48 protein-coding genes (1 of these 48 running past the window's edge) are annotated in these 57671 nt (G+C 44.4%); 18 read left to right on the forward strand and 30 right to left on the reverse strand.

Translation table 11 applies throughout. The annotated features are described in order from the left end of the window. Positions 1 to 137: 137 nt before the first annotated feature. The 16 genes from FTU82_RS08960 to FTU82_RS09035 all read right to left on the reverse strand — a co-directional run bounded on the left by FTU82_RS08960 (position 138) and on the right by FTU82_RS09035 (position 16458). Positions 138 to 785: a 4'-phosphopantetheinyl transferase superfamily protein gene (locus FTU82_RS08960; protein ID WP_159138483.1), complete on the reverse strand. Its 648-nt coding sequence runs from the start codon at positions 783 to 785 to the stop codon at positions 138 to 140. 146 nt (positions 786 to 931) lie between these two features. Further along, positions 932 to 2341, reverse strand: coding sequence for a ribosome biogenesis GTPase Der (gene der / locus FTU82_RS08965; RefSeq protein ID WP_005095683.1), 1410 nt, complete (start codon positions 2339 to 2341; stop codon positions 932 to 934). 171 nt (positions 2342 to 2512) lie between these two features. Then, the gene (gene bamB, locus FTU82_RS08970; RefSeq protein WP_005095682.1) at positions 2513 to 3661 is read right to left on the reverse strand and encodes an outer membrane protein assembly factor BamB; all 1149 of its coding nucleotides are present in this window, start codon (positions 3659 to 3661) and stop codon (positions 2513 to 2515) included. Further along, on the reverse strand, positions 3658 to 4353 hold the full coding sequence (locus FTU82_RS08975; protein ID WP_180101272.1) for a tetratricopeptide repeat protein: 696 nt from the start codon (positions 4351 to 4353) through the stop codon (positions 3658 to 3660). The genes bamB and FTU82_RS08975 overlap by 4 nt, the downstream gene beginning before the upstream one ends. 30 nt (positions 4354 to 4383) lie before the next feature. Continuing rightward, positions 4384 to 5679, reverse strand: coding sequence for a histidine--tRNA ligase (gene hisS / locus FTU82_RS08980; protein WP_005095678.1), 1296 nt, complete (start codon positions 5677 to 5679; stop codon positions 4384 to 4386). A 3-nt stretch (positions 5680 to 5682) separates the two neighbouring features. Next, positions 5683 to 6804, reverse strand: a complete 1122-nt coding sequence (gene ispG / locus FTU82_RS08985) for a flavodoxin-dependent (E)-4-hydroxy-3-methylbut-2-enyl-diphosphate synthase (RefSeq protein ID WP_005172685.1) — start codon at positions 6802 to 6804, stop codon at positions 5683 to 5685. A 23-nt stretch (positions 6805 to 6827) separates the two neighbouring features. Then, positions 6828 to 7619 carry a DUF4115 domain-containing protein gene (locus FTU82_RS08990; protein WP_074384029.1) on the reverse strand — a complete coding sequence of 264 codons (792 nt, stop codon included), beginning with the start codon at positions 7617 to 7619 and terminating at the stop codon, positions 6828 to 6830. Further along, on the reverse strand, positions 7610 to 8410 hold the full coding sequence (pilW, locus tag FTU82_RS08995; protein ID WP_005172689.1) for a type IV pilus biogenesis/stability protein PilW: 801 nt from the start codon (positions 8408 to 8410) through the stop codon (positions 7610 to 7612). Before pilW ends, FTU82_RS08990 begins: the two co-directional genes overlap by 10 nt. 14 nt (positions 8411 to 8424) lie before the next feature. Beyond that, positions 8425 to 9660: a 23S rRNA (adenine(2503)-C(2))-methyltransferase RlmN gene (gene rlmN / locus FTU82_RS09000; RefSeq protein WP_005095669.1), complete on the reverse strand. Its 1236-nt coding sequence runs from the start codon at positions 9658 to 9660 to the stop codon at positions 8425 to 8427. A gap of 122 nt (positions 9661 to 9782) precedes the next feature. Then, the gene (gene ndk, locus FTU82_RS09005; RefSeq protein WP_004647460.1) at positions 9783 to 10214 is read right to left on the reverse strand and encodes a nucleoside-diphosphate kinase; all 432 of its coding nucleotides are present in this window, start codon (positions 10212 to 10214) and stop codon (positions 9783 to 9785) included. A gap of 110 nt (positions 10215 to 10324) precedes the next feature. Then, positions 10325 to 10525, reverse strand: coding sequence for a Fe-S cluster assembly protein IscX (gene iscX, locus FTU82_RS09010; protein ID WP_100329232.1), 201 nt, complete (start codon positions 10523 to 10525; stop codon positions 10325 to 10327). 87 nt (positions 10526 to 10612) lie between these two features. Further along, positions 10613 to 11164: a phosphatase PAP2 family protein gene (locus FTU82_RS09015; protein ID WP_005095663.1), complete on the reverse strand. Its 552-nt coding sequence runs from the start codon at positions 11162 to 11164 to the stop codon at positions 10613 to 10615. Positions 11165 to 11194: 30 nt separating this feature from the next. Next, complete coding sequence (locus FTU82_RS09020; protein WP_180101273.1) at positions 11195 to 12466, reverse strand: glycosyltransferase family 1 protein; 1272 nt, start codon at positions 12464 to 12466, stop codon at positions 11195 to 11197. A gap of 652 nt (positions 12467 to 13118) precedes the next feature. Beyond that, positions 13119 to 14135 (reverse strand): ketol-acid reductoisomerase, encoded by a 1017-nt coding sequence (gene ilvC, locus FTU82_RS09025; protein ID WP_005095658.1) that lies wholly within the window; start codon positions 14133 to 14135, stop codon positions 13119 to 13121. Positions 14136 to 14242: 107 nt separating this feature from the next. After that, positions 14243 to 14734, reverse strand: a complete 492-nt coding sequence (gene ilvN / locus FTU82_RS09030; RefSeq protein ID WP_005095657.1) for an acetolactate synthase small subunit — start codon at positions 14732 to 14734, stop codon at positions 14243 to 14245. Further along, entirely contained in the window at positions 14731 to 16458 is a 1728-nt protein-coding gene (locus FTU82_RS09035) for an acetolactate synthase 3 large subunit (protein ID WP_005095655.1), read from the reverse strand. The genes ilvN and FTU82_RS09035 overlap by 4 nt, the downstream gene beginning before the upstream one ends. 687 nt (positions 16459 to 17145) lie before the next feature. On the opposite strand from FTU82_RS09035, the gene FTU82_RS09040 reads away from it, so the two are divergent. The 4 genes from FTU82_RS09040 to holA all read left to right on the forward strand — a co-directional run bounded on the left by FTU82_RS09040 (position 17146) and on the right by holA (position 22076). Next, on the forward strand, positions 17146 to 17496 hold the full coding sequence (locus tag FTU82_RS09040) for a DUF4124 domain-containing protein (protein WP_180101274.1): 351 nt from the start codon (positions 17146 to 17148) through the stop codon (positions 17494 to 17496). A gap of 124 nt (positions 17497 to 17620) precedes the next feature. Continuing rightward, positions 17621 to 20257 carry a leucine--tRNA ligase gene (gene leuS, locus FTU82_RS09045; protein WP_180101275.1) on the forward strand — a complete coding sequence of 879 codons (2637 nt, stop codon included), beginning with the start codon at positions 17621 to 17623 and terminating at the stop codon, positions 20255 to 20257. A gap of 277 nt (positions 20258 to 20534) precedes the next feature. Further along, positions 20535 to 21068 carry a hypothetical protein gene (locus FTU82_RS09050; RefSeq protein WP_005095647.1) on the forward strand — a complete coding sequence of 178 codons (534 nt, stop codon included), beginning with the start codon at positions 20535 to 20537 and terminating at the stop codon, positions 21066 to 21068. A gap of 9 nt (positions 21069 to 21077) precedes the next feature. Next, the gene (gene holA, locus FTU82_RS09055; RefSeq protein ID WP_180050981.1) at positions 21078 to 22076 is read left to right on the forward strand and encodes a DNA polymerase III subunit delta; all 999 of its coding nucleotides are present in this window, start codon (positions 21078 to 21080) and stop codon (positions 22074 to 22076) included. On the opposite strand, the gene FTU82_RS09060 is transcribed toward holA, so the two are convergent. Beyond that, positions 22073 to 22522, reverse strand: coding sequence for a bacteriohemerythrin (locus FTU82_RS09060; RefSeq protein ID WP_005172715.1), 450 nt, complete (start codon positions 22520 to 22522; stop codon positions 22073 to 22075). The two genes, holA and FTU82_RS09060, sit on opposite strands and share 4 nt — an antisense overlap. Positions 22523 to 23112: 590 nt before the next feature. Here FTU82_RS09060 and FTU82_RS09065 point away from each other — a divergent pair. Genes FTU82_RS09065 through FTU82_RS09075 form a run of 3 tightly spaced genes read left to right on the forward strand, consistent with a single transcriptional unit; the run spans position 23113 to position 27885 of the window. Next, a complete protein-coding gene (locus tag FTU82_RS09065) occupies positions 23113 to 24477 on the forward strand; it encodes a MacA family efflux pump subunit (RefSeq protein ID WP_180001549.1) in 1365 nt (454 codons plus the stop codon). A 2-nt stretch (positions 24478 to 24479) separates the two neighbouring features. Beyond that, positions 24480 to 26456, forward strand: coding sequence for a MacB family efflux pump subunit (locus FTU82_RS09070; protein WP_180001550.1), 1977 nt, complete (start codon positions 24480 to 24482; stop codon positions 26454 to 26456). 10 nt (positions 26457 to 26466) lie between these two features. After that, on the forward strand, positions 26467 to 27885 hold the full coding sequence (locus FTU82_RS09075) for an efflux transporter outer membrane subunit (RefSeq protein ID WP_159516231.1): 1419 nt from the start codon (positions 26467 to 26469) through the stop codon (positions 27883 to 27885). A gap of 69 nt (positions 27886 to 27954) precedes the next feature. Here FTU82_RS09075 and FTU82_RS09080 read toward each other — a convergent pair whose 3' ends face one another. The 3 genes from FTU82_RS09080 to orn form a co-directional block, all read right to left on the reverse strand. Continuing rightward, a complete protein-coding gene (locus FTU82_RS09080) occupies positions 27955 to 29790 on the reverse strand; it encodes a tetratricopeptide repeat protein (RefSeq protein ID WP_180001551.1) in 1836 nt (611 codons plus the stop codon). 98 nt (positions 29791 to 29888) lie between these two features. Then, positions 29889 to 30659: a ThiF family adenylyltransferase gene (locus tag FTU82_RS09085; RefSeq protein ID WP_005172727.1), complete on the reverse strand. Its 771-nt coding sequence runs from the start codon at positions 30657 to 30659 to the stop codon at positions 29889 to 29891. A 457-nt stretch (positions 30660 to 31116) separates the two neighbouring features. Beyond that, positions 31117 to 31674: an oligoribonuclease gene (gene orn, locus FTU82_RS09090; protein WP_004278381.1), complete on the reverse strand. Its 558-nt coding sequence runs from the start codon at positions 31672 to 31674 to the stop codon at positions 31117 to 31119. Between the two features lie 124 nt (positions 31675 to 31798). Between orn and rsgA the strand changes: the two genes are divergently transcribed. The 4 genes from rsgA to secB all read left to right on the forward strand — a co-directional run bounded on the left by rsgA (position 31799) and on the right by secB (position 34131). Then, entirely contained in the window at positions 31799 to 32857 is a 1059-nt protein-coding gene (gene rsgA / locus FTU82_RS09095; RefSeq protein WP_005095621.1) for a ribosome small subunit-dependent GTPase A, read from the forward strand. A 93-nt stretch (positions 32858 to 32950) separates the two neighbouring features. Next, positions 32951 to 33358: a rhodanese-like domain-containing protein gene (locus tag FTU82_RS09100; protein WP_005095619.1), complete on the forward strand. Its 408-nt coding sequence runs from the start codon at positions 32951 to 32953 to the stop codon at positions 33356 to 33358. Positions 33359 to 33376: 18 nt separating this feature from the next. Further along, the gene (gene grxC / locus FTU82_RS09105) at positions 33377 to 33634 is read left to right on the forward strand and encodes a glutaredoxin 3 (RefSeq protein ID WP_100329331.1); all 258 of its coding nucleotides are present in this window, start codon (positions 33377 to 33379) and stop codon (positions 33632 to 33634) included. A gap of 38 nt (positions 33635 to 33672) precedes the next feature. Then, a complete protein-coding gene (gene secB, locus FTU82_RS09110; protein ID WP_004278389.1) occupies positions 33673 to 34131 on the forward strand; it encodes a protein-export chaperone SecB in 459 nt (152 codons plus the stop codon). A gap of 212 nt (positions 34132 to 34343) precedes the next feature. Here secB and FTU82_RS09115 read toward each other — a convergent pair whose 3' ends face one another. The 7 genes from FTU82_RS09115 to FTU82_RS09145 form a co-directional block, all read right to left on the reverse strand. Next, positions 34344 to 35150, reverse strand: coding sequence for an enoyl-ACP reductase (locus tag FTU82_RS09115; RefSeq protein WP_005095616.1), 807 nt, complete (start codon positions 35148 to 35150; stop codon positions 34344 to 34346). Between the two features lie 127 nt (positions 35151 to 35277). Continuing rightward, positions 35278 to 36102 (reverse strand): TatD family hydrolase, encoded by an 825-nt coding sequence (locus tag FTU82_RS09120; RefSeq protein ID WP_180001552.1) that lies wholly within the window; start codon positions 36100 to 36102, stop codon positions 35278 to 35280. After that, the gene (locus FTU82_RS09125) at positions 36099 to 37061 is read right to left on the reverse strand and encodes an RsiV family protein (RefSeq protein WP_180001553.1); all 963 of its coding nucleotides are present in this window, start codon (positions 37059 to 37061) and stop codon (positions 36099 to 36101) included. Before FTU82_RS09125 ends, FTU82_RS09120 begins: the two co-directional genes overlap by 4 nt. 49 nt (positions 37062 to 37110) lie before the next feature. Beyond that, positions 37111 to 37935 (reverse strand): hypothetical protein, encoded by an 825-nt coding sequence (locus FTU82_RS09130; protein ID WP_180001554.1) that lies wholly within the window; start codon positions 37933 to 37935, stop codon positions 37111 to 37113. A 107-nt stretch (positions 37936 to 38042) separates the two neighbouring features. Beyond that, a complete protein-coding gene (locus FTU82_RS09135) occupies positions 38043 to 39635 on the reverse strand; it encodes a peptide chain release factor 3 (RefSeq protein WP_005095608.1) in 1593 nt (530 codons plus the stop codon). Positions 39636 to 39934: 299 nt separating this feature from the next. Further along, complete coding sequence (locus tag FTU82_RS09140; protein ID WP_180096753.1) at positions 39935 to 41785, reverse strand: bifunctional diguanylate cyclase/phosphodiesterase; 1851 nt, start codon at positions 41783 to 41785, stop codon at positions 39935 to 39937. A gap of 447 nt (positions 41786 to 42232) precedes the next feature. Continuing rightward, positions 42233 to 44419: a carboxy terminal-processing peptidase gene (locus FTU82_RS09145; RefSeq protein ID WP_100329248.1), complete on the reverse strand. Its 2187-nt coding sequence runs from the start codon at positions 44417 to 44419 to the stop codon at positions 42233 to 42235. A gap of 199 nt (positions 44420 to 44618) precedes the next feature. Between FTU82_RS09145 and nagZ the strand changes: the two genes are divergently transcribed. Next, positions 44619 to 45641 (forward strand): beta-N-acetylhexosaminidase, encoded by a 1023-nt coding sequence (nagZ, locus tag FTU82_RS09150; protein ID WP_005172743.1) that lies wholly within the window; start codon positions 44619 to 44621, stop codon positions 45639 to 45641. A 120-nt stretch (positions 45642 to 45761) separates the two neighbouring features. Next, positions 45762 to 46628 carry a class I SAM-dependent methyltransferase gene (locus tag FTU82_RS09155; RefSeq protein WP_005172745.1) on the forward strand — a complete coding sequence of 289 codons (867 nt, stop codon included), beginning with the start codon at positions 45762 to 45764 and terminating at the stop codon, positions 46626 to 46628. Between the two features lie 24 nt (positions 46629 to 46652). Here the strand turns inward: FTU82_RS09155 and FTU82_RS09160 are convergent, their stop codons facing one another. Continuing rightward, the gene (locus FTU82_RS09160) at positions 46653 to 47990 is read right to left on the reverse strand and encodes an alpha/beta fold hydrolase (protein ID WP_005172747.1); all 1338 of its coding nucleotides are present in this window, start codon (positions 47988 to 47990) and stop codon (positions 46653 to 46655) included. A 322-nt stretch (positions 47991 to 48312) separates the two neighbouring features. Here FTU82_RS09160 and FTU82_RS09165 point away from each other — a divergent pair, with 322 nt between their 5' ends. The 4 genes from FTU82_RS09165 (at position 48313) to FTU82_RS09180 (ending at position 53809) form a co-directional block, all read left to right on the forward strand. Continuing rightward, a complete protein-coding gene (locus tag FTU82_RS09165; protein ID WP_034609142.1) occupies positions 48313 to 49578 on the forward strand; it encodes a glutamate-5-semialdehyde dehydrogenase in 1266 nt (421 codons plus the stop codon). A 449-nt stretch (positions 49579 to 50027) separates the two neighbouring features. Continuing rightward, positions 50028 to 51248, forward strand: a complete 1221-nt coding sequence (locus FTU82_RS09170; RefSeq protein WP_005172750.1) for an acetate/propionate family kinase — start codon at positions 50028 to 50030, stop codon at positions 51246 to 51248. Positions 51249 to 51302: 54 nt separating this feature from the next. Continuing rightward, positions 51303 to 53441, forward strand: coding sequence for a phosphate acetyltransferase (gene pta / locus FTU82_RS09175; RefSeq protein ID WP_180001556.1), 2139 nt, complete (start codon positions 51303 to 51305; stop codon positions 53439 to 53441). Between the two features lie 227 nt (positions 53442 to 53668). Next, the gene (locus tag FTU82_RS09180; RefSeq protein WP_157799602.1) at positions 53669 to 53809 is read left to right on the forward strand and encodes a hypothetical protein; all 141 of its coding nucleotides are present in this window, start codon (positions 53669 to 53671) and stop codon (positions 53807 to 53809) included. A 440-nt stretch (positions 53810 to 54249) separates the two neighbouring features. On the opposite strand, the gene FTU82_RS09185 is transcribed toward FTU82_RS09180, so the two are convergent. After that, the gene (locus FTU82_RS09185) at positions 54250 to 54489 is read right to left on the reverse strand and encodes a DUF2171 domain-containing protein (protein ID WP_005095591.1); all 240 of its coding nucleotides are present in this window, start codon (positions 54487 to 54489) and stop codon (positions 54250 to 54252) included. Positions 54490 to 55255: 766 nt separating this feature from the next. Here FTU82_RS09185 and FTU82_RS09190 point away from each other — a divergent pair. Further along, positions 55256 to 56782 carry a fumarate hydratase gene (locus FTU82_RS09190; RefSeq protein ID WP_074384007.1) on the forward strand — a complete coding sequence of 509 codons (1527 nt, stop codon included), beginning with the start codon at positions 55256 to 55258 and terminating at the stop codon, positions 56780 to 56782. A gap of 200 nt (positions 56783 to 56982) precedes the next feature. Here the strand turns inward: FTU82_RS09190 and FTU82_RS09195 are convergent, their stop codons facing one another. Next, positions 56983 to 57671, reverse strand: the 3' portion of a protein-coding gene (locus FTU82_RS09195; RefSeq protein WP_373683715.1) for an IS5 family transposase. 28 nt of this gene lie beyond the right edge of the window; the window shows 689 of its 717 coding nt (coding positions 29–717); its start codon lies beyond the right edge, outside the window; its stop codon occupies positions 56983 to 56985.

Here is a 57671-nt window from a genome sequence, read left to right on the forward strand (position 1 = left end):
AGCAAGGTCTTGCTCTACTTTCTTTAAGCTTTCAGTCAAGTATTTCATTGCAAGTTTTTTTAAAATTTAATACCTAAATTGTATATGTTTGACTATATTTGTCAATATAATTATTTACTATCAATCATTCTGCTGATTTAAACAGATTGGTGAATCTGGATTAGCGGAAATCTGAAACCCTTGCATGAATGCTCACTTTGCCAGGCCACGGTGAGCATACATCCTGCCATATTATAATTTTGATAGGCATAGACGCCGATCTCTGGATGTTCACATCTTCCACCATTCTGATCTGGATGAATCTGGGTATTTAACTCATTCAGGTTGATGCGTATGCCCAGTCCTGAGGCCTTTAATACAGCTTCCTTGGTGGTCCAGACCTTAAACCAGTATTCGGAATCATAGTCCAGTGCCTGCCACTGTTTAAGCTCTTCAGGATGAAAGGTATGTTGTGCCATGGCTTCAAATCGAACCTTACGGCTCAGCTCTTCAATATCAATTCCCAAATTTTGGACATTATTGCTCGTTGCCAGAGCATAGAAATTTTGACTATGGCTATGGTTAAAGTTGAAGTCTGGATGAGTGTGGAGATAGGGTTTGCCGAATGTAGTCCGCACAACATCCTGATTGAAGACAGCGGATTCCAAATGACTGGATAAAAACTGATTTCTTAACGCGGCTATCTCAATCTTACGCGCTTGAATCTGTGCCTTACGTTCCAGGAGTTGGTTGCTTTGACTCGCGTCAGACAACGCATGCAGATCAATTCGAATAAGTGAAGTCACAATGGTTTTTCAATCTATATTTACTTTAAATCTATTGTAAGAGAGTTCATCAATCTTTGACCATGAGAATTGCCTTACATTTGAGAATCTAAGAGGGAAAAAAGCCTGCATCAGCAGGCTTTTTATCGAAAACTTAACACAAAAAATTAACGCTTAAATTTCTTTTCGGCTTTCTTGAACTTCTGTACATAACGACGTTTACGCGCTGCAATACGCTCATCCATCACCGTCTTACGCCCTTCAAACGGGTTTTCAGAGGTTTTAAACTCGATTTTAATCGGCGTACCTTCAAGCTTGTATACTTTACGGAACACGTTTTCAAGATAACGACGGTAATCCGCAGGGGTTTTATCGACCTTGTTACCATGGATCACGATGGTTGGTGGATTCTGTCCGCCCATATGCGCATAACGCATTTTAATACGACGACCCTGAACCATAGGCGGTTGGTGGGCATCTGTTGCATCATTTAAAATCTGGGTGATTTTTGCCGGTGATACTTTCAAACGAGATGAATCATAGGCACGGTGAATCGAAGGATAAAGCTCACCCACACCCGTTCCATGCAATGCAGAAATCAAATGCACTTTTGCCCATGGAATGAAATCGAAGCGACGCTCTACATCTAGCTTACATTGCTTGCGATCATATTCAGTCATGTTATCCCATTTGTTGACAGCAATGACCATGGCACGACCGGCTTCAAGCGCATAGCCAATCAGATGCAAATCTTGCTCAACGATACCATCACGTGCATCGACCACAACCACAATCACGTTGGCATCTTTCATCGCCTGTAAAGTTTTAACAATCGAGAATTTCTCAATCATTTCATCCACTTTACCTTTACGACGCACCCCTGCAGTATCAATCAGGGTATATTGACGGCCATCACGCTCGAATGGAATATAAATCGAGTCACGTGTTGTACCCGGCTGGTCAAATGCCACCACACGCTCTTCGCCGAGCAAACGGTTCACCAGCGTAGATTTACCCACGTTTGGACGACCAATAATCGCTAAACGCAGACCAGTGTTTTTATCATGTTCTTCCGGGTTTTCATCTTCCGGTACATCGGCAAGCACGTCTTCCAGCATTTGCTGAACACCACGACCATGGCTAGCAGCAACTTGTAGCGGCTCGCCCATGCCCAGTTTGTAGAATTCAACCAGGGCAGCTTCAGCATGTACGCCATCGACTTTATTGGCCGCCAGAAAGACCTTTTTACCTAAAGTACGCAGTTCACGCGCAATCTGCTCATCGGAAGCCAGCAGTCCGGCACGCGCGTCGACCACAAAAATGATAATATCGGCTTCATGAATGGCAGTTTTAGATTGCTCTGCCATATACGAGTCAATACCGCCTTCATTTTCACCAATACCACCGGTATCAACCACAATGAAAGATTTATTTTGATAGGTTGCATCGCCATATTTACGGTCGCGTGTCAGACCAGCAAAGTCTGCCACCAATGCGTCACGGCTCTTGGTAATCTGATTGAACAGAGTTGATTTTCCGACATTCGGACGACCAATGAGCGCAATTACGGGTTTCATAGAGTAACCTTTATTCAATAATCAGGCAGTCAAAGTGGCCTGAACATCAGAAAGTATAGGAAGATATAAGGGGAAAAATACCCTAAATAAAAACACGGGGCATTGATTTTTCAATCACCCCGCGTTCACAAAAATACGGTTGCGGCTAGTTTAACATAAGGCTCGTTAAAATTAACGGTTCTGCCAAATGCTTAATGCGCCCTTGCGTGTAGAAACATAAAGCTGGTTGTCGATCACGCGTAAGTTACGCACTTCACCAGAGGTTTTCGAACGACCAGTAATTTGTCCGGTACGCGGATCAATCAGGTGCAACACACCATCCAGATCACCGACCACCAAATCCGTGCCTAACATCACTGGATTACTGAGCTGACGATTCAACAATTGATCATTTTCCCAAAGCGGTTGACCCGAGCTAATCTCAAAAGCTTTAATTTTGCCATCAGTTTGCGCCACGAATACGCCATTGCCGACAACTTCTGGACGCTGGATGCTGCTGGCATCTTCACTCCAGATGACTTGCTGTGAAGCCAAGTCCAGTACAGTCACCTGACCTTGATAACTGGTCGTCACCACAAACTGGCCTGCAACGACCGGCTCACCGTCAATATCGACCAGACGCTGAATATCAGAACGGCCATCCGACACGGCGACACGACGCTGTAACTTTGGTACGCCACTTAAGGCATCCAGTGCATAAATATACGCATTTGAAGATGCAATCAGCACATTACGCGCATCTAATGGCACAGGAGCCGCCATACCACGCAGGCTGAATTGTACATTAGGCAGGTTATAAGTCCAAACTTGTGCACCGCTTGCCACTTCATGCGCATAGACCATACCGTCATTGCTCACACTAATCACACGACCTGCATGAATCAGTGAAGGCGCCAGTAAAGCACCCGTCAATTGTGCAGTCCATTTTTGCTCACCGGTTTGCTGATCGAGTGCAAACAGTTGGCCCTTCTGGCTACCCACAACAACCAGACCCTCGGCCGCTTCAACACCAGAACTTAGATTATCTTTGCTGACTTTTTTCTGCCAGAGACGCTGTTTGCCCTTAAATGCAGACACCTCGCCTTTTGGATCAATCGCAAAAACCACACCATTGTCTGCATCCAGACGTAAACGCAATGGATCGGCAGCATCTGTCGCAGATACACTGGTGGAAAATACAGGAACCAGTGTTTTGGCTTGGGTCAGTTTTGGAAGTGGGTTCGGTTTTACTTCTGGAACTTTATTTGTTTTACCTGCACAGCCAGCCAGTGCAAGCGTTAAAACAGTCAAGGCACAGGTAATTTTGTATTTTCTATTCATGCAGCTTCTTCCGCTTGTGTTTCTATAATTGGGCGTTCGATTTCTGGATCATCGACCAACACGCCTACGCTTTCGAGCTTAATTTGTAAAATCTGACGTTCTTCTTTACGTTCAATCAAGGCATCCCATGCACTTTGATATACTTTTTTCGCATTTTCAATATCATTTTTGGCAACATAGATATCGCCACGTGCTTCATCGGCAGTTGCTTTAAACGCAGGTTCAGTCACTGCTTCTAAAGTTTTCAATGCAGCATCATATTTTTTCTGTGCCAGTTGCGCATAAGCCAGACGAAGTTTGACCACCTGAACCAGACCTTTATCGTCTAGTGTCGAGTTTTCAACTTTTTGTAGCGCTTTCTCAGCCGCAGCATAATCTTCTTTGTCATAGGCCAGTTTCGCCATGACCAGCTGAGTCTGAATGGCCTGAGCTGAATCTGGTGCTTCTTTGACAATTTTGTCCGCAGTTTCAGACAGCTTGGCAAAGGCATCGCCCTGCGTCGCCTGTGCATCATCCATCAACTGCTGAACCTTGGCAGTGTGCATTTGCGACTCTGCCAGGTTTTTCTTCTGCCAATATTCCCATCCAAAAAAGGCAATCAGCGCAATCAAAATCCCTATAATGATCGAAGAACCATATTTCTTCGTAAAGGATTTTAAGCTTTCAAACTGTTCATCACCCACTGCGCTCATGAGACTACCCTTTTCCTGATGTTTTATCGATTATTTTAAAGAAATTTTAGCACTAAAAAATGCAACGAAGTCCGTAAATGGCACATTCGATTGCTCTGCGGTTGCCAGTTCTTTCACCGTAAAAGTCTGCGCTTCAAGTTCACGCTCACCTAAAATCGCAGCAAACAAAGCACCGGCCTGATCGGCCTTTTTCATTTGCGACTTCATTGAACCTTGAGAGCCCACTTTCAAACGCACCTGACTCCCCGCTGCTTCAAGCTGATCACGGATCTGTTCAGCAATGACCAAGGCTTGACCTTGAGAAGCCGGTTCAGCCACCAGGAATACTTCACAATCACGCGTTGGTGTATTGTCTTCAACCTGTTCAAGCAGAAGCAATAAACGTTCGATACCCATGGCAAAACCAACCGCAGGTACAGACTGATCAGGCTTGCCCTTCAATTGACCAACAAGACCGTCATAACGGCCACCGGCACACACGGTTCCTTGTGAACCTAAATGTGTTGTGGTCCATTCAAACACAGTTTTGTTGTAGTAGTCTAAGCCACGTACCAGTTTTTGGTTGATCACAAAACTCACGCCGGCATCAGTCAGGTACTGTTGTAACTGGGCAAAATGCGCCAGAGTTTCTTCACCCATAAAGTCATGCAGTTTCGGTGCATTTTCTAGGATGCTTTGGGTTTTGGCATCTTTAGAATCTAGAATACGCAGTGGATTTGTGGTCAGACGGCGCTGAGAATCTTCGTCCAGATCGGCTTTATGTGACTCTAAAAATTCAACCAAGGCTGCACGATAGGCTGCACGTTCATCCGATTCGCCTAAAGTATTTAATTCAAGTTGAACCTTGTCCGCTACGCCCATACGTTTCCACAGACGTGCAGTCATCAAAATCAGCTCTGCATCCATGTCCGGAGTCGCCACACCAAAGGTTTCTACACCAAACTGGTGGAACTGACGGTAACGGCCTTTCTGTGGTTTTTCATAACGGAACATTGGCCCGATATACCAGACGCGAGGAGTTGCACCACGAAGCAGATTATGCTCCAGCATGGCACGTACACAGCCTGCAGTTCCTTCAGGGCGTAGTGTCAGAGACTCAGGCGGATTACCTTTGTCCAGAAAGGTATACATTTCTTTTTCAACGATATCGGTGGCATCACCGATCGAACGTTTGAACAGATTGGTCTGTTCAACGATAGGCAAACGGATTTGTTGATAGCCATAAGCATCCATCAAACCCGACAGATGTTGTTCAAGACGTCTCCAAGCTGGGCTTTGCGTTGGGAGAATGTCATTAAAACCTTTGATTGCGACGATTGAACTCATGATCTACTCAGAAAAACTTGTACGAATAATTTCTTTAGATTTAGCTTCTTCAAGCTCGGTAACACGTTGACGAACCATATTTTCGATCTCATCAACCAGTTGATTGGTATCAATTAGATGGCTCTTTTCACCATTACGATACACCAGTGAACGTGGCGCTGCACCTACGACACCGATATCGGCTTCTTTAGCCTCGCCCGGCCCATTTACTTTACAGCCAATCACCGAGACATCCATCGGGGTACGGATATCTTCCAGACGCTCTTCCAGTTGTTGCATCACTGAAATCACATTAAATTCCTGACGTGAACAGCTTGGGCAGGCAATAAAATTAATGCCGTTAGAACGCAGACCCAGCGATTTTAGAATATCAAAACCGATTTTAATTTCTTCTTCAGGCTCGGCAGCAAGCGAAATACGCATGGTATCGCCAATGCCTTCCATCAGCAAACCACCCAGAGCGATTGCAGATTTAACCGAACCTGTACGGTAAATACCGGCTTCGGTTACACCCAAATGCAGCGGATTATCAATTTGCTGTGACAGCAAACGGTACGCATCCATGGTCAGGAACACATTGGATGCTTTAACTGAAATTTTAAATTCCTGAAAATCCAGACGGTCTAAAATATCGATATGACGCATCGCAGATTCAAGCAATGCTGCGCCTGTCGGCTCGCCATATTTCTTTTGAATGTCTTTTTCGAGTGAACCGGCATTGACACCGATCCGCATTGAAATATCATTATGACGTGCTGCTGCCACCACTTCACGAATCTTTGCTTCTGAGCCGATATTGCCCGGGTTAATCCGCAAACAGTCTGCACCGAAGTCCGCAACTGCCAAAGCAATTTTATAGTCGAAGTGAATATCGGCCACCAAAGGCACATTCACCTGCTTACGAATTTCACCAAATGCTGCCGCCGCTTCCATCGTAGGCACAGAAACCCGCATGATGTCTGCACCGGCATCGACACAGCGCTGGATCTGTGCAACCGTGGCTGCCACATCACAGGTTTCAGTATTGGTCATAGACTGGATACTGATTGGTGCATCACCACCCACATAAACTGAACCGACACGAATTTTACGTGTTGGACGACGTTTAATTGGATTTACGATCATGGTTTTGCTCTACTCTTGATCTGTTAAGGTGACAAACGGAATTCTGCTTTTCCGTTTACGGTATAAGGTGACAATGAAATATTTTCATTATTCAGGCTGAGTGATACAGCTGCCGCATCATCAAGACGAATCTGGAATGGTGCTTCACCATTGAGTTGCAAACTCGATGCCTGACGGCCAGTCGCTAAAACGTTACCGGCTGAATCGACGATATGCACAGAGGTCGGACGGTTAAAATCGAGTTTTAGCTGGTCGCCAGACAGTGCGGCGCCTGCATCCAGATTCAGAATCTCGATATTGGAAGCACCGACTCCAGAAACTTCACTGCTATTTTGCGAATTACTGCTCGACCAGTTTTGAATCATGGCAAACAGTGCGCCCAAAATTAGCAGCAAGACCAGCGTAATAAAAATGCGCTTTAACCATTTACGGTTACGGTCACGCTTGGAACCTGGCAATTTCCCCATAATTTTGATGGGGGAATTATTCAGCGCATGATTGGGCAACAAACCCGTATCATTGGTATAAATTTCATCAAAACGCTGAATAATAGTCGACGCATCTACACCCAAAAGTTTGGCATAGATCCGGTAATAGCCTTTGATAAAAGTCGCCTCAGGCAAAGACTTATATTCATCCTGCTCAAGTGCAGTCAGGGTTTTGACCGGAATATTCAGCTCTTTGGCCACATTTTCCAGATCACGTTGCTGATTGAGACGAATCTGACGCAAGTACTCGCCCGGACGTTGAATATTTCCTAACGCATTTGGAGCTACGCTCGAATGATTCGAAGGTGAATTAGGATTTACTTCCATACGGCCTCAGTACTGTACTGTAATTGCAAATAACGTTGGTATTCCTGGCTTTCAGGAAACAATGCACGTAACTGGTTCACCAATACCTGCATCCCCAACTGATCACCACTGGCACGCGCAGTGCGAATGCCAACCCAGAGCGCACGGGCACCCTGATTTTTCTGTCCCACACCACGCGCAAACTGTTGATACAGTTGTGTCGCTGCCGGGAACTGCTGGTTTAAATAAAAAATTTCTGACAACTCTAACATTGATATATATGAATCGCGATTCGCCTGAAGCGCCTGTTTGAATGATTTTTCAGCATTCACCACATCGCCCATTTTCAGGTAAATACGTCCCATATTTTCCAGTGCACGGAAACGCTGATCATAACCTAAAGTTGCACCGGCAATGTTAAACTGCTCGATCGCATCATTATAGCGTTCTAGCTGATATAAATACGTGCCATAGTTGTTGCGTGCCTGTGCATTTTTCGGATCTGCCGAAATCGCACGCTTGAAATAAGCATCTGCTTTCTCAAGATTGAGCTGACTACCTTCCTGTTGCAATAGCACGCCCATCATCATATTCGCTTGCGAATCACGCGGAGTCGTTTCGAGTGCCTGATCCAGCGCACGTTTGGCTGCATCTAGGTCACCTGTTCTTAAATATTCTGCCGCCAATTGGGTACGGACTTTGGTGGCTTTTTCAGGATCTTTCTGACCCAAATCTGGCGTTTGACATGCAACCAAAGCTAAAGACACACATACTGTTGAAATCAAAGCAATTTTAGATGTTAGATTTCTCAACTGGCGACCTCTTATTATCCTTGTGAACGCATAATCTCATTTGACTGCGCAATTTTCTTTTTCCACTGTTCCGCACGACGGGTACGATCAGCCACTTGACCTACAAGCTGTCCACACGCCGCATCAATATCATCACCGCGTGTCTGACGAATCGTACACACAAAACCGGCATCAGACAAAGTTTTTTGGAAAGAAATAATGCGGTTACGGCTTGAACGCCCATAAGGCGCGTGCGGGAAAGGGTTGAATGGAATCAAATTAATCTTGCTCGGCAAGTTCTTCAGCAGCTTAATCATTTGCTGTGCATGTTCAGGATGATCATTCACACCATCCAGCATCACATATTCAATAGTGACGTGTTTACGTGAACTTTCATTACCATCTTTGGCAATATAACGCTGACACGCCGCAATCAGTTGTTCTAAAGGATATTTCTTGTTGATTGGCACCAGTTCATTACGCAGTTCGTCATTTGGTGCGTGCAATGAAATGGCCAGTGCAACATCAATGTCTTTGACCATTTGATCAATTTTCGGCACTACACCTGATGTCGATAAGGTCACGCGACGTTTCGACATGCCATAAGCAAAGTCGTCCAGCATAATGCGCATGGAATTAAGTACGGCATCGTAGTTAAGCAGTGGTTCGCCCATGCCCATCATGACCACATTCGTGACTGAACGTTCACGATCTGCCACAGGCACATCTTCCATATAGGAATAGTTCGCCACCCACAACTGACCAATGATTTCTGACTGATCTAAATCGCGCTGAAAACCCTGTTTACCGGTTGAACAGAATGAACAGTCTAGTGCGCAGCCCACTTGAGACGAAATACACAAGGTACGACGTAGGCCGCTACGATGTTCTGCTGGAATCAATACAGTTTCGACAAGAGAGCCGTCACCATCACCGACACGGAAGACCCATTTACGGGTACCGTCTTTAGAATAATTTTTATGCACCACTTCGGGCGCTTTAATTTCACAAATACGTTCCAGTTTTTCACGCAGTTTGCCCGAGATATTGGTCATCTCGGCAAAATCGGTCACGAAAAATTGGTGAATCCATTTCATTACCTGCCCGGCACGAAACTTCTTCTCCCCCATATCCTCAAAGAATTTCTCCATTTGCGGACGAGACATGCCGAGTAGGTTCACTTTTTCCACAGCATTCTGCTGTGTGGGAGTGGACGGAGATGGTTGCTGTGCAGCTGAAACTGCAGATACAGCGACGACTTCAGTACTCATGTGTATTACCTAAACCATGTCTAAAGATCAAAGGAGAAGCTCAATATGTGAGCAAAGAATTATTCAAAGAATAAAAAAACCAGATAAGTATAATAACACTTATCTGGTTTGAATACTGCGAATTAACGAGTACGTGGAGCAATCTCAGTTTGAGCGAAGAAGTAGTTAACTTCACGGTCAGCTGATGCTACAGAGTCAGAACCGTGAGCAGCATTTTCGTCGATGCTTACAGCGAAATCTGCACGGATTGTACCAGGAGCAGCTTCTTTAGGATTCGTCGCGCCAAGGATGTCACGGTGAGCAAGAACAGCGTTTTCACCTTCAAGAACTGAAACAACCACTGGACCAGAAGTCATGAAAGCAACAAGATCAGCAAAGAAACCACGTTCTTTGTGCTCAGCGTAGAAGCCTTCAGCTTCAGCTTGAGTCAAGTGTTTCATTTTAGTTGCAACAATTTGAAGACCAGCTTTCTCGAAACGAGCAAAGATGTCGCCGATGTGGTTTTTAGCAACTGCGTCTGGTTTTACGATAGATAAAGTACGTTCGATAGCCATGATAGGCTCCTTAAGTCAATTGTTGACATGAAAATTTGGCGCATTATACCGAGATAATGCGCACTTTTCTGCTTTTACACTGTAAAAATATGCTTTTTTCAATCGGGCACTTAACGCGCTTCGTCAATCCATGCCATTTGAATCGCTTCCAGCAGACCTTCTGTGGATTTAGTCGGGTCATCCGTAAACTCAGGCAAGGCACATACCCAGGCGTGTAAATCAGTAAAACGAATCCACTGCGGGTCCACATCTGGATGCGCTTCGTAGAGTTCAATCGCGATATCCAGGGTATCAGTCCAACGTAAACCCATCTCTATTTCTCACCATATTTGCTTTAATGCTGTACTTTAGCAAATTTATAAAAATCTGCGAGCTTTCGCCCCAGTTTTCACTTACTTTTACAACATAATATTGAGATAAGGTGCGCTCAGCACAATGACCACGGCCATCATGCCTCCGATCATTGCCCCAACCGCGACATCACTTGGATAATGCAATCCCAGAATCATGCGCGATAAAGCCACCAGCAGCGTAAAAGGGAGCATCAACAGCAATAATAGCGGTGCAACATAACCCAAGACCGTGGTTGCCATTACCGCATGCAAGGTATGTCCAGACGGAAAACTAAAATGATCAAGCGGCCGCTCACCCAGTCGAATCACCTGGTGCACCTGATAAGGTCTTGGACGTACAGTTTTTGTTTTGAGAATTTTATAAATCAGCGTACCGAACGTTCCACCCAAAATGATATAGAGCATCTGTAGCCCATACTCCAAGCCACGAAGTCCCCATGCAGCAAAACACATCACATACCAAAACACTCCATCCCCCAAACGGCTAATGATTTTAAAAAAAGCAGCGATTCGATTTGAGTGGGAGAGATGATTGAGGTAGACACAGCCTTTTAAATCTATTTCTAAAAATTTGAGTTTGGCATTGTGGATTTTCATCATGTTGCTCCCGCTCTTGTTTTAATTAGGTCATTTATTTTGCCTTGTGATTGAGTACAGAACCTGTTCAAACTGCTCTACAGGATGTTGCCATCCGACCTTCTGTGCACAGTGTGAAGCATACACACCCATTCTTCTAAGTGTGTGATAATCTGGTAACTTTAAGATATTGGCTGTTAAATCTTCTTGCAGACCCAGTGAGCTGAGCCAGCCTGTTCGGTCGTGTTGTACATGTAGATGTGCACAAGCATAATCATAAGCAATAACCGGCAGTCCACTGGCCATCGCCTCCAATACCACATTGCCAAAGGTTTCAACCTGACTCGCAAAGCAAAACACATCGGCACTGGCATAGGCTTCAGCAAGCTGTTGACCACGCAAACTCCCGGTAAACACAATCGAAGCATCATGATTCAACTGCTCTAAGCGCTGTCGGTCTGGACCATCTCCGACCACCACCAGACGCACATCCTGACAATGCATATGACGCAATGTGAAATATGCCTGAATCACCACTGGTATTTCTTTTTCAGGCGATAAACGCCCGACATACAACATGATACGGGTCTCTTTGGAAGCTCCCCAGCTCTGGCGTAGGGAATCAGAACGCCATTTAGGTGAAAAGGCTTGTGTATCTACCCCTCGCCCCACCACAACCAGTGGACACGTCACTCCAAATTTGCGGAGTGCTTCGGCAGTCTCACGACTCGGTACACAGGTAATTGCGGTATGATTATGAAACCATTTGAGATAATGCTGAATAGGTTTAACCAAGAATGCCAAATCAAAGAAACGGCTAAATTCCTGAAATGGTGAATGAAAACCGCTCGATACAGGAATTTTAAGGAATCTTGCAGTTTGCTGCGCGGCAAGCCCTAATGGGCCTTCTGTGACGATATGCACTACATCGGGTGCAAAGACTTCTACCGCATGGCGAACTTTTAGAAACTGCGGCCAACCGAACTGTAAGCCTGAATATTTGGGAATACGCTGTGCTTTAACCAAACATTCCCGATAGGGTTGAAATTCAGCACAGATGCCTTTTTGCTCGGGTCGAATCAATAAAATTTTATGCCCCTGTTTTTTCAGCCCTTTGCAGAGTTGTAACAGTGAATGGGCTACACCATTAATTTCAGGTGGCCATGTTTCGGTCACTATGGCAATTTTTAAGCGGGGGCGTACCAAATCTGCAAGCGCAGATGATTTTTGAGGACTTTTCAGACGTTGCTGTTTTAAGTCAAATTGAAAGCCATCAAGGAATGCTTGTTGTTTTGTTAAGGCTTGGCTGTAGGGCTGATTCATGTCGCACCTATCTTACTTATGTATGTTTTAAGCAAAGCATAGGTGTTCTGTGTGACTGTTTGATGAAGTAGCAAAAACTTAATAATGGGTGCTATGCAACCCGAAATGAGCCTTCTGAATTGAATATCATTTTGGCTGTAAAAGCTTTTTGATCTTTAATAGTTAGAATTAATCCTTTGTAGTAATTAGGGTCATTACAATCAATAAATACATCACGCTTAAAAATATCTTTTATCTCAAAAAACTAAATTGCTCTCAACAAAATCATTAATATTTATTAGATTCTTTTCTGTACTAATCTCAAATCCTAAGCATTTAACTTTCATGCATTTTCCAATAAAAAACCCCATAATAACGAGGTCTTTATAGCATAAAATTCAACCAAAAGGAGTATTAATTCTTTTCCTTATCAACGATTTTGTTTACTTGAATCCACGGTACGAAAAAAATAAAGCACTGCTTTATTCTTCTTGAGGCACTTAACGTTAATACTAACATCATTATCACACACAAAAAGCCCCTGTTAAAAACAGGGGCTTTTTGACTTAGACATTAGAACTTAGTTCTTTTCTTTGTCTACGATTTTGTTTGCTTGAATCCAAGGTACGAAAGAAAATTAAAGCATGGCTTTACTTTTCTTGAGGCACGTAACTTAGTTCTTTTCTTTATCTACAATCTTATTCGCTTGAATCCAAGGCATCATCGCGCGAAGTTTGTTACCAGTTACTTCGATACCGTGAGCAGCGTTTTGACGACGACGAGCAGTCATAGATGGGTAGTTCAACGCACCTTCTTGAATGAACATCTTCGCGTATTCGCCAGATTGAATACGTTTAAGTGCATTACGCATCGCTTCACGAGACTGCTCGTTAATTACTTCAGTACCCGTTACATATTCACCATATTCCGCATTGTTCGATACAGAGTAGTTCATGTCCGCGATACCGCCTTCGAACATCAAGTCAACGATCAATTTAAGCTCGTGTAGACATTCGAAGTACGCCATTTCAGGCGCATAACCAGCTTCAACCAAAGTTTCGAAGCCCATTTTAACCAGTTCAACTGCACCACCACAAAGAACTGCTTGCTCACCGAAAAGGTCAGTTTCAGTTTCTTCACGGAATGAAGTTTCGATAATACCAGTACGGCCGCCACCTACGCCTGAAGCATAAGAAAGTGCAACGTTACGCGCGTTACCAGATGCATCCTGGTGAATTGCGATTAAATCAGGAACACCTGAACCACGCTGGTATTCAGAACGTACTGTGTGACCAGGTGCTTTAGGCGCAACCATGATTACGTCAAGGTCAGCACGTGGAACAACTTGGTTGTAAAGAATCGAGAAACCGTGAGCAAACGCTAAAGTAGCACCTTGCTTGATGTTTGGCTCAATCTCGTCACGATAAAGTTGAGATTGGAATTCGTCAGGCGTCAAGATCATGACTACATCCGCTTGCGCTACAGCAGCAGCAACTTCAGCAACTTTAAGACCTGAATTTTCAGCTTTTTTCCAAGAAGTAGAGTTCGCACGTAAACCTACAGTGACATCAACGCCAGAATCTTTCAGGTTAAGCGCATGTGCGTGACCTTGTGAACCGTAACCAATGATCGCTACTTTCTTCGATTGGATGATAGATAAATCGCAGTCTTTATCGTAAAAAATTTGCATTGCTGTCTCCGCTTAATGCTTGTTTGTCTGTTTAAATCAGGCAGTGACCCTTAAATTTACACTGCCTGATACCCCCTTCTTATTAGGATGAGGAAATACTTTAAAATTTAGATGGTGAGTACTTTTTCACCGCGTGCGATACCAGAAACACCTGAACGCACGACTTCTAAAATGGTGTGTTCTGCTAGTGCATCGATAAACGCATCCACTTTTTCAGTCGTACCGGCAATTTGAATGGTATAGGTTGTCGGTGTGACATCAACAATCTGACCACGGAAAATATCCGCAGTACGCTTAATTTCGTCACGAGATAAACCGAGTGCTTTTACTTTAATCAGCATCAATTCACGCTCAATGTGTGCACCTTCAGACAGGTCAACCACTTTCACCACTTCAACCAGCTTGTTGAGCTGTTTGGTAATTTGTTCAATCTTGTGATCATCGCCATAAGTGGTCAATGTCAAACGTGAAAGCGTTGGGTCTTCAGTCGGAGCAACATTCAATGTTTCGATGTTGTAGCCACGCTGTGAGAACAAGCCGACTAGGCGGGAAAGCGCGCCTGACTCGTTTTCTACGAGTACAGAGATAATATGTCTCATTTAGTGCGCTCCCCTTTAGCCAACCACATATCCTGCATCGATTGACCCGCAATCAACATCGGATAAACGTGCTCGGTACGATCTACCATCACGTTAATAAATACGCATTTGTCGTTAATCGCCATCGCTTCTGCAAGTTTCGACTCTAGCTCATCGGCATGGTTAATCTGAATACCGACATGACCATAAGCTTCCATCAGTTTGGCAAAGTCAGGCAATGAATCTACATAAGAACTTGAATGACGTCCTTCATAGTTCATATCTTGCCATTGTTTTACCATCCCTAAAGCCTGGTTATTCAAGCACAGAATTTTTACATTCAGGCCATATTGCTTACAGGTCGAAAGCTCCTGGATACACATCTGAATCGATGCTTCACCGGTGATACACACCACTTGCTGTTCCGGGTATGCAAGCTTCGCAGCCATCGCATACGGCAAACCTACACCCATGGTGCCTAGGCCACCTGAGTTGATCCATTGACGTGGACGTTTGTATTTGTAATACATCGCACCAAACATCTGATGCTGACCGACGTCAGAAGTAATGATTGCTTCGCCATTGGTCACTTTGTCCAATGCCTGAACCACTTGTTGTGGCTTCATTACACCATCAACACCTGCCTCAAAACGACCGCCGTGAACCTTGCGCCATTCATTGATCTGTTTCCACCATGCCGCAATCGCTTCAGGATTTGGCTTAGAAACATTCAGCTGTTTCAACTGATTCAACATTTCATTCAATACAGGCTCTACAGCACCGACAATTGGAATGTGCGCCATAATGGTTTTTGAAATCGTCGCCGGGTCGATATCAATATGAATGACTTTTGCATTTGGACAGAATTTCGCAGGGTTATTAGTAACACGGTCATCGAAACGCGCACCCACACAAAGAATTACATCTGCATTGTGCATGGTCATATTGGCTTCGTAAGTACCGTGCATACCCAACATACCGATGAATTGTTCATCATCGCCCGGGAATGCGCCAAGACCCATCAAGGTATTGGTCACTGGATAACCCAATAGATGCGCAAGCTCTGTCAATTGTGCTGAAGCATTACCTTGAACAACACCACCACCCGAGTAAATCACTGGGCGTTTAGCACTGATCAGCTCTTCAATCGCTTTACGAATTTGGCCCGAGTGACCACGGAACGGTGGCTGATACGAACGCATCTTCACTTTTTCCGGGTATTCGTAAGCAAACTTCTCTGCAGGATTGGTGGCATCCTTTGGAATATCGATCACGACAGGACCTGGACGACCAGATGAAGCGATATAGAATGCTTTTTTGATAATTGCAGGAATTTCGCTGGCATGACGCACCTGGAAACTATGTTTCACGATGGGACGTGAAATGCCGACCATATCGGTTTCCTGGAATGCATCTTCACCAATCAGATGACTCGCAACCTGACCTGACAAAATCACCATCGGGATTGAGTCCATATAGGCCGTTGCGATTGGCGTTACCGTGTTGGTTGCACCCGGACCTGAGGTCACCAGTACCACACCGGTCTTACCTGTTACGCGTGAGTAAGCATCCGCCATGTGACCGGCAGCTTGTTCGTGACGTACGAGGTAATGATTGATTCGGTCTTGTTGAAATAGCGCATCATAGATATGCAGAACTGCGCCGCCTGGGTATCCAAAAACATGTTCAACGCCTTCGTCCGCTAATGCGCGAACAAGCATTTCACCACCAGATAGAAGTTCCAACGTGATTCACCCTAATATTATTCACTGCACAAATGGGAGGCATTTGCAGTGTTTCATTTGTTAACTGTCTGCACTGTTATAGCACACAAATTTCATAGTTTTCAAAGCAATAGGAAAAAAATTTAATCTCTTCGCTGTTCGAGCAATACGGGATCTAAAACATGTTGGGATAAACATATTTTGCTTAGCTTTGTTCAATTTCTCGGCTAGAGAAATCGCCCATTGCATGAAATGGCACCTAGTCGAAGGGTGATCGATCTAAGGCATATAAAACTATAGCAGCATTCTTGTGTTTTCAGGCTTTAAAGTCAAGTTTAAAAAACAGGCAATATGCGCTTAAAAACACCTGATTTGCTGTTTTTAACAGCGATCTAGAGCAAGGACAGTAATAAAGAATTAATCTAATAATATTTAATCCAATAAAATTCATAAACTTATATATTTAATTTTATAAATTTTTAGCATGTCTTATATAAAAAAAATGAATGAATTTTTAATAAATCCAGTGAAGTTGTTTATCAATAAATTTTGTGTCTGAAAATTTGCTCACCACTTCTACAAACGAGATGCAGAAGCTGTTCGACCCTTAATCATGAATAGAGCAGATAAAAATTCATTATTTTTACTGTGAAAATCACTACAATGTTTTGTAGTATTTTATGGCTAGAACACAGAGGCTCAAAAACAATGAAAATATCTTTTTTAACTGCCTTAAGTCTGAGTTGTGCAATTTCTCTGGGCATCTGTAGCAGCAGTGCTTCAGCAATCCAGTATTATAAATGGGTCGATGCCAAGGGCACCACGCACTATACGAAAACACCGCCCCCGAAAACAGCGAAAAAAGCCACAACTGTTGATACCTATGGCTGGAAAAACTCGGCACCGACACCGCCTAGAACGAGTGAAACTGAAGCGCAAACAAAAAATAGCGCTCAAGAACAACTGCAACAGCCTCAAATTCCTGAGAATCAGGATCAGCAGCAACGTGAAGCCAACGAAGCCTTAGAACAATCGAAAAATCGCGCAGTGGCTTTATAAGCGACCTCCACTATGGAACTGATCATTTTTTCTTAGGGAAATGCCTGCGCAAAATTCACTTTTAGGTGCATTTTGCGCTATGCTGTGCAACAGACTTTTTTCACCGTAATTCACTGATACGTTTATGACTACTCACATTGATTCCGAATATCAAGCCAGTGCGATCGAGCCTCAAGTCCAACAGGATTGGGAATCTCGCAAAGCCTTTAAAGTTGCCGACAAAGTAGAAGGTCCACGTCGTTATATTCTCTCGATGTTCCCTTACCCAAGTGGCAAACTGCATATGGGTCATGTGCGTAACTATACGATTGGTGACGTGATCAGCCGTTTCCATCGCTTAAAAGGTGAAACGGTCCTGCAACCGATGGGTTGGGATGCTTTCGGTCTACCTGCTGAAAACGCAGCGATTGCACACCAGGTTGCTCCGGCAAAATGGACATTTGAAAATATCGCTTACATGCGTGACCAATTAAAGAAATTGGGTCTAGCTGTCGATTGGGATCGTGAATTTGCCACCTGTACCCCTGAATACTATCGTTGGGAACAATGGTTATTTGTTCAGCTTTATAAAAAAGGCTTGATCTACCGTAAGCTTTCAACCGTGAACTGGGATCCGGTCGATCAGACTGTACTTGCCAACGAACAGGTTGAAAATGGTCGCGGCTGGCGTTCAGGTGCATTGGTTGAAAAACGTGACATTCCAATGTACTACTTCCGCATTACCGATTATGCGCAAGAATTATTAGATGATCTAGACACATTGAAAGACGGTTGGCCTCAACAAGTTCTGACCATGCAACGTAACTGGATTGGTCGCTCACAAGGGATGGACATTACGTTCCCTTCAGCAAATCCAGAAATCTACGCTGAAGGCTTAACAGTCTTTACCACACGTGCTGACACGTTGATGGGCGTGACTTATGTTGCTGTTGCAGCAGAACACCCAATGGCACTCAAAGCTGCTGCTCTCCAATCAGAAGCAGGCAACCCTGAACTTGCTGCATTTATTGAAGAATGTCGTATGGGTTCAGTTGCTGAAGCGGATCTTGCGACTGCCGAGAAGAAAGGTATGGCAACAGGCCTGTCTGTTAAGCATCCTGTGACTGGTGAAGAAGTTCCGGTCTGGATCGCCAACTATGTGTTGATGTCTTACGGTTCAGGTGCGGTGATGGCGGTGCCTTCACACGATGAGCGTGACTTCGAATTTGCCAATAAATATGGCTTAAGCATCAAACAAGTCATTGATGCCAAAGGCGCTGACGATAGCGACTTTTCTGCAACAGAATGGCAAGAATGGTACGGTTCGAAAGAAGGCAAACTGGTGAATTCAGGCGAGTTTGACGGTCTAGATTTTCAGGGTGCATATGATGCATTCCTAGCCAAACTAGAACCAACAGGTCTGGCAAGCTCTAAAGTTCAATTCCGTTTACGTGACTGGGGTGTTTCCCGTCAGCGTTACTGGGGTTGTCCAATTCCAATGATTAACTGTCCATCATGTGGTCAAGTGCCAGTGCCTGAAGAGCAACTTCCTGTTGTACTTCCGACTGACGTTGTTCCAGACGGTTCAGGCAATCCATTGAACAAGATGCCCGAATTCTACGAAACGTCATGCCCAAGCTGTGGTGGCGACGCGCGTCGTGAAACCGATACGCTTGACACTTTCGTAGAGTCTTCTTGGTACTATGCACGTTATGCATCTCCTGATTTTACTAATGGTTTAGTTAAACCTGAAGCTGCTCAAACATGGCTTCCAGTAAATCAATACATCGGTGGTGTTGAACACGCGATTCTGCACTTACTTTATGCACGCTTCTTCCACAAATTGATGCGTGATGAAGGTGTAGTACAAGGTAATGAACCATTTACCAACCTGTTAACTCAAGGTATGGTTTTGGCAGATACTTATTACCGTGAAGCTGAATCAGGCAAGAAAACCTGGTTTAACCCTGCAGATATCGACCTCGAACGTGATGAAAAAGGGCGTATTCTGTCTGCGAAATACCAAGGTGATGGTCAGGACGTAATTGTTGGTGGTCAGGAAAAAATGTCGAAATCGAAAAATAACGGTATCGACCCGCAATCCATTATCGACCAATACGGTGCAGATACCGCACGTGTATTTATGATGTTTGCAGCACCACCGGATCAATCGCTTGAATGGTCTGACGCCGGTGTTGAGGGTGCAAACCGCTTCCTGAAACGTGTATGGCGTTTAGCAACAGGCTTCCTTGAAAAAGGTAACGGTGCATCAAACATCGACAAAGCGGCACTGTCTACGGCTGCACAAGACCTACGTCGTAAAACCCATGAAACCATCCAAAAAGTCGGTGATGACATCGAACGTCGTCATGCATTTAACACTGCAATTGCTGCATTGATGGAACTTCTAAACGCGAACAACAAGTTTGAAGCCCAAGATGACAATGACGTTGCTGTTGCACGTGAATCGATTACAACGCTATTAACTTTACTTGCACCATTTGCACCGCATTTAACCCAGACTTTATTGGCTGAATTTGGGATTGAATTGAATTCAACTTTATTCCCTGCAGTAGATGAATCTGCGCTGACACGTAATACGCAAACCATCGTGGTTCAAGTCAACGGTAAACTTCGTGGCAAGCTTGAAGTATCTGTAGATGCTTCTAAAGATGACATCTTGGCTCAAGCCAAAGCATTGCCTGAAGTTCAGCAATTCTTGACTGGTCCAACCAAGAAAGAAATTGTTGTTCCAAATAAGTTGGTGAACTTGGTGGTTTAAATCCTGAGGAATTGTTTAAGCACTGCTTTAAACAATTCTGCAAGGGGATGAGGGCGAATAATTCACCTCTCCCTAACCCTCACTTGCGTTCAGTTTTAAAAGCGCTGCTTTAAAACCTCACTCAGGAGAAGGACTTTAAGAAATAATCCCTCCAAACTTCCCTTTGCCAAAGGGAGGCTTAAAAAACACAAAGCCCGTTGCCAGCCAACGGGCTTTGACTTTACAATCCAGTTCAGGATTTCAAATATTCCCCTTCGGGAAGCATAGAGGGCAACACATGCATTTGGGCAAACGTTTAGCAGCAATTGTTTTAACTTGTGGTCTGAGTGCAGGCTTAGTCGGCTGTGGTTTTCATCTGAAAGGAACCAACCCAAGCTCGGCACCTGTTGCTTACTCTGTCATGAGCCTGTCTTTACCGCCCAATACTGAAGAACTGCAAGAAAAACTGGCAGTTTACCTCGGTGCTGCAGGCGTACAGCTAAGTAATGCACCTAATGCTTATGTATTGCGTGTTCTCGATTACACGCCGCGCCGCTTAGAATTAAACGGCAAGCTGGTAGAAACCTTGCTGCGTTTAAATGTAACCTTCCGCATTGAAGATGCGCAAGGCAATCCGGTGACCGAACCACGCACTGTGGTGGCAACGCGTACTTATCAATATGACATTGAAACAGTCAACACTGATGACCAGGAACAAAAGTTTTTGAATCAGGTGATTATTGATGATGTGGCACAGCAGATCGCGCGTCAGATTTCATCGAACCGCCTCCCCTTGGCCAAACAAAATACCCCAGCGCAACCTGCTCAATAAGAACGCCTTATGAAACTTGACTATCTGCAAGCCCTAAAACGTGTCGATGAAGCTCGCGGTGCCTGGGTCTTGCATGGTCAAGAGCCTTTGCTAGAACAAAACCTGATCGATGCCTTTCGCGCACATTGGCAAGCCAAAGATATCGAACGTCAACGTTATGATGTCAGTTCAGTTTCTGAGTGGAAAAATGTCTTTAATGCATTGAACAGTTTGTCATTGTTCTCAACCCAACTGGCAGTTGAAGTGCATGGCAATATCAAACCAGATGCCAGTAGCCTCAAACTGCTGAAAAGCTATTTACAACAAGACAGTGATAATCTGCTATTGGTCGTTATGCCCAAGCAAGATGCGAGCAGCCTCAAATCCAGCTTCTTCCAGACGGTTGAGGCCAATGGTGTCTGCGTTGCGCTTACTGCAAATTATCCACGCGATCGTCAGCAAATTTTGGCAGTTGAAGCAGAGAAACTGGGGATTAAACTGGCCCATGATGCCTGGCAATGGCTGGAACAGCATCATGAGCACAACTTGCTGGCAGCCAAAAACAGCCTGATGCGGGTCAGTGACACCTTTACGGAAGTTGATGTGATTCAGATTGATCATTTATATGCCTGCTTACAGGATCAATCACGCTATAGCACCTATGATTTGAGTGATGCCCTGCTGCAAGGCAATCTCTCGCAATCGATCAAGATTTTCCAGTATCTGGTCGCTTCAGGTGAACCGATGAGCCTGATCTTATGGAGCCTGAGCAAGGAAATGCGTCTGTTGATGCAACTGTTTGAACAGCCGCAAAATGCCTTGCAAATTGGAATCTGGAAAACCAAAGTCGGGCTATATCAGCAAGCTTTACGCCGTCTCAGCCCCCAACGCTTTTTGAGCTGGCCCCAGCTGTTAATCCGTATTGATGCAGCCATTAAAGGAATGTCCAAAGAGAACCCTGAACATCTCATCTTACAGGCCATTGCTGAAATGTGCGGTCAACGCTTATTTTTAGCGCCGAGTGCTTAACCAAAGAAACGTGCAAACCAGCCCTTGCCTTTTTTGCTTTCCTGAGCACGTAAATAACTCAACATATTATCGCGCACTGCATCGACATAGTCCTGATCATCATGTTGAATATGATTGATCAGCCATTTGGACAATAAACGATATAAATCATTTTCAATCGATTCTCCCTTCTCGAACTTGAGACGATAATCATTGAGTCGTTTCACAAATAATTCATGTATACCGCGATGCGAAGGTAGGTATTGATAACTGACCTGTTCCAGCAGGTTTTCTTCAAAGCTGAAATGTGACTGGGTATAATCGATTAAATCCTCCAAGACCTCTTTGATTCGATCGCGATCTCCTGTGCTTTTTACCTGCTCCAAAGCATTGATATAATCTAAAATTTGACGGTGCTGATTATCGATTACGTCGATTCCAATATTATAGCTTTCATTCCATTCCATCGTTAAACCCTCATCAATGTTGCGAGCAAAGTTGTATTATTTTTGCACAATAAATGTGCATTTTCTTGTTAAGCGGTAAAACCATAATTTTTTTATGGAATTAAATCTTACAAGCTTTATTTATTTAAATCCATATATAAAACATGGGTTTTTAAAATTTTTTTCTACTTAATTTTCAACTGGTTTTTACTATTGGGACTAAAGGGAGGAAAATTAAGCCAGAAATAGCCTTAGAACAAATATCACACAACAAATCTAGTATGTTTGGTCTTATGTCTTTATTGATTCACACTCGATTTTATTTGTGCAGCGCTTTGATTGAAAAAATACTGTTGGGAACAGTGATCATTTTATTTAAGAGTCAGCTGATGATCTTTTAAATAGGATCGATGTTATCTATAGAGGGTCAAATCCTGTTATCAATGTCAGAACAAGCAATTCATGGAGCATTTTAAAATGGTCTGTATGGACGATATTTTCAGAAATCAGCCAATAGAAAATAATTCTCATTATAATTCAAAAAATTCACGATTTATCCCAATTTCGCTTTTATAATCAATCCCTATCTTTGATCCGAATTCGTACTCAATATGCCAAAAATAAAACCGACGAAACTAATTATGGCCGCCGTGATTGCCATTGTGTTAATCGCTGCGGGGTGGTATTTCCTCAAACCTAAAGAACAGCCGCCACAGTATATTACTGCTGAAGTAACACAGGGTGATATTGAAAGTTCTGTACTGGCGACCGGTATTTTAGAAGCCACCAAAATGGTCAGCGTAGGTGCCCAGGTTTCTGGCCAGGTGAGACAAATGTATGTGGAACTCGGTGATCAGGTTAAACAGGGTCAGCTGATTGCACGAATTGATTCTGTTCGTCAGGAAAATGATTTAAAAACTGCTGAAGCCAGCATTAAAAACCAGATGGCACAGCTTGCAGTGAGACAGGCGAATCTGGCCAAAGTTGAAGCTGAATACAATCGTCAGAAAGCCATGTATGCACAGGATGCAACTTCCCGTTCAGAGCTGGAATCTGCATTTGCCAGTTATAAAACGGCTCAGGCCGATATCACGGCAATCAATGCACAGATCGAACAGTCGCGCCTGACCTTGGCAACTGCCAAAGAAGACTTGGGTTATACCCAGATTGTGGCACCGATGGATGGCACGATTGTGGCGATTGTGACCGAAGAAGGTCAAACCGTGAATGCCAATCAAAGTGCACCGACCATTGTGAAACTGGCCAAGCTCGACACCATGACCATCAAAGCTGAAATTTCTGAAGCAGATGTGATGAAAGTGGAAGAAGGCCAAACCGTTTATTTCACCACGCTGGGCAATAACGAGAAAAAGATTTACGCCAAACTACGTCAGGTTGAACCTGCACCCAATTCGATTAATACCGATTCAAATACATCTGGTTCATCGTCAAGTTCTGCGGTGTATTACAACGCTTTATTTGATGTGCCAAATGAAGACGGCAAACTGCGTATTGATATGACGGCGCAGGTTTATATCGTGCTGGATGAAGCTAAAAATGTGCTGACCATTCCAGCCGCTGCGATTCAGAGCTCAAATCGTCCGGCACGTGCCAATCGGGGTGAAGGTTCTCGCGGAGAAGGTTCCCGTAGCGAAGCTAATCCAGCAGCACGTCCTGAAACTGAATCGGCTCAAGGCAACCGCCCTGCCGCTGAACGCCCTGCCCGCCTAAATCTGTCTGACGCTGAAATTGCGCTGATTGAACAAGGCAAAGCACAGCGTGGCATGGTTCGTGTCTTGCAAGCCGATGGTACTGCAAAACCAACCCCTGTATTAATCGGTTTGAATAACCGCGCGACTGCGCAAGTGCTGAAAGGTTTAAAACGTGGTGATCAGGTGGTGATTGCTGATGGTTCTGACACCTCCAATGATGCAGCAAAACGCGGTGGCAATAGCCGTGGCCCAATGAGAATGTAAGCATGAATTCACAACAACAGCCTCTCCTCGAGGTGAAAAATCTGGTTCGTGAATTCCCTGCGGGTGAAAGCACGGTCCAGATTTTAAAAGGGGTAAATCTGGAGATTTATCCGGGTGAACTGGTGGCGATTGTCGGCCAGTCCGGTTCCGGTAAATCAACCCTGATGAACATTCTGGGTTGTCTGGACAAACCGACCACCGGTAGCTACAAGGTCAAAGGCCGTGAAACCCGCGAACTGGAAGCGGATGAACTGGCGCAATTACGCCGTGAATATTTCGGCTTTATTTTCCAGCGTTATCATTTACTGGGTGATTTAAACGCAGCAGGCAATGTGGAAGTTCCTGCGATTTATGCCGGTGCAGATTCATCTGAACGGCATGCGCGAGCCATCAAGATTCTGACTGATCTGGGTCTGGGTGAAAAAACCCAGAACCGTCCAAGTCAGCTCTCTGGTGGTCAGCAGCAACGTGTTTCGATTGCCCGTGCGCTAATGAATGGCGGTGACGTGATTCTGGCCGATGAACCGACAGGTGCATTAGACAAGAACAGCGGTATTGAAGTGATGCGTATTTTGCGTGAACTGAATGCCAAAGGTCATACCATCATTCTGGTCACGCATGATCATAATGTGGCTAAAAATGCGACACGAATTATCGAGATTTCAGACGGTAATATCATTTCCGATCAGCCCAATGTTCCTGAAGTCGAAGAGCATCTGGAAAAACAGCCGCTAATCCGCAGTGAACAAAAGAAGATTTCTTCATGGCGTTCTGCAGTTGACCGTCTGGGTGAGGCCTTCCGTATGGCCTTGCTGGCCATGAATGCACATCGCATGCGGACTTTCCTGACCATGCTCGGAATCATTATCGGGATCGCTTCGGTGGTCTCGGTGGTCGCACTGGGCAATGGCTCACAAAAACAGATTCTGGAAAATATCAGCAGTCTGGGCACCAATACCATTACCGTATTTCAGGGCCGAGGCTTTGGGGACAATTCCAGATCTTCACAGTCCAAAACCCTGATTCCGGCCGATGCCGATGCACTGGCCGAACAGCCGTATGTCGATGGCGTCAGTCCGTCGGTGAATAGCAGTGTCACCGGCCGTTATAAAGAAATTGAAGCTTCAACCACGGTCAACGGCGTCAGTGAAGATTTCTTCTATGTGCGTGGCATGACCTTCCAGTCCGGTCAGCCCTTTGACCGCAGTAGCGTCATGCAACAGGCGCAAGATGTCGTCATTGACACCAATACCAAAAATACCTTCTTTAAGGATGGCACCAATCCGGTGGGTCAGGTGATTTTACTCGGGAGCGTACCGAGCCGGATTATCGGGGTGATCGACGCGCAAAAAGGCATGATGGGCAATAATGACAGCCTGAATGTCTATCTGCCGTATTCCACCGTGATGAGCCGTATGCTGGGGCAATCCAATGTACGTAGCATCATTGTGCGGATTAAGGATGAATACCCAAGTGCGGCGGCTGAAAATGCAATTTTAAACCTGTTGGTACAGCGCCATGGTGCGCAGGATGTGTTTACCCAGAATGCCGACAGTATTCGTGAAACCATTCAGCAGACCACAGCGACTATGACGCTTTTAATTTCGGCGATTGCTGTGATTTCACTGGTGGTCGGCGGGATCGGGGTGATGAATATCATGCTGGTGTCCGTGACTGAACGTACTCAGGAAATTGGTGTGCGTATGGCGGTGGGTGCCCGTCAAAGTGATATTTTGCAGCAATTCCTGATTGAAGCCGTTCTGGTCTGTATCTTGGGTGGTATTTTGGGTGTGCTGCTTTCCCTCGGGATTGGCCAATTAATTACCCATTTTGCCGGCGGTACTTTCCAGATGGCCTATTCAACCACTTCGATTGTAGCGGCCTTTGTCTGCTCAAGCCTGATCGGGATTGTGTTTGGCTTTATCCCGGCACGTAATGCCGCTCGTCTGAATCCAGTCGATGCGCTCTCTCGCGAATAAGGAACCTGATATGCAAATGAATTTAACCAAGCTTGCCAGTGCCCTGTTGCTGGGAAGCTCGCTGACCGGTTGTGCGGCAGTGGTAAAAACACCTTATGAGCAGCCTGCGATTAATATGCCTGGCAATTTTCAAAATAATAAGGTTTTAAGTCAGCAGATCCATGCCGACATTCTGGCAGATCAATGGTGGACCTTATTTAAAGATCCGCAATTGAACAGTCTGGTCGATCAAGTGCTGGCGCAGAATACAGATCTGGCGGTGGCTGGCATCAGTTTACAGCAGGCGCGCATTCAGGCCAGACAGGCACAAAGCCAGCAAGGCGTCCGTGTCGGTGATGCACGAATTTCAACGGGCCAGCGTTTTGATCTGGAGGGTGGCAGCAATGCTTCGACGGGTCTTTCACTGGGCTATCCGGGCTTAAGCTATGAACTGGATCTGTTTGGCAAACTGGCCAATCAGACTGAAGCGGCGCGCTGGGAAGCCTTGGCATCTGCACAGGACTTACAGGCGACAGCGCAGAGCCTGATTGGCACCACGGCACAGCTTTACTGGCAATTGGCTTATTTAAACGAGCGTTATAGCGTGGTACAGCAAAATCTGGCAACGGCGCAAAAAACCTATGATCTGGTGCAGGTACAATATCGTGCCGGTGCGGTGTCCGGTCTGGATTTAACCCAGGCCGAACAGGCGATTCAAAGCCAGCAAGCCACCTTAAGCCAGATTGAGCAGCAACGGGTGGAAACGCGTACCGGCCTCGCAGTATTGCTGCATATGCCAGTACAACAGCTTTCTATTCAGGAGCCAAGCCGTTTACCGAATATTCAATTACCGAGTATTCAGGCCGACTTACCCGCGAGTTTATTGTCCCGTCGTCCCGACCTCCAAGCGACTGAACTACGTTTGCGTAAAGCGCTGGCCAATAAGGATGCCAACAAAGCCAGTTATTATCCTTCAATCAGTCTGACTGGGAATTTGACCACAGGTATTGGCAGCAGTACTTCGCTTTCAAATGCGTTGAAGAATCCGGTGGCGACTTTAGGTGCGGGTCTGACCTTGCCCTTCCTGCAATGGAATGACATGAAACGTGATCTGCAAGTCAATGAGCTGGAATATGAAAAAGCGATTATGCAATATCGCCAGACCATGTATGAAGCCTTTGCCGATGTGGAAAATGCCTTATCGAACCGGACTGAAATCAGTAAGCAAGTCACTTTGCAGCAACGTAATGTCGAACTGGCTGAACGTACCGAACGTCTGACTGAAGTACGTTATCGTAATGGCGCGGTGGCGTTAAAGAACCTGCTGGATGCACAGGAAACCACACGGAATGCACGGCTGTCTTTGGTACAAACCCGACAGAACCAGTACAATGCCTATGTGACTTTAATGCAGGCATTAGGTGGCAGTCCAATCCAGCAATTACCTTAAACAAAGCTTGAACCATAAAAAAACCGCTGCCAGACAGCGGTTTTTTATATTGCGTGATGTCAATAAAAATTACTTCATTTCTAAATAGGCATGCACATTTTTCAATAATTCAGTTGATCGCTCATGCTCGAGCAAACTGCCTTTTTCCAGCCAGTCCCGCGCGACTCCAATATCGCGTTCCACCCCAATTCCCTTGGTATATAAACGTCCCAGATGACTATAAGCATCGGCATTGACCTGCGCTGCCGCCTGACGGTAATACTGTACCGCCTGTTCGATATTTGCCTCAGTGCCTATGCCATTTTCAAACGCTTCCCCCAGCGCATTCAGTGCCACACCATTCTGCTGAGCAGCCGCTTTTTGCAGATAGCTCAAGCCTAAGGCAATATCCTGCGCAATCTGTTGTCCCTTAAGATACTCCAAGCCCAATTCTGCCTGTGCCTGTGCATGTCCCAGTTGTGCAGCCTGATGCAGATAACGATTGGCCTGCTCTGGATGACAGATAAAGACCGGATAAATACCTGACAGAGCCTGATACAGGAACCAGGCTGCTTCCTTGGAGCCTTTCGCAACCGCCTGATTCAGATATTGAATGGCTTTGTCGCGTGTCGGCAATGGATATTCCGCCAGACTATAAAAACGCCCGACCACATAAATTAAATCTGCCTCAGACTGAGCCTCGATCTGCCAGTATTGCTGGGCCACTGCCTGAATCATGCGGGTGGCTTTGGCTGTGTCTTTTACAGTACCGATGCCATTTAAATAACACAGTGCCAGACCCATTTGTGCATAAGCATCATCGGGACTAAGCTGAAATGCTGCCTGATACAGTTCAAATGCCTTTTGCGGCTCATGAGCCACTAGATGCTGTTCAAAATACAGCGCGGCAATCATGCATAAAGCGGGCGGATGCTGAGTATTGGCAGCTTCAGACCAGTAACGAAACGCCATGGTTTCATTTTTATCGACATACCAACCATGAAAATAAGCCAGTCCAATTAAAGTCTTGGAATGCGCATCGGCATGTTCTTTGGACTGCTGCATCAAATGCTGGAACACGCGCTGACGCTGGTCGGTATCGATACGGCCTTGCAGTACGCCAGCATAATAATCATAGAGACCTTTTTGATCACCAAGACTGATACAGCGTTTAATAAATTGCAGGGCTTGAGTCTGGTCTTGGGGCAGCCTCTGTCCACGCGCATAATCATCGGCGATCTGCTGATTGGCAGCCAGATGATCTTGCTGCGCAGCTAAAAACAGATAATGAATTCCCTGAACCAAATCTTGAGCCGCTGAATCTGTTAAATAATACTGCGCCAGTTGATACTGCGAATTGCTATGTCCCTGCCCGGCATTTTGAATGAGTAAGGCCAAGCGCTGCTGTTCAGCGTTCTTATCTTCTGGATTTGTTTCTGTAGTATAAGAAAGTTCAGTGATGCGGTACTGGGCATCCAGATTGCCACGGGCTACGGCATGTCGGTACCAGTACAGCGCCTTTTCCGGGTCAGCCATTTGATAGCGTTGCTCCTCATGAATCTGCCCCAGATAATAAGCCGCGTCATCACTGCCCAGATGAAAGGCTTTATCGAGATAACTGATGGCTGTTTCCGTATTTTGCGCATGTCCCAGACCCTGCAAATGCATCAGCCCCATGCCGACATAAGCCTGTGGAATTTCCTGTTGCTGGGCAAGATTCTGGTAAATCTGATAGGCACGTGCATAATTCGGATGTTCAGGATCTGAACTCAAGCGCGCCGCATGCTTGAGCTGTGCATCAAGCTGCTCAATCCATAGATCATGCTGCACAGCTTTGGCCTGATCACGTTTTACCGGATCCGGACGTTTCCACATCCAAATCCCCAAAGCCCCTATCCCCAAAATCAATACCAGCAAGAACCACATAACTGCTCCAAAACATTATTTTTGTTCTGCAAATGAATCCTTTCATTCTAAACGCCGTCTCAAAAAAAGCACATATCTTGTGCTTTTTATTTTGTAAATCAGGCTTTTGCTCTTTTACTATCCAGCTTCTTCAAGCCTTCTGCCACAGCGACCATGGCAAAGCTTGAAGTCACCACCACGGCAGAGCCATAACCACCACAGCGCAAGCCGGCACTGGCACAGACATCGGCACTCGAGAACGGATTATCGATAGAATAGACACAGGTAATGCCGAATTTTTCTTTAGGTTTTTTACAAATACCTTTGCCGCGTAACTGGGCACGCAATTTGGCCAGCATCGGGTCCTGTTCGGTTTTAGATAAATCGGCCACCCGAATTTTCAGGGGATCCAGTTTACCGCCTGCTCCGCCTGACACAATCAAGGGAATCTTGTTAAAGCGACAATGCAGCATCAAGGCAAATTTGGCCTTCACATCATCAATACAGTCGAGAATTAAATCAGGATTACCTGCTAAAATTTCTTTGATATTTTCCGGCGTCAGATAATCATCAATCAGATTGATCTTGATCCGTGGATTAATGGCATGACAACGCTCGGCCATCACTGCAATTTTTTCATGGCCCAAGGTCGTGCTCATGGCAGGCAATTGACGATTAATATTGGATGCCGCCACCACATCCATATCGACCAAACTCAGCTCGCCCACACCGCTACGTGCCAGCGCTTCTACTGCCCAAGAACCGACACCACCGATGCCAATCACCATCACATGACTTTTTTCATAATGACTGAAGCTGTCTTCTCCATAAATTTTGGCAACACCCGCAAAGCGGCGCTCATATTCATCGTCTTGAAGCAGTTCAGTCATAAGTCATCAATAGCTGTTAAATCACGGCTTATTTTAGCAAAGTCAGCATTTTTTTACTGCTTCTAAAATTTTGATACAAAATCTATCAGCAAAATCAGAAAGATAAATTCAGGAACATTTATAATTGGATAAAATTCATACATAAAACTTTAAATATGGGAGTCAAACACTGTGCTGATCAATGCTCTTTTGGCTCTCAATTTTATACTGATCACTCTACATTTTTATTTTTACAGTAGCCAAAAACAGAAAAACTATGCGCTGAGTATTTTTATTCGTTTGTTGATTTTAGGCCTATTCGGATATGTGATCCTAGATCGCCATGAAACCCAGACCCATCTGATTTTGGTACTGATATCCTGGGTGATATTTGAACTGATTGAGAGTTTATATCAAAAGAAAAAAGCATCAATCTCATAAAAAAAGAGGCTTTCGCCTCTTTTCAATTCATCGGAATTTAGTCTTTATTCATGATAAAGAAATATTGACGATAGTATTTCAGTTCGGCAATTGAATCACGAATGTCATCCATCGCCAGATGCGAAGCATTTTTCTTGAGACCACTCATGATTTCAGGACGCCAGCGTTTTGCCAGCTCTTTCACTGAAGATACATCCAGATTACGGTAGTGGAAATATTGTTCCAGCTCAGGCATCAGGCGATGCAAGAAACGGCGATCCTGACAGATCGAGTTACCACACATCGGGGATGATTTTGGATTGACCCATTTCTTCAGGAATTCAATAGTTTGCTGTTCTGCATCCTGAGCCGTCAGTTTACTGCGACGCACCCGTTCAATCAGACCCGATTGACCATGTTGACGGGTGTTCCACTCATCCATGGCATTTAACAGACGTGCAGGCTGATGCACCGCAAGCACAGGACCTTCTGCCAGAATATTCAAATTGTCATCGGTTACAATCGTCGCAATTTCAATAATTTGGTCATTGTCTGTGTCTAGACCTGTCATTTCAAGGTCAATCCAAATCAGGCGGGTATCAGCGGTGCTGCTCATAAATGTGCAATCTTATTGGGTTTAAAAACAACTATAGTAGCAAATTAATTACATCTTGGGTGTCATTCGGGGGCTGCTTCATGCTATTTTTGCCATCTGATTTACCCGGTTTTTTAGGATATGAATGGCCTTAATACGTAAGCGTCGTCTGACAGAGCAACAACAGCGCCGCATTCAGAAACAACAGAAAACACGTCAAGAAGATCTCGATACCTCCAGTGATCTGGAAGGTTTGGTAGTGCAACACTACGGCCGCCAACTTGAAGTGCAAGCTTTGTCTACTCCTGACATTCACCCTGAAAAACCTGTGGTTGCCGATGGCGAGCCTGAACCTTTCTGGAAAGAAATTGAATTGGGCAGTGTCTGGCGCTGTCATACCCGAACCAATCTGGATTTATTGGTCACGGGTGACCGGGTTAAATGGCAAGCCGATCCGAATACCGGATTGGGGATTATTACGGCGATTCATCCACGTAAATCCTTATTGACCCGTCCTGACCGCTATCACAAGGTTAAACCGGTAGCGGCCAATATTTCACTGATTGTGATTGTGTTTGCACCATTGCCTGAGCCAGCACCGGGCCTGATCGACCGTTATCTGGTGGCCTGTGCCGATGCCGATATTCCTGCGCTTCTAGTGATGAACAAAGCCGATTTGTTAAAAGAGAACGATCCAATTCTGACTCTGCTACAAGAATATCAAGACCTCGGTTATGAAGTAATGCAAACCCAGTCCGATGGTGATCTGACTGTATTGTCCAATCGTCTGGAAAATGAAACGGTGGCTTTTGTCGGTCAATCGGGTGTCGGTAAAAGTACGCTGATCAATGCGATCGTGCCAGATGCAGCCCAGAAAACCAATATTATTTCGGAAAACTCGGCACTCGGTCAGCACACCACCACCTCAACCCGTTTGATCGGTTTTGGTGAAGGTGCTGCCCTGATCGACTCTCCGGGAATTCGTGAATTTGGCCTGTGGCATCTGCCTTTAGATAAGGTACAAATCGGTTTTCCTGAAATTGAAAACCTGCTCGGACACTGTCAGTTCCGGAACTGCACGCATAAGCATGAAAAACAATGTGCTTTACGTCAGGCCGCGAGTGCGGGTGAAATTTTACCGCGCCGACTGGACAGCTATTTGCGTTTAATCGATGAAATCACTGAAGCACAGCAAAAAAATTAATTTTCTTGTGCCTCAACCCTTGAAGCGGTGATTTTGATCACCATATTTATGAGCTATACTCTTGGCAATTTTAAAATTGTAATTAGGTGAATTGTGGAACGTTGGTTCGAGTTTATGGGGAATCACCCCTTCTTATTTGGAACACTCGCGGTATTGGTAGTTTTGTTCTTCATTATCGAAGGTCAACGTAACGGTCGTAAAATTTCTCCGCAGTCGCTGGGAATTTTAGTCAAAGCAAAAAATGCCATGCTGATTGATTTACGGGATGCCAAAGACTTCCGTGAAGGTCATATCAGCGGCAGCCGTAACATTCCATATAGCCAGATTACAAAGCATGTTGAAGAGCTGAAAGCATCTGATCGCCCTTTGGTGTTCATTTGTAACCTTGGACAGGTGGCTGGTACTGCGCTACAACAAGTGGGTCATGCCGATGCATACCGTCTTGATGGCGGCATCAGCAACTGGAAAGCCCAGGGTTTACCTTTGGTGAAAAGCAAATAATCCACGAACAGGAGATTGATCATGGCTGACGTTATTGTTTATTCAACGACTGTGTGTCCTTATTGCGTGCGTGCAAAACAGTTGCTTGAGCGCAAAGGTGTCGCATATAAAGAAATTAATCTATCTCAAGAAGCACCTGAAGTACGTCTTGAATTGATGCAGCGTACCAATCACCGCACTGTGCCACAAATTTTTATTAAGGATCAATTCATCGGTGGTTTCGACCAGCTTTATGCTTTAGAGCGTGAAGGCAAACTTGATGAATTACTGGCTTAATTCTACTAAAATCATCACTTTATATTAAGGATCAAAGAATGAGTGAAGAACAACAAGCTCAACCACAATTGGCATTAGAGCGTATTTACACCAAAGATATTTCTTTTGAGGTTCCTGGGGCACAAGTTTTTACCAAGCAATGGCAACCTGAGCTCAACATCAACCTTTCTTCTTCTGCAGAAAAAATTGATGAGACTCATTTTGAAGTGGCTTTAAAAGTCGTTGTTCAAGCGACCAATGAAGGTGATACTGCTTTTATCGTCGACGTGACTCAAGCCGGTATCTTCTTGGTAGATGGCGTTGAAGAAGAGCGTCTTCCATACATCCTGGGCGCATACTGCCCGAACATTCTGTTCCCGTTCCTGCGTGAAGCAGTGAATGATATGGTGACTAAAGGTAGCTTCCCACAGTTGCTGCTTACCCCAATCAACTTCGATGCTGAATTTGAAGCCAATATGCAACGTGCACAAACTGCCGCTGTAGATGGTCAGGCTTAATCGCTGTCCTGCAAATCTAAAAAAGACCGCTTATGCGGTCTTTTTTATGGCCTTGAGTGAACTCCCCCTTTATCAAAGGGGGAATGAGGGGATTTTGCTCATTTACTCTTTTTTTAAAGAAAGGGTTTAGCAAGATTAAAGAAAAATAATCCCTCCTAACCTTCCTTTAAAAAAGGGAGGAACTCTTCCCCCCCACGGCAGAGAATAGACTTTTATTCCGCATCCGCCATTAAATCAGCGCTCATACCCACGGTATTGAAACCGGCATCGACATACAGGATTTCACCGGTAATGCCATTGGCCCATGGCGAGCACAGGAATAATGCTGCATTGCCGACATCTTCAATCGTTACATTACGTTTTAATGGCGCAACTTTTTCATTTAAGTCGAGCATTTTACGGAATGATTTAATGCCTGAAGCAGCCAGAGTACGGATTGGACCCGCAGAGATGGCATTGACACGAATACCTTCCTGACCCAAGCTCGAAGCTAAATAACGAACACCGGCTTCTAAAGAGGCTTTGGCCATACCCATCACGTTATAGTTCGGCATTACGCGCTCAGAACCTTGATAAGTTAGCGTTAACAGGCAACCTTGACGGACTTGTAGCAAAGGCTTTGCCGCACGTGCCATCGCGATAAAGCTATAGGCACTGATGTCATGTGCAATATTGAAACCTTCGCGGTCTGTGATTTCGGTAAAGTCACCATCCAAAGTATGCGCCGGTGCGAAACCGATAGAATGCACCACGCCGTCCAGACCATCCCAGTGTTTTGCCAGCTCAGCAAATGCATTATCAATATCAGCATCTACCGCCACATCACAAGGAAAAACCAGTTTTGAACCAAACTGTTCAGCAAAGTCATCTACCCGCTTTTTCAGCTTTTCATTTGGATAAGTAAAAGCCAATTCAGCACCTTCACGATGTAATGCCTGAGCAATACCAAAAGCAATGGATAATTTACTCGCAATACCCGCGATCAAGAAGCGCTTACCCGCCAAAAGTCCTTGTGCCATGTGAATCTCACCTAAAAGAATATATATGCATGATGCCAAGTCTGAGGCATTTTAGAAATTGCATAATGCATCTTTTTTTAACAGATACCAAATTACAGCAGATACAGCCGAGCAATAAAAACCGGCATTATTCATCGGCCAAATTCAAAACCTGATGGGTATTCTGCCAGAGTTGCTGTGCCAATTTGGCTTGATCTTGCCCTAAGCTTTGTGCCAAACCTTCCAGTACATAAGGCAAGTTGGCAGGTGTATTGCGGGTACGTTGCTCACCTGACTGTTGACAGCATAACGGCGTCATATCCGGACAATCGGTTTCCAGCACCAGATGTTCTGCACCGACTGCCTGTACCACCTGATGCAGTTTTCTGGCATTCGGATTGGTAATCTGTCCGGTGACTCCCAGTTTAAACCCCAACTTGACAAAAGCCTTGGCTTCCTCAACACCTCCGCCAAAGGCATGTGCGATTCCACCCTGTTTAAACTGATGCTGTTTTAAAATTTGTAAAACTTCTGCATGTGATTTACGGATATGCAGCAAAATCGGCTTATCAAATTGTTGTGCCAGTTCAATTTGTGCAGCGAAAAAATCTTGCTGCTTTTGAAAAATTTCAGGTTGTTTATGCTGCTTTAAAAATGTGTCGAGACCGATTTCACCAATGGCAATGCATTGTTCATTTCTAAGCAGCTGCTCTAAATCATGTAAATGTTCAGCCTGATGCTGTTCAATATAAAACGGATGCAAGCCGGGTGCCAAATGGCTATGCGGTGCATCTTTCAAGCCATTGATAAAACGATGGGTTTTTAACAAATCCTGAAAGCGGTTTTGCAAAAAGCCAATTAGAACCAGATGTTCCACACCTACCGCTTTGGCCGCATAGGCCAGATGTTCCCGATCAGGATCAAAATCGGGAACATCAAAATGGGTATGCGTATCGAACAGTTTTAACTTCATTCGGCTTTAGATGCTAACGCTGGCTGTGCCTCAGAGGCTGCTGTTTCAGCTTGCAGCAGATATTGCGGTTTTAGCACGCCTTGTAGCTGCGCATAAGGAATCATTAAGCGCGGCAAACCCACCACATAAGGTCCGATTTCATATTCGGCATATTGTAAGATCAAACCTTCTTTGGCCAGATAAAAATTATCGGTCAGTATGAACTTCCAGGCCTGTTCATATTCAGCGACATCTTTTGCCAGCTTGGACTCCATGACCCAGACTTTAAAAGCCTCATACGCCTGTGCTTCGAGTTTGGCTTTTTGCTTCTCGGCAATAATGTCATCCAGCTTGACCAGTGTTTGCTGTTCAAGATCAAAATTATAATAGCGCTGTGCAGATGCTCCGTGCGCACCTCCCAGATAATGGCTACTGTTTAGCACCACAGTCGCCAATGGATCACCCGAATTCAGAATCTTGGGCTTAATCATCAGGCTAATGCTATGACTGGCACTCAGTGCTTTGAGCTCCTTGTCCAGATTCAAGAAGGTCTGCATAGAAGGCTGAATTTGCTGCTCAAGCTGCTGTTTTGGTGTAGTGACCGTCGACAAGGCTGTTTTTGGTTCAGAAGCAGCCACTTCGGCTTCACTGGCAGCAGTGGCTTTTGCCGGCTCAATCGCATCGACAGACAGGATATTTTTTAACTGTTGCAAAATCTGCTGATCGATCCATTCATCAATAAAGCGCTGATTACTGTTCAGGCGTTCAATCGAAATTTCCGGACAGTTTTTACCCTCACACTCTGGAATCACCAGCTTGAGTTTTTCGGTATCACCACTAAGTTTCAGGACTTCTGGCTCGGTTTGTACCACTTCAGGAGAAGTCGGCTCTTTCGGCTCATTGCTCTTCGGCTGACATGCACTCAGTAAAACTGCGGATGCCAGTATCGATAGACAAAAAATATTCTTATATTTTGGCATTCATTACCCTTTTCAAAACGTGTAATTAATCCTGAGAGGATTACGACCTTTAGAACATATTCCGATAGACTTCGGCTTTCAAGACCTGTTGTGTTTGTTCTTTTGTTAAATAGATATCCAGTTGTTTGGCATCTTTGCTAATGTCATGACTACGATAATGCAGACCAATCCCTTCCTGATCGAAGAACCACTCAGCCTGCCCCCAATACAGTTTTTTCGGTGCTTGCTGCTGAACCTCGTGATTATTGTCTTTTAACCATTTTTCATAAGCGGTTTGAATGATCTGATCCATTAACAACTGTTGTTTGGGATCGATAATATCCAGTGGAGTCAGCATTTTTTGCTGTTGACGATCGGCTACAAAAAAATAATAGCGCTCATACACACTGATATTTTCCTGTTTACTATCAATACCAATTTGCAGCAAGACATATTGATTACGCTGATAGGGAATGCGGGTATACAGCGATAATTCATAAGCCTGATTGAGCTGGAGTTGAGCCTGCCAGGCATCCGATTTTTTCACATAGGCATTCATCGCCTGTTGTAAACTCATATCCTGTTTTAAGCCAATTTGATCCTGAATTACCTTGGCCTGCTGTTTTTCGATCCAGTGATTCATCCATGGATCAGCCGTATATAAAGTCTGGATATCGACATTAATACAGTTTTTGGTTTCACAAAATGGCAAGGCGATCTTGGCCGGTTGTTCTTGAATATTCAGGTAAGGCAAAATACTGGCACTTTGCTTAACTGGGGTTGTTTTTCCATCCGGCTGGTCAAGTTCCGGTTCTTTTTCGCTTTTATCACAGCCACTCAGGACAAGACTTAAACCAATGACAGCACCGAGGGTGGCTTCCTTGCTGAACTTCATTTTTAAACAATCTATCAGGTTATGAATAGTTTAAATGTAACATAAAACAAAACAGCTTCCGGAGAAGCTGTTTGATATTTTTAGACGATATTTGAATACCTGAAAGTTTAGTGTTCGCGCGTATTATGGAACACGATGTCCGGATAACGTTCTTGCATGAGCTGTAAATTCACTCGGCTTGGCGCAAGATAAGTCAAGTGACCACCGCCATCGACTGACAACTGGTCGTGGGCTTTTTTCTTAAATTCGTTAAATTTTTTCTCGTCATCACAAGACACCCAACGAACAGTATTGATGTTCACGGGTTCGTAAACACAGTCAACTTTATATTCTTCTTTCAAACGATACGCCACCACTTCAAACTGAAGTACGCCCACTGCACCCACGATCAGGTCATTATTATGCTGTGGCATAAATACCTGTGTTGCACCTTCTTCAGACAACTCTTTCAGGCCCTTTTGCAACTGTTTCGATTTCAAAGGATCTTTTAAGCGTACACGGCGGAACATTTCTGGTGCAAAGTGCGGAATACCTGTGAACTGTAGCTTTTCACCTGAAGTAAAGGTATCACCAATCTGAATGGTGCCGTGGTTATGCAGTCCGATAATATCGCCCGGCCACGCTTCTTCCAGATGCTGGCGGTCACCGGCCAGGAAGGTTAAGGCATCACTAATCCGCACATCTTTATCCAGACGTACATGCTTCATTTTCAGGCCTTTTTCATATTTACCTGAACAAATTCGCATGAATGCAATACGGTCACGATGTTTCGGGTCCATATTGGCCTGAATTTTAAAGACAAAACCGCTAAAGCCTTCTTCATCAGCTTCGACAACACGAGCCTGAGTAGGATGGGCCTTCGGCGGCGGTGCATATTGACTGAAGGCATCCAGCACATGGTCAACCCCAAAGTTACCTAAGGCTGTACCGAACAATACCGGCGTTTGACGGCCTGCCAGAAATTCTTCACGATCCAATGGCTCATTGGCCATTTGCACCAGTTCAAGTGATTCTTCAAATGCAGCCCACGCCAGCTCACCAACTTTCTCACGAAGATCCGGATAGTCATAACCATCACGTATTTCGATTGTAGGAATGGTTGAACCAAAACCGGTTTTGTAAATGTAGAATTTTTCTTCGATTAAATTAAATACACCGGCAAAATCACGCCCCGTACCCAATGGCCAGGTGATCGGAACACATTTAATTTTCAGAACGTTTTCGATTTCATCCAGAAGCTCGAGTGGCTCACGGATTTCACGGTCCATTTTGTTAACAAAAGAAATAATCGGTGTATCGCGCATACGACACACGTCCATCAATTTAATGGTCCGGTCTTCCACCCCTTTTGCACCATCAATCACCATTAATGCCGAGTCGACGGCGGTTAAGGTACGATAGGTATCTTCCGAGAAATCTTCATGTCCCGGGGTATCGAGCAGGTTGATCATCTTGTCTTTGAACGGGAACTGCATCACCGAGGTCGTGATCGAGATGCCACGTTCTTTTTCCATTTCCATCCAGTCCGATGTAGCGGCCCGGTCAGACTTACGGCTTTTCACCATACCTGCAACCTGAATCGCCTGCCCCCATAACAGCAGCTTTTCTGTCATGGTGGTTTTACCGGCATCGGGGTGGGAAATAATGGCGAATGTACGTCGCTGAGCGACCTGCGCCGCTAACTCATCTTTAAAACTCATGGAAAATACCTACTGCAGAACCGCAGTGCTCAAGATCAAAAACGATCAATATGAAAATTGGCAATATTGTAGCAGATTTCTAAAGCCAATAAGTATGCCCACGGCTGAAGGAAATGACAGTATTTATAAGATCTATGCTTGTTGATTGCGGTATTTTTCAGCCCAGATTGAGTCGGAAACAATACGGTTATGAAGCTTAAATATGGGAGTTTGTGTCATTCAACTGGCCTGCTGAATAATACTAAATATAGGTTCAATGTACTATTTAATACCGCATTAGTAGCGTATAAAAATTCAAATTAAGACAGAAAATCCTGTGTTGCCAATGACTCGACTGGCATCGGCTTTGCCAGCAAATAACCTTGTAATTGCTGACAACCGAGTCGAGTCAAAATATCTGCTTGCAGCGTGGTTTCTACGCCTTCAGCCGTCACTTTTAAACCCAGTTTAATCGCCAGCCGAATAATGCTTTCCAGAATCATTTCTTCTTTAGAGCCGACGCTAAGATCCTGAATAAACTCTTTATCAATTTTCAGTTCATCCACGGGCAGATTTTTTAGATATAAGAAGCTGGAATGTCCGGTTCCAAAATCATCAATCGCCAGCTGGATACCGATATTACGTAATTGTTCAAGGGTACGAATACTGGCATCGATATAATGCATGGCGGTCGATTCAGTAATCTCGATCATCAAGTGCTGCGGATTGATCTTATAGCGTTTAAACAGGTTTTGCAGATTAGCTAATAGATGCTTATGCTCAAACTGCACCGCAGACAAATTCACGGCAATCGGGAAAAAGTCGGTATTATTTTTTTCCCAGAGTTGGATCTGTTTGCAAGCCTGCTCCAGTGCCCAATAGCCCATCTGAATAATAAGCCCAGTTTTCTCAGCGCCATGAATAAACATATTGGGACCCAGTAACCCATGTAATGGATGCTGCCAGCGAATCAGGGCTTCTACCCCACAAATTTTTCGTTCACTGGTAAATTTAGGCTGATAAAACAGTACAAATTGCTGATCTTCAACTGCTTTATACAGATCATTAATCAGCTTGCTCTGGCTCTTGGATTCATGCTGATCAGAAGAAAAATTAAAGACTGAATAGGTATTGCGGCCCTGATATTTAGAACTGAGCATTGCTGCATCGGCATTCACCAGTAAATCTTGCAGATTCTTGCCATGCTCCGGATACATCGCGATTCCGATACTGCCCGAAATATTAATGGTTTTGCCATCAATCAGGAAGCTGTCCTGAATCAGATTTAGAATCTGCTCTGACATTTCTGAAGCTTTGCTGACGGACGTATTTTCCAGCACCATCAGGAACTCATCACCACCAATTCTAAGCAGCTTGGAACGGTCACCCCATAACTGATGAATACGCGCAGTCAGTTGAATCAGCAACTGGTCTCCGACCTGATGACCAAACACATCATTCACCGCCTTAAAACGATCCAGATCAATATATAAAAAGGCAATTTCCTGCTGATGTTGTTGCTTGGAAAACAAGATATCTGCGTATTCAGCCAGGTATAAACGGTTGGGTAATTTGGTGAGATTATCCTGGATATTTTGATTTTCGAGCTCTTTATTGGCCCATCGCAGTTGGCGATTCAGAGATGCCAGACGCAATTCTGAGAGAACCAGACGAATCATGGCAATCAGTAACAGAGCACTGATTAACACAACCGCGAACAACAGATCATAAGTCGCATGTGAAGATTCTGTGATTGGCGTAATCTCTGTTCTCTCAAAGTTGGCCCTAAGACTACTTGTATAGTGCATGGCTGAGACCCCGAGACTCATCACCACGATCACGAGAGCCACTCGGGAAAATGACCAGATGCTTTGGATCATTAACCAGAGGGTAAAAATAGAAGCCGTAAAGACACTTAAATAAGAGAGCAACATCCAGCTGAAATCAAAATGATAGACATGACTTAAATGAATTGCTGTCATCCCAATGAAATGGATCGACCAGATCAATAGCCCCAGTAATGCGGCCGTTGCAAATAGCATGAGTGTTGCAAATTTTCTTCGCGACTCACGCCACCATATTTTTTGAATCGGCATCAAAAAATAGCCAGCGACGAAAGCAAAGAGAGTTGATCCGATGACCAGACTGATATCATGCTGAATAGGGATCATATAAAATGTTCCGTATTGGTCATCATTGTTATTATTCCCCTCACGTGTATTTCTATTTCCACCTGGTCAAGTTTAAAGCCGTCAGAATCGTAAAGTTGACAAGCAATGCACATGTGTCGCTGTGCAAAGCCTCTGGTTTTAAATAAAATTAGAATTTATATTTTTTTAATTCAGGGTCGAGAACAGATTCTGAAATCATGATGAACATCAGCATAAAATATGACTTCTATCTTATGAGTCTTGAAAATTTTAGCAAATGTTTAAATCTATTTTTCCAGTTTATTTATTCAACCACCGTCACAATTTTTTTCTTTTTATTTAGACAGCTAGCAATTCATGTGAAAAATTTATTCTGATTTTTAAATAGCCGGATATCATAAAAAAATAGCCTGTCGAAACAGGCTATTTTTTTAGATCCTTAGATACTTAAATGGACATGCTTAAAAGTTACTGTTTGGCCTGTAACTTGGCATAATCCAGCAACACATGTGCAGCTTCGATCACAAAGGCTTCTTCTTCAGGAAGCGCCGGACGCTCTTTGGCTTTCATTTTGGCACGGGTTTCAATCAGTGCATCCATTGAAGCCTGATAAGTTTCCCAGTTCGGATAAGGTTTAAGACCTGTAGCCATACGGCGGGTATTTTCTGCCTCCAGCGTTTTTTGCTCCATGGCAATCAACTCTGCTTTACGCTGTTGCAAGTCCAGTACCTGACGCTTTTCTTCCTCGGCTTTTTTCATCACCGCCTTACGCTGTTCCAGATACTTGAACTGAGAATCCAGCACGACCCGTTGCTGAGAAAGTTTAGCCAATTCAGGTACATATTTCTGTACTGCACCTTCACGTTTAAACGGTGCGGTTGGAATGGTATCCCACTGCAAGGCATTTTTAGCCTTACGCTCACCAAACTCTTCATTATAAATATCGACCAGTTTAATGTCTGGCACAACCCCTTTATTCTGGGTACTACCACCAGTCACCCGGTAGAATTTACGCTGTGTCAGTGTCGCCTGACCATGGGCCAAGCTATCCAGTTGCACCTGCGCCGTACCCTTACCAGTGGTGGTACTGCCGATCACAATCCCACGTTCATAATCCTGAATCGCTGCGGAGTAAATTTCGCTGGCCGAGGCAGAGGCCAGATTGATCATTACTGCCAAAGGACCCGCATAGGTTTGTGCACCGCCATCATCATCTTCAAAGACGCTAACATTGCCATTACCATCACGAATCTGCACCACTGGGCCAGATTTAATCACCTGCCCCAACATACGTGCCACTTCTTCTAGTGAGCCACCCGGGTTATTACGCAAATCGACAATAATCCCGGCAACATTTTTGGCCGCCAGTTCTTTTAAAGCCTTATTGGTATCTTCAGAGACTGAACGATAATCTGTACCGGCACGACGTGCACGATAGTTCAGGTAGAACGACGGGATTTCAATCACACCATATTGATATTTCTTGCCATCGCGCTGAATGTCGACGACACGCGTACGCACACCGGCATCTTCTTCCTGAATCACATCACGGGTAATGGTCACGTTACGTGCCTGCCCCATGGTCGCGCCTGCACCGAGTAAACGTAGAGTGACTTTAGTGCCACGCTTGCCGCGAATCAGACCGACAATTTCATTGCTTGGCCAGCCAATCACATCGACCATCTGTTCGCCATCCTGGGCTACACCAATGATACGATCACCCGATTTCACCTGACCGGATTTACTCGCAGGACCACCTTCGACAATGGTTTCAATCTTGGTGTAATCTTCATTGCCACGTTCAGGACGAATCGAGACCCCAACCCCTTCGAGCTGCAAAGTGGTCTGACGATTCAGCTCCATCGCATCTACAGGCGGGAAATAATTACTATGCGGATCATAGGTCAGCATCATCGCATTCAAGGTCTTGTCGAGCACATCATCACTCTTGATCCGGCTGACACGTTCCAGCTGACGGGTATAACGCTTGGTCAAGGTTTGTGCAGGCGTCAGATCTTCAGGACCGGTAAGGTCTTGTCCATTGGCCAGTTCTGGATTGGCCTTCAGTGCTTTCTGTTTGGCCTGTTCTTCTTCTTTACTGATGGTTAGATTGATCAGCTGGGACACCAGCATTTTTGACCAGTGCGCGCGCTGTTCAGCCTCAGTTTTAAAGAATGGTGCTTTTTCACGATCCGTTTCGATATAGACATTTGGCTGATTCAGGTTCTGTGGTTTTTTCAGCTCATCCAGCATATAAGTATAGAACTGAGTCAGGCGCTGACGATATTGCGCATGGATTTCATAAGAACCCGACAAATTGCCAGCTTTCAGGTGAGCACCGAAATTGGCCCCATAACGTTTCTTGTAATTTTCAACTTCTGGTGCCAGAAATAAGCTATGTTCCGGATCCAGACTATCGATATAGAAATCGAAAATACGCTGCGAAGTCTGGGCATCCAGACGCATATTCAAATAGTGCTGACGGTCCACCAGCGTCGCCAGTTGACGTGATACCAATGCCTGTTCCTGAGATGGCTGAATGGCTTTGCTGACCACTTCTGCACTATTGGCTGCAATCGCATCATTCACGACATGGGTAAAAAAGAAGCCACCTGTCGCAATCGCAACGGCGCAAGCTATCGTTTGAAATTTCATAAATAATTCGTACTTCCTTGGCCTAGAGACCAATGTGACTGTGTTGCTTTTCGACCAGAATTTAAAGTATTCAGCATCTTAAACAACTTAATATGTTTATGTCGTGTAGTTTTATCATATTCTGTGCTGACAAAGTGTAGCAAATCATTGCAGAAATCAGGTATTGTTTCCCGGAAAAATTCTAAAACGGATTCCGCATATGATTGGCGCATTGATGCTCGACATCGCAGGCACAACCCTGACTCAAGAAGATATTGAACTATTCGGTGCGCCGCAAGTCGGTGGAGTCATTTTATTTGGACGTAACATCGAATCTGCGGCTCAAGTCCGTGCCTTAACCGATCACATGCGCCAGATTCGTCCTGATATTTTGATTGCAGTCGATCAGGAAGGTGGACGTGTGCAGCGCTTAAGACAGGGCTTTACCCTGCTCCCTGCGATGGGGAAATTTGGCGAACTGTATGCTCATGATTCGCAGCGTGCTTTAGATTTGGCCGAAAAATGCGGCTGGCTGATGGCGATTGAAGTACTGGCTGTCGGGATTGATTTCAGTTTTGCGCCGGTGCTGGATTTAAACGACATCAGTGATGTGATTGGTGACCGAAGCTTTGCCAGAAATATTTCAGATATTATTCCACTGGCCAGCGCATTTTTAAAAGGGATGAAACGTGCCGGCATGGCCTCAACCGGTAAACATTTCCCGGGTCATGGTTCAGTCAAAGCGGATTCACATGTTGCCGCAGCCATTGATATGCGCAGCTATGAAGACATTCAGCAAAAAGACATGCAGACCTTTATCCAGTTACAGCCGCAACTCGATGCTTTAATGCCAGCGCATGTGATTTATAGTCAGGTAGATCCCAATCCGGCCGGATTCTCGGAATTCTGGATTCAGAAAGTTTTGCGTCAGCAACTCGGTTTTGACGGCGTTCTGTTCTCGGATGATTTAAGCATGCAGGCCGCCTGTGTGGCAGGCGGTGCCGATGCCCGAATTCAGGCCGCACTGAAAGCCGGGTGTGATATGGGGCTGGTCTGTAATGATCGTGCAGCACAATGTATTGCACTGGAAGGCATTGCCGACCTGCCGTTGCCAAATCAGGAACGTTTAGAACGTATGCGCGGTCAAATTCCAGCGATTCAAATTGGCACTGAACTGGATCTGGGTGATGAATGGCGCAAGATTCGTGATGAAATACTGGTATTCAAGCAGCAGACTAGCTGAAACTTTTTAAATCCAATCAAGATGATAAAGGAACACGACAAAGTGTTCCTTTTTTATTATGATGTTAAAAGGCGTTACTTCTGTAGCACCCAACTAAAATAACAATAAGGTCAGAACCCTATGCCAAAATCACTTTCGCAGCATCGCCATATTTCTTTTACAGCACATTATACCGGCTATATCTGGTATCAAATGGGAATCTCACATCCGGTCTTTGCCACGACTAAAGGCAAGTTTCTGGCCACACTGCTACATCCACTCGAAGTATGGGCAGAACGCTCTGTGGGTGGCAGTATGCGTACCACACTCAAGCAGCGTCATCAGATGATTGATGAACATCTGTGTCAGTTGATCGAGCAACATCCACAACTTCAGATTCTTGAAATTGCCTGCGGTTTGTCTCCACGTAGCTGGAATTTCAGGCAAAAATTTCCCGAGATTGATTATCGCGAACTGGATCTTCCCGACATGGCCAGAATCAAGACCCAAGCCTTGCAGCAGATTGATCAGCAGGCTCCCGAAGTGCTCACTGCAGATATTTTTAGTGAAGAGTTGGACTGTATCTTTCAGATGTTTGATCCCGACCAACCTTTGGTGGTAATTAATGAGGGGCTGATTAATTACTTTGATCAACGCATGTTGCGTATTCTGTTGCAAGGTATTGCAGAGAATGCACGACATTTTCCAGCCTTGCATTACCTTAGCGACATTTACCCGGAACCCGTCAAAAATAAATTGGCGAATTTTATTTGGAGCTGTAGCCGTCTGCTTAAATTCATGTCACGCAGTGCATTTACCTTTCATTTTAAAACCCCCCAAGAATTACAGCACTTTTTTCAAGATGCCGGTTTCAATCAGGTTGAGGTACAACAACCGCAACGTTATTTTGCCGAGCCTCGTCAGCAAAATCTGACACCGGAGCAGGATGAACATCTCGGTGATCTGGTCTGGATGATTCATGCAGTGAAAAAAAACAGCGTTAAATGACGCTGTTTTTTTATTAAGCCCCGATTAAATCACTGCATCGAAAGCGTCTTCTTGCTGAAGGATTTTCTGTTGTTGCACAAAAGCCAATAAACGTTCTGCCACTTCAAAACTGCCATGTTTAAACAGGGCTCGCACTTGAGTCTCATCCTGTTCAAAGATCAGACATTCGATCTTGAACTCGCCGTTTTCATCTTCCAGATGCAAGGCCAGATCACGCGGATAAGCTGCGGCACACTCTGTCTGTCCTGCGTCCAACTCCAGCAATACTCCAAAGAAATTCATGTCGATAATTTCTACATTCAACAGCAGATCCGAATGACGATGACTCAAATAACGTTGTGGCTGTTGCACACAAATCCGTTCTTCACCGCGCCGTTCAATCTGCTGCATCTGTTCACGGCTAAACGGAATAATTCCCGGCAACTGCTCGACTGCTTCATCACGCAAGAAGGTGGCAAACAGATGCATAGTTTCTTTCCTGCGCTGCAACTGAGGCACATGGTCAGCACCGGCAATTTGTACATACTGCATATTTGGACATTGCAGGGCAAAATTGGCATTCTCATGTGGCAAGGTAAAACTGTCATATTGACCACAGGCCACCAGAACCTTGCACTGTGGAATCGGCACGTGGGTCAGACGCAATAGACGGTTGCAGTTAATATCATAACGCTCTTGTTCGGTCACCGTGAATTCTGACATCTGCTTGAAGAATAAGCGCTTTGCTGTTGGTGACATGCGGGTTTCTTTGAGACGGGCATGATTGACCAGATATAAAATGACCGCCTGACCAAATTCATCCATGCGCTGTTCTTTCATCAGATGCAAGGATTCTTCCAATAGCATGCGCCAGCTTTTGCGGGTTTTCTGCATTACGCCCATCAGGATCATCCGATCCACCAGTTCAGGGCGCTGGTCTGCCAGACAGGAGGCGACTACTGAGCCTAAGGACATGCCTAAAATTGAAACTTGAGGAAGTTGCATCTGCTCCAGCCATTGCCCCAGCATGGCAGCAAGGTCTTCAAGCTCCAGAGTTCCAGCCGACAGACCAGTATCCACATTGCTGATCTGCTGGTTGGCTCCCATCGAAGGCAAGTCAATCAGAATGATCGGGCCGGCAGCGAAGAGCTGTTCGACACAATATTTATAGGAATTAAAATTCTGGAAGGCGCCCCCAATGATCACCATCGGCCTGAGATGCAAGGTATCCGGACGGGCAATCGCCATATATTCGATTTTCCAGCCATCCATCCAGGTGCTTCGTGCTGGCTGCTTAAAACTGTGCTTATCATAAAGATCAAAAAAACCATAATGGCTTTGCGAATCCAATACATGGGCATCCATGTGGATAATGGAATTCATTTTCCTTTTCCTCCGTCCTTGCCTTATTTTTATTGTGAAAGTCATGATTAACAGATCTTATGCTTCAGACACATTCCGATGAGCCTGAACACGCATCCTGCTCTTTAATAATTATATATGACTTCAATGTCGCTTATTTCATTCTATACAGAGCGGCTTTTCACAAGCAACCGCTTCAGCGACCACTTATCTGCTTTTAAACAGAAAACAATTTCAAAATGTTTAGAAGTCCGCGAAAACGGATGATTTTTAACAGATGGGCTTCATTGTCCGGCAGCAGACTGTTAATATCGAAGTGAAATTTCTAAGTGATCAAAGCGCTATGCAAGAGTCTATTGAACAATATATGCAAACAGTAGGACAGCAGGCACGCCAGGCTTCTCGCATTTTGGCTCGTGCGTCCACCCAAACCAAAAACAACGCACTATCGGCTATTTATACGGCTTTGGAAAATAGCCAGCCGGCTATTTTGGCTGCCAACCAGAAAGATATGACCAAAGCGCATAATAACAATCTGGACAGTGCCCTGCTTGATCGCTTAGAACTCAACCCCGCACGCTTTAAAGGTATGTTAGAAGGCCTGAAAGATGTGATTGGCCTGAAAGATCCGATTGGTGAAATTAGCGATATGGCTTATCGCCCATCTGGCATTCAACTGGGCAAGATGCGTGTACCTTTGGGTGTGGTCGGCATGATTTATGAATCACGTCCCAACGTGACCCTGGAAGCGGCTTCACTGGCGCTGAAATCAGGCAATGCGATTATTTTACGTGGCGGTTCAGAAGCACTGGAATCCAATCAGGCGATTGCCGCGGCAATTCAACATGCGCTGAAAATTTCCGGCCTGCCAGAATCAGCAGTACAAGTGATCAATACCGTTGATCGTGCTGCAGTCGGCCAGCTCATTACCATGACCGAATATGTCGATGTGATTGTACCTCGTGGCGGCAAGAGCCTGATCGAGCGCATTACTGAAGAAGCTCGTGTCCCGGTGATCAAACATTTGGATGGTAATTGCCATATCTATGTGGAAGCACAGGCGGATCTGTTAAAAGCCTTACCCATTGCTTTAAATGCCAAAACCCATCGCTATGGCGTATGTAATGCCATGGAAACTTTGCTAGTCGATGAAAAAGTCGCTGAAGAGTTCTTGCCCCGCATCGCAGAACTTTATCAGGAGAAAAAAGTAGAGCTCCGTGGTTGCAAAGAAACCCAGCGCATTCTTGCTGATGCAGTGATTGCGGCCACTGAAGAAGACTGGTATACCGAATATCTGGGCCCAATTCTGGCCATCAAAGTGGTTTCTGGCATAGAAGAAGCGATTGAACATATTAATCAGTATGGCTCACATCATACCGATTCGATCATTACTGAAAATTACAGTCTGGCACGTGAATTTTTGGCCGGTGTCGATTCGAGTTCGGTGATGATCAATGCCTCGACCCGCTTTGCTGATGGTTTTGAATATGGCTTAGGCGCGGAAATCGGAATTTCAACCGATAAAATTCATGCCCGTGGTCCGGTTGGTCTTGAAGGCCTGACCTCACAAAAATGGATCGTATTTGGTGATGGTCAGATTCGCCAATAACTATTTCAGATGATCACTTTAAAAATCAGCTTTGTTCGCAAGGCTGATTTTTTATGGATATAAAAATTAAAACCGAAATGGATCAGAACCTTTGGGTCATTTTATTGATGAATCTCTGTATAGAATTGTATGTATAAGTCATATTTGCTGTTTTAGGCACTAAACTGAAAGCAATCTGTTCCAGTACGACATTGAAAATAGAATTTGGCAGCTTTATTGATTATATTTTCAGCATCATTTTATTTATAAATGAAAACTATGAACTGATAAATTTTAGTTATTATTGTCAGTCTGGTCGATAATGCTTAAGTCTAATCTGCTAAAGTCTATCTAGGACAGAAAAAAAACAAATGTTAAAACATCAATATTGATTCAGCTTAGTGCTTTTTTGCTGATCACTGGATCAAGTCAATGGACGAGAATTTTAATTAAAAATCGGGTAATCAATCGTGTCTAAATCAGTATTAGTTATTAATTGTGGCTCTTCTTCAATCAAGTTTGCATTACTTCTTGAGGAACAGAACTTCCGTATTCATGGTTTAGCTGAGAATTTAGGCACAGAGAATGCTCGTATCAAAGGCGTGACTGTCGGTAACGAACCGGTCGATATCCATATTCCTTTTGCCGACCATAAAAAAGCCCTTGAAGTTGGTTTGGAGCGTCTGGCTAACTATCGCCCAGATGCGATTGGTCACCGTGTGGTACATGGTGGCAGCCTGACCAAAGCAGAATTGATCAATGATGAAATTATTGAAAAGATTCGTGAAGCAACGCCGCTTGCGCCCTTACACAATCCGGCACATCTGATTGGCATTGAAGCCACCAAACGCTTGTTCCCAGACTTACCGCAAATAGCAGTATTTGATACCGCATTCCATCAAAGCATGCCAGCACATGCATATCGCTATGCCCTGCCAAAATTCTTATATACAGCCCATGGTGTGCGTCGTTATGGTTTCCACGGCACCAGCCATGCTTATGTTTCAGACCGTGGTTCTGAACTGGCAGGTAGCCTGAAACAAGGCGGCTGGTTAACAGCACATCTCGGTAATGGCAGCTCGACCTGTGCCGTGTGGAATGGGAAAAGTGTAGATACGTCAATGGGCTTAACCCCGCTTGAAGGTATTGTCATGGGCACCCGCAGTGGCGATGTCGACCCAAGCCTGCACAGCTTCCTGGCAAAAAATCTGGGTTGGGATATCTATAAAATTGACAAGATGCTGAATAGCCAGAGCGGTCTGTTAGGTCTGTCTGATTTGTCGAATGACATGCGTACCCTGATTGAAGCATCGGAACAAGGCAATGAAGATGCTGCATTGGCGATTGAAGTATTCTGCTACCGTCTAGCCAAATCTCTGGCAGCACTGAGCTGTGGTCTGCCACGTATTGATGGCTTGTTCTTCACTGGCGGTATTGGCGAAAATTCTGCCTATATCCGTGAAAAAACCATGACTTATCTGCCCCACTTCGGCTTCAACCTGGATAAAAGTGCCAATAATGACCTGAAACGTGGCACTGAAGGCCGTATCGATTCAGGTACAGGTCCACAAATCTGGGTAGTGCCAACAGACGAAGAAGGTCGTATCGCTCAAGAAGTACATAGCGTTGTAGAACTTGAAGTGGAGCAAAAAAACGCAAAAAAGTCTGAAGCTGAGGTAGCGCTTGCATAAGCAAGCAGGGCCACTTTTTAACTGATTTTTATTATTGTGTGACTGACGTAACTTATGAAAACGATTCTATTGGTTCCCACTGGGGAAGGCGTAGGCTTAACTTCTGCATGTTTAGGCCTGATTTATGCACTGGAATGCCAAGGGGTTAAAGCTGGCTTTCTCAAACCTTTTGCTCAGGAATTGAATGAAGTCGAAGACCGTACTACGGCTTTGTATCGTCATATTTCTCAAAGTGAAACTGTTGAACCAATCCGTTATAGCAAAGTCTTGCAGCAGATTAATCTGGGTGAACAGGATGAACTGCTGGAAGAAGCGGTACGTCTGCATCGTCAAATTGCCAGACAGCATGACCTGATTATTGTCGAAGGTCTATTGCCAAATGCTCAGGACAGTTTTGCCGATGATCTGAATGCCTCGCTGGCGCAGGCTTTGGATGCCAAAGTGATTGTGGTCAGCAATGCCAATATCCAGCAGCCAGGTCAGACTGCCGATAAAGTTGAAAACCAGATTCGCAACTTTGGTGGCGCCAGTTCAACCCGCCTGTCTGGCATCCTGTTGATGCGAACCAAAGGTCTGCCTGAAGAATCTGCACAGATTCCTGTAACGCTTGATCCGGATTTACGTCTTGCAGAAGAAACCACACAATTTATTCGTGCCATCCAGCAAACCCATCCACATATTGGTTCAGAAAAGTTACCTGTAATTGGACTGGTGCCTTTCAGTAAAACTTTAAGTGTGCCGCGTATATCTGATCTGGCGGCACATATTCAGGCCTACTGGATTAATGAAGGCGAAGCGAAACAGCGCCGTGTCCAGCACAGCAGCCTGATTTCGGCCAATATTGAACATGAATTGCATAAGTTTGTAGCAGGTGAATTGATCATCAGTGCATCTGACCGGATTGATGTGTTATTGGCAAGCAGTCTGGCCAGCAGCAATGGTATTCCTTTGGCTGGCTTGGTGCTAACTGAACATCATCAGCCAAATGATCACGTATTGGAATTTTGCCAGACCGCCATCAAACAAGGTTTACCAATTTTACATACACCGCTTAGCACCTTTGAAACCGCACAAAAACTGACAAATCTCAGCAATGAAATTCCAGTAGATGATACGGAACGTGCAGATCAGGTCACGCGCTTTGTTTCGAGTCACATCAATCCGGAATGGCTCGGTCAGATGTTGAATGGTTCTTATAAGCCACGTCTATCGCCTTCAGCCTTCCGGCATGAACTGGTACAAAAATCGATTGCGGCCAAAAAACGTATTGTATTACCTGAAGGTGATGAACCACGTACGATACAAGCTGCAGCAATCTGTCAGTCGCGTGGCATTGCACAATGTATTTTATTGGCCAATCCCGAATCTGTTTTAGAAGTGGCAAAAGCTCGTGGTATCGAATTGCCTGAAGATCTGGAAATTCTGGATCCAGATCTGATTCGTGACAACTATATCGACAAGATGGTCGAGCTACGTAAAGGCAAACTCAACGAACTGCAAGCGCGTGAACAGTTGCAAGACACTGTGGTGCTCGGCACCATGATGCTGGCGCTGGATCAGGTTGATGGTCTGGTCTCTGGCGCGGTACATACCACGGCCAATACCGTACGTCCTGCCTTTCAGCTGATCAAGACTGCACCCGATTATTCACTGGTTTCTTCTGTGTTCTTTATGTTGCTGCCAGATGAAGTCTATGTTTATGGCGACTGTGCGATTAATCCTGATCCAGATGCAGAGCAGCTGGCCGAGATTGCGATTCAATCGGCAGATTCTGCCAAAGCCTTTGGCATTGACCCGCGGATTGCAATGATTTCTTACTCTACCGGAACTTCAGGTATGGGTGCCGATGTCGAGAAAGTGGCTGAAGCAACACGAATCGCCAAAGAACGTCGTCCTGACCTGCTAATTGATGGGCCATTACAATATGATGCTGCCTCGGTTGAAAGTGTTGGCCGTCAAAAAGCACCAGATTCACAAGTGGCCGGACGTGCCAATGTCTTTATTTTCCCGGATTTAAATACGGGTAATACGACTTATAAAGCTGTGCAACGTGCTGCCAATGTAGTCAGTGTTGGGCCAATGCTGCAAGGCTTGAACAAACCGGTGAATGACCTGTCTCGTGGTGCTTTGGTCGATGATATTGTATTTACCATCGCCTTAACCGCGATTCAGACAGAACAGCAGGCTCAATAAATTTAATAGCTCCGCACTCACCACCCTCTCGCAAGATGGGGTGGTTTTTTTAATCATTTTTGTTCTAAAGTCGGACATTCTATAATCTGTCGATTACGTTTCTAAAAATAAAAAATGCTCTCAAAGAGCATCAAATCAGCACTGATCTTAAATGGAATCGCATCTACTTACACTTACTGAAAGTTGAAAATCTGCTCACATTTTTAGCGCTCACGCAAATCGATGAAATGCGTTATATGACCGGCTTGAAATGGCATTTTACACTTGAAGATATGCAGGCACATATTCAGCGCTGTTTGGCTGATCCAACCCGTTATGACTTTGCGATTTGTTTAAACCATCATGATGAAATGATCGGTAAACTTTGAATTCTAGAAATCAATCTTGTGCTCAACATGCCGAATTTTGTATTGCCATCTCAACGATCACTTGGACAGCTCAAGGCTATGGCAGTGAAGCGCTCAAGTTGGTCAAAGAGTTTTTCTTTAAGCCATTACAACTCAAAAGTTTAGGCTTGATAGTCTTTGGACATAATTTAGGTGGAAGTCGTGCCTAGGAAAAATATGGTTTTCAAACGCTAAAAATCATACAAAATGGTTTTGAATATGAAGGGAAATTTTCAGATAAAATCATTATACAGGCTCAAAATCCATTTCTGGCAGAATGCAAAACCAAATAAAAAAGAATCAACTACGCATAATAAATGCCAGTCTTTCGAACTGGCATTTTCAACGATTACTAATAAAGTCTGTGACATAAAAAATTAAGCTGAGACAGCCCTGCTTTTCAGTCCACTGACTTTAATTTTTTATAAGGTGGTCCACTCTTTACGCACATCTTCTGCTGTTTTATTGAGCACTACGCTATCGTCTTTGATTTCGCTTACCCAACTCAAGGGAATCAGATGATGCTCATTATTTTCATCATCACTTCTTGTTAATTTAATTGAATCCTGACCTTCTAAATGGTCTACCTTCCCGACTTGAGTACCACATGAAGCAATGACTGAAGCATGTTCTTTAATATCACTTGCATTAAAATTGTTCATTCTACTTGCCTGTTTCTAGAAGTTGAGAGAAACAGTCTAAGCAATAAAAAATGCCACATGTGTAAGGGTTTTCAGGCTTTGAGTTTTTCTGGGTTAAAAATGTAAATGGTCAACATGGCTTGAGTAAGCTATAGGAGAGATGCTTTTTAAATTTGAGTTTTCAAATATTTTTATAACTGGATTTGAAGATTTGAAGATTTGAAGATTTGAAGATTTGAAGATTTGAAGATTTGAAGATTTGAAGATTTGAAGATTTGAAGATTTGAAGATTTGAAGATTTGAAGATTTGAAGATTTGAAGATTTGAAGATAGGTTAATTTTTTATGTCTTAAAATAAAAAAGAAGATAAAGCTTAGGCTTGATCTTCTTTCTGACCGTACATCCAAGTTGCAGCGATATATACACAAAAACCACTTGCCATTAAAATACCTGTAACCATTGTTAAGATCTCCCGTTTCAATAGCTGCATTATGTAAAAGTTTTATGACAGTTATATGACAATCTGGTTTTTTATTAAATTTAAAATAATTAATAAAATTCAATCGCTTAATACGGAATAAGCAAAATTATGCGTATTTTTTATCTGAAATATGACACTAAATATGACCGATTACTGTCATATTTGACCCGCTGAGCTGCTCAAGTCGTCCTTCAGATTGCTTAAACTATAAACTTTCGGCCAATGCTCGCCCAAAATGCCCACAACCCGATTCTTTTGTCTTATAATTTAGCCCGCTAGCTATCAGCCCGCTCAAGAGATATTTGTATGACAACTATTATCAAGCAAGATGACTTAATCACATCGGTTAAAGATGCGCTTCAGTTCATTTCTTACTATCACCCACAAGACTTTATCCAAGCGATGAGCCGTGCGTATGATCGTGAAGAGAACAAAGCTGCTAAAGATGCGATCGCGCAAATCTTAATTAACTCACGCATGTGTGCAGAAGGCCACCGCCCAATCTGTCAAGATACCGGTATCGTCAACGTATTTGTTGAAGTGGGCATGGATGTTAAATTCGATTTAACCATGGGCCTGGATGATGCAATCAATGAAGGCGTACGTCAGGGTTATTTAGAAAACTCCAACGTGCTTCGTGCATCAGTTCTGGCCGATCCTGCTTTTGGTCGTAAGAATACCAAAGACAACACTCCTGCCGTGATTTACCACAAGCTTGTGCCTGGTAATAAAGTAGATATCACTGTAGCAGCCAAAGGTGGCGGTTCAGAAAATAAATCTAAACTCGCAATGTTGAACCCATCTGATTCAATCGTAGATTGGGTACTGAAAACTGTTCCAACGATGGGTGCAGGCTGGTGTCCACCAGGTATGCTCGGGATTGGGATCGGTGGTACTGCTGAAAAAGCCATGATGCTTGCCAAAGAAGCATTGATGGAAGAGATCAACATGGACGAATTACTTCGTCGTGGTCCACAATCTAAACTTGAAGAACTTCGTATCGAAATCTTCGAAAAAGTGAATGCTTTGGGTATTGGCGCACAAGGTCTTGGCGGTTTAACCACTGTTCTTGATATTAAAATCAAAGATTATCCATGTCATGCTGCGGGTAAGCCAGTCGGTATGATCCCGAACTGTGCTGCGACTCGTCATGCACACTTCACACTTGATGGTACGGGTGTTGCCAACATCATCGCACCAAAACTTGAAGACTATCCTGAAGTCACTTGGGATTCTTCATCTTCTAAACGTGTTGACCTCGATACAATTACTCAAGAAGAAATGAATGCTTGGAAACCAGGTGATACATTACTTCTAAACGGTACGATTTATACTGGTCGCGACGCTGCACATAAACGTATGGTCGACATGCTTAACAATGGCGAAGAACTTCCGGTTGATCTGAAAGGTAAGTTTATCTACTACGTCGGTCCAGTCGATCCAGTCGGTGATGAAGTTGTAGGCCCTGCTGGTCCAACAACGGCTACGCGTATGGATAAATTCACACGTCAAGTCCTTGAAGCAACTGGCATGTTCGGCATGATCGGTAAAGCAGACCGTGGTCCTGCTGCCGTTGAAGCCATTAAAGACAACCAGGCAACTTACCTGATGGCTGTCGGTGGTGCTGCTTACTTGGTATCGAAAGCGATCCGTGAAGCTGAAGTGGTGGCTTTTGCTGACTTGGGTATGGAAGCAATTTACAAGTTTGTCGTGAAAGATATGCCGGTTTCTGTCGCAGTTGATGTGAATGGTACATCTATTCACGCCACTGCACCTAAAATCTGGCAAGCAAAAATTGGTAAGATTCCAGTCGTGGACGCTGCTGCAGGCTAATTTTGACTGCAATAAAAAAGCACCCTCTATCGGTAATGCCAGTCAGTTAAGGAATTGACTGGCATTTTCTTTTTCAAATTCATGATTATATCTGATAGATAGAAAAGTCATCCGCAACTGTTTGAGGCATGAGGTGTATTGCACCGCAAGATTTAAAAATGATTGTTTCTGCGACAAACTTACTAGGGTCTGTTGACATTTCAAGTATAGAATTTACCCGATAAAGGTAGCCAAATAAATATACAAGCTAATGCAACTGCCCCCTCATAGCTACACTTTAGCTTATCATATCGTGTTGCTATTCCTCTGAACTGCTTTAACCTACAAAATGCATTCTCAACTAAGTGTCTGATTTTATATAAATACCAATCCATATGATCATTATTTGACTGAGTATTTGATTTTCTTGGAATATTCGCTTTAGTTTTTTTCGCAGATATTTGTTCTCTTAATGATTCAGAGTCATATCCTTTGTCTGCACAACATACTTCCGTTTCACTCAAATCAAGTTTTTCAATCATTTTGGGAGCAATCTTGACATCATGTATCGTTCCATCGGAGATAATAATTTCGATTGGATTGCCATCCGCATCAACAGCTAAGTGTATTTTAGAACTATTTCCACCAATGCTTTTAGAAATATCCTGATCTTTTATTCCAGCAGAATGTTGGTGTGCCCGAACATGACTACCATCAATAAAAACCCATTCCATATCAGTACTTGAAGAAATTAATTTAAATATTTTCATTAGCTTATCATTTTTACACCAACGATTATATTTTTTAAAGATTGAGTTATACGAACCAAATTCTTTAGGCAAATCACGCCATGGGCAGCCTGTTCTTATTCTATAAAGTATTGCTTCGACAAAATTTCTCAAATTAGATT

This window comes from Acinetobacter sp. YH12151, assembly GCF_013418355.1.
GTDB lineage: Bacteria > Pseudomonadota > Gammaproteobacteria > Pseudomonadales > Moraxellaceae > Acinetobacter > Acinetobacter pseudolwoffii.

Coding starts and splice junctions, on each gene's coding strand:
- der (WP_005095683.1), bottom strand. CDS start 2,341: ATGAAACCCGTAATTGCGCTCATTGGTCGTCCGAATGTCGGAAAATCA.
- bamB (WP_005095682.1), bottom strand. CDS start 3,661: ATGAATAGAAAATACAAAATTACCTGTGCCTTGACTGTTTTAACGCTT.
- FTU82_RS08975 (WP_180101272.1), bottom strand. CDS start 4,353: ATGAGCGCAGTGGGTGATGAACAGTTTGAAAGCTTAAAATCCTTTACG.
- hisS (WP_005095678.1), bottom strand. CDS start 5,679: ATGAGTTCAATCGTCGCAATCAAAGGTTTTAATGACATTCTCCCAACG.
- ispG (WP_005172685.1), bottom strand. CDS start 6,804: ATGATCGTAAATCCAATTAAACGTCGTCCAACACGTAAAATTCGTGTC.
- FTU82_RS08990 (WP_074384029.1), bottom strand. CDS start 7,619: ATGGAAGTAAATCCTAATTCACCTTCGAATCATTCGAGCGTAGCTCCA.
- rlmN (WP_005095669.1), bottom strand. CDS start 9,660: ATGAGTACTGAAGTCGTCGCTGTATCTGCAGTTTCAGCTGCACAGCAA.
- ndk (WP_004647460.1), bottom strand. CDS start 10,214: ATGGCTATCGAACGTACTTTATCTATCGTAAAACCAGACGCAGTTGCT.
- iscX (WP_100329232.1), bottom strand. CDS start 10,525: ATGGGTTTACGTTGGACTGATACCCTGGATATCGCGATTGAACTCTAC.
- FTU82_RS09015 (WP_005095663.1), bottom strand. CDS start 11,164: ATGAAAATCCACAATGCCAAACTCAAATTTTTAGAAATAGATTTAAAA.
- FTU82_RS09020 (WP_180101273.1), bottom strand. CDS start 12,466: ATGAATCAGCCCTACAGCCAAGCCTTAACAAAACAACAAGCATTCCTT.
- ilvC (WP_005095658.1), bottom strand. CDS start 14,135: ATGCAAATTTTTTACGATAAAGACTGCGATTTATCTATCATCCAATCG.
- ilvN (WP_005095657.1), bottom strand. CDS start 14,734: ATGAGACATATTATCTCTGTACTCGTAGAAAACGAGTCAGGCGCGCTT.
- FTU82_RS09040 (WP_180101274.1), top strand. CDS start 17,146: ATGAAAATATCTTTTTTAACTGCCTTAAGTCTGAGTTGTGCAATTTCT.
- leuS (WP_180101275.1), top strand. CDS start 17,621: ATGACTACTCACATTGATTCCGAATATCAAGCCAGTGCGATCGAGCCT.
- FTU82_RS09050 (WP_005095647.1), top strand. CDS start 20,535: ATGCATTTGGGCAAACGTTTAGCAGCAATTGTTTTAACTTGTGGTCTG.
- holA (WP_180050981.1), top strand. CDS start 21,078: ATGAAACTTGACTATCTGCAAGCCCTAAAACGTGTCGATGAAGCTCGC.
- FTU82_RS09060 (WP_005172715.1), bottom strand. CDS start 22,522: ATGGAATGGAATGAAAGCTATAATATTGGAATCGACGTAATCGATAAT.
- FTU82_RS09065 (WP_180001549.1), top strand. CDS start 23,113: ATGCCAAAAATAAAACCGACGAAACTAATTATGGCCGCCGTGATTGCC.
- FTU82_RS09070 (WP_180001550.1), top strand. CDS start 24,480: ATGAATTCACAACAACAGCCTCTCCTCGAGGTGAAAAATCTGGTTCGT.
- FTU82_RS09075 (WP_159516231.1), top strand. CDS start 26,467: ATGCAAATGAATTTAACCAAGCTTGCCAGTGCCCTGTTGCTGGGAAGC.
- FTU82_RS09080 (WP_180001551.1), bottom strand. CDS start 29,790: ATGTGGTTCTTGCTGGTATTGATTTTGGGGATAGGGGCTTTGGGGATT.
- FTU82_RS09085 (WP_005172727.1), bottom strand. CDS start 30,659: ATGACTGAACTGCTTCAAGACGATGAATATGAGCGCCGCTTTGCGGGT.
- orn (WP_004278381.1), bottom strand. CDS start 31,674: ATGAGCAGCACCGCTGATACCCGCCTGATTTGGATTGACCTTGAAATG.
- rsgA (WP_005095621.1), top strand. CDS start 31,799: ATGGCCTTAATACGTAAGCGTCGTCTGACAGAGCAACAACAGCGCCGC.
- secB (WP_004278389.1), top strand. CDS start 33,673: ATGAGTGAAGAACAACAAGCTCAACCACAATTGGCATTAGAGCGTATT.
- FTU82_RS09115 (WP_005095616.1), bottom strand. CDS start 35,150: ATGGCACAAGGACTTTTGGCGGGTAAGCGCTTCTTGATCGCGGGTATT.
- FTU82_RS09120 (WP_180001552.1), bottom strand. CDS start 36,102: ATGAAGTTAAAACTGTTCGATACGCATACCCATTTTGATGTTCCCGAT.
- FTU82_RS09125 (WP_180001553.1), bottom strand. CDS start 37,061: ATGCCAAAATATAAGAATATTTTTTGTCTATCGATACTGGCATCCGCA.
- FTU82_RS09130 (WP_180001554.1), bottom strand. CDS start 37,935: ATGAAGTTCAGCAAGGAAGCCACCCTCGGTGCTGTCATTGGTTTAAGT.
- FTU82_RS09135 (WP_005095608.1), bottom strand. CDS start 39,635: ATGAGTTTTAAAGATGAGTTAGCGGCGCAGGTCGCTCAGCGACGTACA.
- FTU82_RS09140 (WP_180096753.1), bottom strand. CDS start 41,785: ATGATCCCTATTCAGCATGATATCAGTCTGGTCATCGGATCAACTCTC.
- FTU82_RS09145 (WP_100329248.1), bottom strand. CDS start 44,419: ATGAAATTTCAAACGATAGCTTGCGCCGTTGCGATTGCGACAGGTGGC.
- nagZ (WP_005172743.1), top strand. CDS start 44,619: ATGATTGGCGCATTGATGCTCGACATCGCAGGCACAACCCTGACTCAA.
- FTU82_RS09155 (WP_005172745.1), top strand. CDS start 45,762: ATGCCAAAATCACTTTCGCAGCATCGCCATATTTCTTTTACAGCACAT.
- FTU82_RS09160 (WP_005172747.1), bottom strand. CDS start 47,990: ATGAATTCCATTATCCACATGGATGCCCATGTATTGGATTCGCAAAGC.
- FTU82_RS09165 (WP_034609142.1), top strand. CDS start 48,313: ATGCAAGAGTCTATTGAACAATATATGCAAACAGTAGGACAGCAGGCA.
- pta (WP_180001556.1), top strand. CDS start 51,303: ATGAAAACGATTCTATTGGTTCCCACTGGGGAAGGCGTAGGCTTAACT.
- FTU82_RS09180 (WP_157799602.1), top strand. CDS start 53,669: ATGCGTTATATGACCGGCTTGAAATGGCATTTTACACTTGAAGATATG.
- FTU82_RS09185 (WP_005095591.1), bottom strand. CDS start 54,489: ATGAACAATTTTAATGCAAGTGATATTAAAGAACATGCTTCAGTCATT.
- FTU82_RS09190 (WP_074384007.1), top strand. CDS start 55,256: ATGACAACTATTATCAAGCAAGATGACTTAATCACATCGGTTAAAGAT.